Below are 57,671 nucleotides of genomic sequence, written 5' to 3' on the forward strand. Positions count from 1 at the left end.
CACGTGTGGAAAGCACAACCCGGGAGTGGAAACCCCGGGGCAAGCGGGGCAGGAGTATGATTGGAAAAACCGTCATACAATCCGAAGACGTGATGCGTACCGAACTAGAGTAGGGAAGTGTGTGAGCCATGCGTCAAGAAAAGCCGCTATTGTTTATATCATACCCGTACCGTAAACCGACACAGGTGGATGAGGAGAGAATCCTAAGGCCGACGGAAGAAGCATTGTTAAGGAACTCGGCAAAATGACCCCGTAACTTCGGGAGAAGGGGTGCCTCAGAAATGAGGCCGCAGAGAATTGGCCCAAGCAACTGTTTAGCAAAAACACAGGTCTATGCAAAACCGCAAGGTGAAGTATATGGGCTGACGCCTGCCCGGTGCTGGAAGGTTAAGGGGAGAGGTTAGCGCAAGCGAAGCTTTGAACTTAAGCCCCAGTAAACGGCGGCCGTAACTATAACGGTCCTAAGGTAGCGAAATTCCTTGTCGGGTAAGTTCCGACCCGCACGAAAGGCGTAATGATTTGGGCACTGTCTCAACAATGCATCCGGTGAAATTGAAATACCAGTGAAGATGCTGGTTACCTGCGCCAGGACGGAAAGACCCCATGGAGCTTTACTCCAGCTTGATACTGGGATTCGGTATTGCATGTACAGGATAGGTGGGAGGCAGAGAATTGGTGACGCCAGTTGCCAAGGAGCCGCTGTTGGGATACCACCCTTGCAGTATTGGGTTTCTAACTAGCCGCCGTAAACCGGCGGGAGGACAATGTCAGGCGGGGAGTTTGACTGGGGCGGTCGCCTCCGAAAGGGTATCGGAGGCGCTCAAAGGTTCCCTCAGAATGGTTGGAAACCATTCGAAGAGTGCAAAGGCAAAAGGGAGCTTGACTGCGACACCGACGGGTGGAGCAGGTACGAAAGTAGGACTTAGTGATCCGGTGGTAGAAAGTGGGATTGCCATCGCTCAACGGATAAAAGCTACCCTGGGGATAACAGGCTTATCACTCCCAAGAGTTCACATCGACGGAGTGGTTTGGCACCTCGATGTCGGCTCATCGCATCCTGGGGCTGTAGTAGGTCCCAAGGGTTGGGCTGTTCGCCCATTAAAGCGGTACGCGAGCTGGGTTCAGAACGTCGTGAGACAGTTCGGTCCCTATCCGGCGTGGGCGTAGGATATTTGAGAGGAGCTGACCTTAGTACGAGAGGACCGGGTTGGACTGACCACTGGTGTACCGGTTGTTTTGCCAAAAGCAGAGCCGGGTAGCCAAGTCGGGAAGGGATAAACGCTGAAGGCATCTAAGCGTGAAGCCCCCCTCAAGATGAGATATCCCCCGCAAAGCGGTAAGACCCCTTGAAGACGACGAGGTAGATAGGGCAGAGGTGGAAGTGCAGTAATGTATGGAGCTGACTGTTACTAATAGGTCGAAGGCTTAACCAAGAAGGTAAGGGTTAAAGAGAGTAAGAGATTACTGGAATACTAGAATACTGGTTAAGAGTAGGATAGGTAAATGGATGGTTGAATAGATCTGTGTGTGGTTTTGAAGGTATATGCATCATCTTTAGAGATGCTGTTTATTTGAAGAGTGACTAGCAATAGTCACTGTATTTTTATATAGGGGATTGGTCAAGTGGTATGACAGGAGTCTCCAAAACTCTTAGTGGGAGTTCGATTCTCTCATCCCCTGTTTGGTTAAGGGGCTGTCGTAAAATGTAAAATTTCATCAGGATATGGTTTAACATCTTGTATGAGAAATTCATTTTGCGGCAGCTCCTTTTTATTTTACTCCGAATTATTTTACTACGAAAATCCAGTAACAGCTTGCTTTATCAATACTATATTAAAATGAACTTGACAGCTAGCGGTTACTAGCTTATAATAAACCTACAATTAGCTAGTGATTACTAGCTGGCACATCGTCTGCTAAATAAGTGCCCCCAAGGCACTACTTTTTGTAAAGGAGGAACTATATGGAGGGATTTTGCTTAGAGTCATACCTAACAAAGGGAGTTGAGAATATTGTAAAGGGGATCGTGAAGACATCCCTAAAAACACCCAGAGCCGGCTTTTTTATGGTGAACTATGTAAAGGCCAGCAGGCGTGCAGCTCTTATCAGAGAGCAGATGGAGAAAAAGGGGGAACATATACCTCCATTTCTTATAGCAAGTATAACAGAAAAATGTAATCTTCGCTGTAAGGGATGCTATGCAAGGGCCAACCAAACCTGCAGTGACCATTGTAACAAGGAGGAGATGACAGGGAAACAGTGGGGTGACATCTTCCAGCAGGCTGAGAAACTGGGAATCATATTCATCCTGATTGCAGGAGGAGAACCCTTGACAAGAAGAGAAATTCTCGAAATAGCAGGACAGCATCCGGACATCTTGTTTCCTGTCTTTACAAATGGTACAATGGTAGACAAAGCATACGTAAGGCTGTTTTCAGAGTGTAGAAATCTAATACCAATCCTAAGCATGGAGGGTACGAGGGAACATACAGATACCAGGCGGGGGCCGGGAGTTTATGATGTTCTCCGGCACACTATGAAGGAATTAAAAGAAAAAGGAATTTTGTTTGGAATATCTGTGACTGTTACAAAAGAGAATGTGAAAGATGTATTGTCCGAAGCGTTTACAACCGAAATATATGACCAGGGAGGAAAAGCGGTGATTTATGTGGAGTATGTTCCAACGGACGGGGCCACGCAGGCACTGGCACCGGACGAGAAGGATAGGAAATATATAGAAGATCAGCTGAAGGAAAAGAGAGTGAGAGAGGACCAAATGCTGTTTATATCTTTCCCGGGAGATGAAAAATCATCTGGGGGATGCCTGGCTGCCGGAAGAGGTTTTTTTCACATCAACGCCAGGGGAGGAGCAGAACCCTGCCCCTTTTCTCCCTATTCAGATACCAGTCTTTTATACACCTCCCTGCGGGACGCACTTCACTCTCCGCTCTTTCTGCGTCTTTCGGCAGAGGGGATGTTAAATAGAGAGCACACCGGCGGCTGCGTTTTGTATGACCAGGAACAACAGGTAATAGAATGCCTGAAGGGGGGAAGATGATGACAACCAGGGAGCTAATTATTGAAAAAGCACTGGACCTATTTTCTGAAAAGGGATATCAGGGAACCAGTGTAAAAAATATAGCAGATGCAGTGGGAATCAAAGATAGTTCGCTCTACAAGCACTTTACAAGTAAGAAGGAAATATTTGATACCATTGTGGCTGAAATGTCGGAGCGCATGAAGTCTATGTCCGATGACTTGGGATTGCCGGATGATAGGGACATGGAAACAGCGGCTCAGAAATACGCCACATTGACGGAGCAGGGACTGGAGAAACTGAGTATTGAAATCTTTCTGTTTTATATGAGGGATGCGTTTGCATCCCGTTTCCGCCATATGCTCACCATAGAGCAATATCAGAACAGGGAAATCTATCAGGTTTACCGGGAGCTGTTCATGGAGGCTGCCATTCAATACCAGTCGCTGCTCTTTCAGGAAATGATTCGCCAGGGAGCATTTGAGGAGGCCAATCCCAAAATGATGGCTTTATACTTCTATGCGCCCATCTTTTTTCTGCTGAATAAGTATGACCAGGAGCCGGAAAAAGAGGAGGAAGCTTTGGAGGAGCTGAGAGAGCACGTCAGGGAGTTTGGAAGGATTTACGGAGTCAAAAGGAGTTAGTAAGCTCAGACACAGGGTGTTATCTTGGGAGGGAAAGGAACATATTATGGAGATTAAGGGATTTAGCCAACAGGGAAACTGGTATAAAGGTAATTTACACAGTCACACAGTAAATTCAGACGGAAAACTGACCCCTGCAAAGGCCGTGGCTCTGTACCGGGATCATGGGTATCATTTTCTGTGTTTTTCGGAGCATAATCTGTATACAGATTACAGAGAGGACTTTGACAGAGAGGATTTTCTGATTCTGCCCGGGCTGGAGGCGTCTGTAATACTGTTTGAGAAAGTAGGGTCTGCCCTTTGCAAAAAGGCTCACCATATTCACGGAATTTTGGGTACCAGTCAAATGCAGGCTGCGGCCTTGAAACCGCTGTTTCATCATATGGAGCGCCTGGAGCCAACGATCTGCTATGAAACCTGGGACGGCGCAGCACAGGCTCAAAAGATGGTGGATGAGCTTGCAGCGAGAGGATGCATTACAACATATAATCATCCGATCTGGTCCAGAGTGGAAAAAGAGGATTTTTGCAGCACAGAGGGGCTGTGGGCTTTGGAGATATTTAATTTTGGAACCGCCAATGAGAGTAACACAGGGTATGACACATCCTACTGGGACAGGATGCTGCAGGACGGCAAACACATATGTGCCTTTGCCTCTGATGATAATCACAACAGTGGAGTGCCCGATGATTCCTGCGGCGGTTATATTGTAGTGAAAAGCAGGGAACTGAGCCATGATAGTATTCTTCAAAATATGTTGTCTGGAAACTACTATTCCTCCAGCGGGCCGGAAATTTATGACTGGGGAATCCGAGACGGAAACGTATATGTAGAGTGCAGTCCAGTGTACCGGATTGATTTCATGGCCGGAAATTTTATTGAAGATGGCATTTCAAGAGTAGCGAAGACACCGGAGGATACACTGTGCAGCGGAGAATATTTGCTGAAGGGCCATGAGAGGTACGTAAGAGTACAGTGCACGGACCGATATGGGAAAACAGCATGGAGCAATCCTATTTATTTATAATGGGATTTGAGGGCCAAACATAGTTCGTTTAACGTGAGAAAAGTCTTGGCACAGTAAATGATATAGAAAGAGAGTTCAGGATGAAAAGCACAACAGAGAAGTCTAAAGAGATTCAGGCCGTTTTATTTGATGTGGATGACACCTTGTATGACCAGGCGCAGCCTTTTGCCAAAGCCTGTGAAGCACTGTTTGGAAGAGTCTATTCCTTTTCCATAGATGCACTCTTTGCATCCAGCCGGCGGCACAGTGATGAGGTGTTTGAATTGTCCAGAAGTGGGGCTATCTCTATGGAAGAGATGTATATCTATCGTATTCAGAGAGCATTTGCTGACTTTCAAATCCCCATTTCTGATGCACAGGCTCTGGAGTTTCAAAGACTCTATGCACAAAACCAAGACCACCTTCAGATGTCAGATAAAGTCAGGGAAATTTTGGGGATGTGCAGGGAAAGGGGAGTAGTGACAGGGGTTATCACAAACGGGCCTTCAAGCCATCAGTGGAAAAAGGTGGAGACCCTGGGACTGACGGCTTGGGTACCCACAGCTGCAGTCTTTGTGTCTGACGATGTGGGTGCGGCAAAGCCTGACAGGAAAATCTTTGACCACGCAGCAAAGGTACTAGGTCTGGAACCTCAGAGAATCTGCTTTGTGGGGGATTCTTTTGAGAACGATGTGCGGGGCGCTAAGATGGCGGGATGGCAGTCTGTCTGGTTGAACAGAAGAAAAAATTTGGTACTGAACGCAGATCTTAAGCCGGATTACTGTGCGGAGAGTGAGGAAGAACTGCTGGAGATTGTGGACATGCTAACCAGTCATACTGCATTTTCAGCATTTAATAGAATGGCAGAGGAGTAGAACTGTTTCTAACAGCTTATTGACAAGTATATGACTTGGATGTAGGGGAAGCAGCTAAAAAGGAAGAGCCAGGCACTGAGTGCCTGGCTCTTCCTTTTTAGCTGCCGGGTATGTAATACACTATAAATTTAGATTTAGGCGCAACATACTTACATGCATGAGAGCTTATAGACAGTTAAAAGGGGAATGTTCTGATGTGTAAGAATGAAAAAACTTCATAAAATTTTATAACTGTGTTATTATAAAGTAAAAAATGCCAAAAAAGAGCGTACATTGTTCAGCTTAAGGGAGATGATGTCTGATTGGTCTAAAGGACAGTGTAAAATTGATGTAAAAAATAAATATAAAATTTAATATAGATATTGACAAAAATATAAATAATAACTATAATGGTTACAAGGAGAGATGATATGAAAATAGGAATTAAAGAAATAAGTGAAAAATCTGGATTTTCCATTGCCACAGTTTCTAATGTTTTAAACGGGAAATCAGGAGTAAACGAGAAAACAGCAAAATTAATTATGAAAATAGCAAATGAGTCAGGATATATAGACTCTAAAAAAGTTAAAAAAGTAAGACTTATTTTATATAAAAAACATGGAAAAATTTTAGATGACACACCGTTTTTTTCTGTTTTATTTGATGGCCTTGAGAAGGGGTGCAAGGAGAACAACCTCAAGCTGGAGATCAGTACTCTGAATGAGACAAGTGCTGACTATGATATGATCTTGAATGAGATTAAGCGGGATACCAGTACTGGAAATATACTTCTGGCAACGGAAATGTTTGAGGAGGATATGGAAAAGTTCAGCGGGGTAACAGCCCCAATGGTAGTGATCGATAACTTTTTTGCGGAATTCCCATATCATTCCATCACCACAGAGAATGAAAAATCAGCTTACCGTGCAGTGAAATATCTGGCGGAAAAGGGCCATAAGAAAATCGGTTTTGTAAATAGCCTGGTTGCGATAGACAATTTTAAGATGAGAGAGAAAGGGTACCGCCAGGCACTGAAAGAGACTGGCCTAACCGAGGGATTCAACTACCGGATTGATGTTTCTCCAACTATGGAGGGAGCATATCAGGATATGAAAGCATATTTGAAGGAGAACCAGAATCTACCAACTGCATTTTTTGTGGTAAATGATATGATATCACTGGGGGTTATAAAAGCGTTGAAGGAGGCGGGAATGAAAATTCCGAGAGATATCTCCATGGTAGGCTTTGACGATCTTCCATACAGTGCAATCGCTTCACCGGGGCTGACTACAGTGAAAGTACATAAAGCGGAGATGGGGAAGATAGCAGTAAACATGCTGGTGAATAAGCTGGGGCCAGTGGATGTGGCTTTGAATATACAGATCAGTACATCCTTTGTTGAGAGGGAAAGTGCTGTGGAAATAGGAGAGCTGTAACAGCAATAGAGAGCCGTGCGGATAAAAAAAGTGTAAGAGAGGAGGGAAATGTGATCTAACGCATAACCAATATTGGACCAAAGTACTTGGGGGACGCCCGAAGTGTATTTTTTGTACCCATTTTTGGGGAAGGTATATGGGGAACTGAAGTAAATAGCAGATAAACAGAAAGGTATAAACTATGAAAAAGAGAATATTGAGTATTGTTATGGGGTTAACCATGTGTGTTGTTCTGTTCAGCGCTTGTTCGTCTAATCAAAACGGAAATACAGAAGCGGTGACGGAGAATAGTCAGACATCTGCAGCAGGGGATGTCACAGAAGAGGAGGAGAGTGCAGACGAGAGTAGAGATGCTGCAAAAGCCCCGTCTGGTGGCCAGATTATTGTGGAAGAGGGGCTGCCCACAGAAGTATCCGCCAAAGAGGGGCCGAATGGGGAAACACCTTCATCTCCCAGCGATTTGGTATTGACAGCAGAAGAGGTGGCGAAGCTGAAGGAGGGGAATTATACGGCGGCAATCTGCTGGCATCAGGGTGGAGATACCTATATAACAAAGCACACCCAGTTTATCACAGAAATGTTGGAGGAAGTCGGAATAAAAGTGGTGGCAGTGACAGACGCCGGACTCAGTACAGAGCAGCAGTTATCGGATATTGAGACTGTCATGGCAATGAAGCCGGATATCATTATAGGAGAGCCGGTGGACGCTGTGGGAACAAGAGAGGCCTGGCAGAAAGTGACGGATGCCGGAATAAAACTGGTGTTTATGGATGCCAGCGGTGAGGGGATGAAGGCCGGGGAAGACTATGTATCCTGCGTATCCTCCGATAACTACGGTAATGGAGTGATCACAGCTGAACTGCTCGCAGAGGCAATCGGAGGTGAAGGAGAAGTGGGCATGTGCTATCGAAATGTGAATCTGTATCCGGTGGAGCAGAGAAAAATAGGATTTATGGAAACCATGGAGAGCAAATATCCTGACATTGAAATTGTGGAGTCAACACCCTGTGAGACGGCCGCGGACTGTGAGGATGCAATGAACGCTATGCTGCTGAAGCATCCAAACCTGAAAGGGGCATTTGGTTGGTATGATGAGCCATGCATTGTTATCGCGGCATCTGCAAGGGCTAATGGGAAGAGCGGAACAGATTTTGCTGTTACAGGATGTGACCTAGGTGAGGATGTAGCCTTGTCCCTGGCACAGGATGATATGGTGAAGGGGATCGCCGCTCAGAGGATCAGAGCCCAGGCAAGGGCGCTGGGGATACTGGGATGTTATGGACTGTTAGAAAAACAGGCGCCTGAATTTGTGGCAACACCGGGGCTGGCCGTTACCCACGGAAATGTGGTTGAGGCATGGAGGCAGTGTTACGGCGAAGATCCAACGGAAATGATTATGAATGAGGCCCGAAAATAAACTAGAGGTGAAGAGTGTGAAGGCTAAAAAAGCAGTATTGGAAATGAAAAATATCTGCAAATCCTTTAATGGGAACCCTGTTCTGAAAAATGTGGATTATACGGTCTATGAGAGTGAAATTGTTGCGCTGATGGGCGGAAATGGGGCCGGCAAATCTACCCTTATGAAGATTTTAAATGGAGTGTACCAGGCGGATCAGGGGGAGATCCGTGTGGGGGGGGAAAACAGTCAGCACCCGGGGAATTCTGGATGCCAGGGCTCAGGGAATAGGTATGATTTTTCAGGAGTTCAGCTTGATATCAACACTAACTGTGGCGGAAAATATATTTCTCACCCATGAACCCAAAAAGAAAACAGGAATGATAGACAATGAAAAATGTGCAGCTCGGGCCAAAGAGATACTGGACCGGCTGGGCATAGATATTGATCCCAGAGAGAGGGTTGAGAACCTGAGTGTAGGCTACCGTCAAATAGTTGAAATTGCGAAAACTCTGTCATTTGACATCAAGATTCTCGTTATGGATGAACCTACCTCTGCCCTTACAGAAAGGGAGACGAAGATGCTGTTCGACATTGTGAGGAATCTGGTAAGGTCAGGGATATCGGTGGTATTTATCAGCCACCGCATGAAGGAGATTTATCAGTTGTGCGACCGGATCACTGTGCTCAGAGACGGCGTAATCGTGCTGGATGATGCCTGCTCAAATGTGCCCATTGACAACATTGTCCAGTATATTGTGGGGACAGACATGAATAAGAAGTTTGAATGGGTCCCGCGGAAATATTCTATGGATTGCACACCGGTTTTGGAAGTGAAACACTTAAGATATAAAGACAGGGTGAAAGATGTAAGCTTTAAACTTTACGAGTCCGAAATTTTAGGGATTGCCGGTCTGATGGGGAGCGGACGTTCTGAGACACTTCAGTCTATTTTCGGATTGCTGAAACCGGAAAACGGAGAAATCTATATTGAAGGGGAAAGATGTCAGATCAGTAAGCCTATGGATGCCATCAGAAGAAGGATCGCCCTTATTCCTGAATCCAGAAGAGTACAGGGGCTGGTGGTGGAACACAGTGTAAAAGAAAATATGATCGTCACAATCTTAGACAAGCTGCGAAAGGGGTTGTTCCTGAACGATAAGAAGGCGGATCAGATTGTGCGGGATCAGATTGAACTGCTCAATATTAAGACAGACGGAATGAACAAAAAAATTTGTTATCTCTCAGGAGGAAACCAGCAGAAGGTTGTTATCTCGAAATGGCTGGCCAATGAGTCAAAAATTCTGATGATGGATGAGCCTACGGTGGGAGTGGATATCGGTGCAAAGACAGAGATTATCCATGTGATCCGCCAGTTGGCGGACGCAGGCAATTCCATCTTGATTGTGTCCAGTGAGTTAAATGAATTGCTTGCAGTGGCTGATCGTATCCTTGTATTTAAGGACGGCCATGTCATTCATGAAATGAAGAGAGAAGAGATCGAGAATGAGGAGGTGCTACAGCATGCAATTCAAGGGTATCAGTAAAAAGAAGCTTAGCAGTTTTGTAAGGGAATATACGATTTATATTGCGCTGGTGTTGGTCTTAGCATTTTTTGCTGTCACGCTGCGGGGGAAAGGATTTTTCACCTTTTCCAACGCCCTGAATATCATCAGACAGACTTCTGCTATGGTGATTCTGGGGGTGGGCTTAACCTTTGTGATCAGTACCGGAGGGATGGATCTGAGTATGGGTTCCACGGTGGGGCTTTCCAGTCTGCTCATTGCCCTGGCTCTGCGCAGCGGGGTGAGCATGCCGATTGCATTTCTGATCGGAATCGCAACGGGAGCAGTTGTGGGAGCGGTAAATGGATTTTTGTACGCAAAGATCAGGATGCCCTCCTTTGTATCTACCATAGCAGTGTCGGGTATTATCTACGGGATCGCTCTTCTGCCCACGGAGTCAGCTCCGGTCCCCATTGCGGACAGTGCCTTTAATTTTATCTTTGGTTCAGGGGATCTGGGGCCTATTCCAATCCTGTTGCTATGGATGCTGGGGATTGTATGTATCGGCCATCTGATGCTGCGCCATATGAAATATGGCAAACAGGTTCTGGCAGTGGGGGGGAACGAGATTTCAGCAAAGTTCTCAGGTATAAACACTACAAAAATAAAGTTTTTGGTAATGCTGGTGAGTGGAATTATGTCCGGATTGGCCGGATGCCTGTATGCGGGAAGAATGCATACAGGGAGATGTACGTTTGGTGAAGGCGTGGAGACGTCTATTATTGCCGGAGTTGTTCTGGGGGGAACGATTATGAGCGGCGGCAAAGGGTCAATAATAGGCACTCTCGTGGGTTCGCTGTTAATCGGAATGATTTCAAACGGGCTGGTTATCATGGGGTTGAATGTGGCACAGCAGCAGATCGTGCAGGGGATCATTATCATTCTGGCAGTTGCGTTTGGCAATGAACAGACAAGAGAAGCTTAAATGAGAGAGAGGATAGAAGAAATGGACAATAAAGAGAAGGTATTGGGGTGGATTGATGAAAATCAGGAGCATATCGTGGATTTGCTGGTAAAGCTTATCCGGATTCCTTCTGTCAATCCCTATTTTGGGGAGAAAGACGAGGAAGCGCGTGAGGGGAGAGTCCAGACGGCTATAAAGGAGTATATGGAAGACCTGGGCGCAGAGGTAGATATGTGGGAGCCGGATGTGGAGGGGTTGTCAAAGTATGAAGGATACCCGGGTTACTCCAGGGACTTTGATCCAAAGGACAGGCCAAATGTTGTGGCAACCGTGAAAGGAACCGGAAACGGGAAGAGCATTGCGCTGATGGGCCACGTTGATACGGTGGCCAAGGGCACTCAATGGTCTGCAGATCCATTTGGGGGAGAAATAAGGGACGGAGCCATTTACGGACGGGGGGCCATTGATATGAAAGGCGGTGTGGCGGCCATGATGGCGGCGCTGGAATCCATCGTAAGATCAGGAGTGAAGCTCTGCGGGGATGCATCTGTTGTCACAGTGGCGGCTGAGGAAAACCCCGGAATCGGTACTCTGGCTTATGTGGACAAGGGATACCGGCCGGATGCCTGCATTATGACCGAGGCAACCGAACTGAAGATTTCTCCTCTGTGCAGGGGTGTGATCTGGGGGAAGCTGACAATAGAGGGGAGAAGCGGTCATATTGAGCTGCCCAAGATGGACTGGAGAAAAGGCGGGGCAGTGGATGCTATCAAAAAAGCCAGGATGTTTCTGGATCACTTTGACCGGTTAAACGAAGAATGGACAGTTACCAAAACCCATCCCCTTATGAAGGTACCCTGCCAGATTTATGTGGGGAAAGTAAATATGGGGGAGTTTATTTCCACCTATGCAAATAAAGCAGAGATCTATTTTGACGCCACCTATCTGCCCTTTGAGCGGGATGAACTGGGAGGCGGCAGACGGGTTATGGAGGAAATTGAAGAATTGATCCGCGGGGTATCCCAGACGGACAGTTGGTTAAGGGCACATCCACCGAAACTGGAGTGGCAGATTAATGCGGACTGCGGGGAGACCAGCGCGGACCATCCCCTTGTGAAGACCATGGAAAAAAGTCTCAAGGCATTAAACATTCCCGCAGTTCTTGAGGGGGCCTACTTCCATACGGATATGGGCTGGGTTGAAAAAGCAGGAATACCGATCGTTAATTTTGGACCGGGAGATCCCAGGGATGCCCATGGCAACGATGAAAAATGCCCTGTGGAGGATTTGATTCAGGCTGCAAAAACCATTGCCCTGACTATACTGGAATGGTGTGGAACAGTGGAATAGGAGGATAGCAGAATGAAGATCACGAAACCGGAACAGGTTACATATGAAAGGATCGACATGCCGGTTCCTGTCAGACTGGGCTGCATACCCGAGGTAGGGGAAAAGGTTTACCAGGAACGGTTAAACAGACTGCGCAGCAGGATGAGGGAAGAGCAACTGGATGCGGCAGTCATCTATGGTGACAGGGAACATTTTCAGAACTTTGAGTATTTTTACGGTTTTGAGCCTAGATTTGAAGAGGGGATAGCAGTGATATCCAGGGAGGGGGAGTGCTTTGCCATTCTGGGAAATGAATGTCTGCCCCTGACCAAGATCGCTAAAGTTGACGTCAGACCTGTGTTGTGTCAGCTTTTGTCCATGGCGAATCAGCCCATGGACCGGGAGACAGATTTAAAGAAGTGTTTTGAAGAGTGCAAGGTTACGCAGGGCAGCCGTGCAGGTGTTGTAGGATGGAAATTGTTTACAGAGGAACAGCGTGATTTATTTGATATTCCTTTTTATATTGTACAAGCCCTGAAGTCTGCTGTGGGACTGGATGGAGACGTGAGAAATATCAATGATATGCTCATCGAACCGGAAAAAGGAATGAGAAATCAAACGGAGATTGAGCAGGCTGCAAATTTCGAGTATTTTACCAGTGCAGTCTCAGCAGGGATGCTGGATGCAATGGAAAACCTGGAAGTTGGGAAGACAGAGCTGGAAATCGCAGCATATCTAAATCCGTGTGGTCTGCCGCTCAGCTGTCACACCAATGTGTCGGCCGGAGAAAGGACACTGACCGGACTGGTCAGTCCAACAGACCATAGGATGCATCTAGGAGATCCGGTTACGATCTGCTGGGGAATGCGGGGAGCTCTGTCCTGCAGGGCCGGTTATCTGGCTGAAGGAAAAGCGGATCTTCCAAAAGGTGCCCAAAATTACATGGAATCCTTGGTGAAATTCTATTTTGCCGCGGCTGTGAGCTGGTATGAGAATATTGGCCTGGGTGTGAAGGGGGGAGATCTGTACCGCATGATAGAGGAGATATTCCCAAAAGAAAAGTATGGGTGGGTATTAAATCCGGGCCATGGAATAGGCAGTGAGGAGTGGATGAATTCGCCGATCTTTAAAAACTCGGAATTTTGTATCCGCAGCGGACAGATGCTTCAGCTGGATATCATCCCGGAATCAAAGGGGGGATGCTATACCTGCAATATTGAAGATGGCATCCTGATTGCGGATGAGAGTCTGCGAAGAGAGATCGCAGATCAGTATCCCCAAATATGGGAGAGGATTCAGAGGAGAAAGTCCTACATGAGGGAAGTGCTGGGTATCTGCCTGAAAGAAGAGACCCTGCCCCTATATGAGACACAGGGTATTTTAAATCCATATCTATTGAATAAGGGATATGCTATGGTCAAAAACAATTGATCTGTGGCATGTCAAAAACGACCAGGTCATTTCAACTGACCTGGTCGTTTGGATGATTTTTGTTTAGGTGGGATTTAGGATTCGCCGTTTGCCACCACCGGAACCGGGCGTCTGGAGTCAAAGACCTGGGAGGCATCAAACATATTGTCCAAAACATTCGTCTCGCCGGTACTTGCCTTGTAGAGCATAAAGCCGTCAAGATTGATTCGGCCCTGGCGCACATAGTTCTCCCTTATTTGTACCCAGTAGGGTGTGGAGCCGTCCACATTGCAGAAGAAATTGTAGCCGGCACTTTTATAGAACTGGAATTTTTCATTGTCCGGGCTGTAATCCTGCCAGTCACCAATGTCGTTTCCGTGGGCAAAGATAATAATGTCAACAGGCCCCACGATATTTTGAACCGTATTTACCCATTTATCATTGTCTGTCTTAAGCTCATCCACCGTTTTGTTGGTGACACTTAAATGTCCCCAGGTGTGGCTGGCAAATTCCCAGCCACTTTCCTTGATGGCATCTGCGATCTTGGCTGCCTCAGCCACATCCTCCTCCCAGTTGAAGTCTGGATGTGCGGCCAGCCAGTCGCTCTGGTCCTGGGTGAGGTTTTCGCCCGTCTTGTAGGCAACGTCTGTGCGGTATCCAAAGACACCGTCATACCCAGTGAGGGCAATCATACCTCTGGCTCCCTTGTAAGCGCCGTCGGGGTGCTCCTCAAGGAAGGAATTTAGCCTGGGAACCACGTCAAAATCGCCTATCTGCTCTGTACCGTCAGAGGATGTATAACGGCATTTTACTTTTCCGTTCTCATCAAACACCAGCTTTTCCGGGTAACCCGCATCCTTATAGGAGTGGTAGTAACTCAGGTCATCCACTGAGAGCACCACCGCTTTTTTATCAGGCGGAAGTAAGAGATTTGTATTTTTTTCGAAGGTAACGCTTCCGTCTTCATTTTTGGTTTCCACCACCAGATCTCGTAGACGTACAAATACGTATCCGTTATCATACATTTGCTGGGTGATACTGTCAAATTCCTCCACAGTGGTCATCCATGCATTCATGCCGTCCACCTGACCCTGGCCCAACACGGAGACGTTAAAGGCTCTGTCCGTGTCATTGATCAGTGAGTGATAGAAAATATGGGGTACGGTGTCCACATCCACGGGAACGCAAGCCGCTTTTGCGGCTTCAAATTCAGAGACAGCCTGGGTGATTTCAGAATCCGACTCGTATCCGGACACTGACTTTAAAAGTGCAATGGCGCCGTCATAGTCATATCCTGCTGCCATTGCCTTGGCTTGATCCAGAACGCTCTTGGCCTCACCACCGGTCTGGACGGACTGTTGTGTCTCCTGGGAAGAGGTCTCGGAATCCGTATCTGTGACAGCGGGCGCCGTGTCCAAACCTTCGCTGTCTCCCTGGGAAAGCATGTTTTCCGATTCACCCGCAACCCCTGCCGATGCCTCTTTGCTGTCCTTTGGGTTTAGAATCTTTATTGCAAATACAATTCCAACAACCAGCAGTGCAGCCAGCAGAAGCAATAGGATGCTTTTTATAACCATAGCCCTGCGACGTTTTAAACGCCGCTCTCTTCTGCGCTTTGCGCCGTCGTCAATGTGTCCTCTATTTACTTTGTCATCTGAGTTCTGTGTACTCATGTGCAATCAACCTCCTTATGTACAACGTTATCGCTCCTATTCTCTCATTTTTTTGAATAAATGGCAAGTGGAACAGAGAGGATTTTCAATGTAGAAAATGGATTAGACGGGAGCAGGGATAGGAAGATCACGAAAGGAAGGGCTTCACAATGAGGAATATTTTTGGTATATTAGTATTAAATAGAACAAATGTACGAAAAATGAAAGGGTGTGAATAAAAGTGGAGCAGATGTCCTTATTTGATGACAGAAGGTGTAGCAGTCCCCTGGCCAGCCGGCTTCGGCCGGAGACCTTAGAGGAGTTTGTGGGGCAAAAACATTTACTGGGGCAGGGAAAAATACTGCGCCAGTTGATTGAACAGGATCAGGTTTCCTCCATGATTTTCTGGGGACCTCCCGGAGTGGGGAAAACCACCATCGCAAGAGTAATCGCGGGGAAGACAAAGGCAGATTTTATTGATTTCAGCGCTGTTACCAGCGGAATCAAAGAAATCAAGGAGGTTATGGTAAAAGCGGAGAGCAGCCGGAAAATGGGGGTGCGTACGGTTCTTTTTGTGGACGAGATCCATCGGTTTAATAAAGCCCAGCAGGATGCCTTCTTACCGTATGTTGAGAAGGGAAGTATTATTTTGATCGGTGCGACTACCGAGAACCCATCATTCGAAATTAATGCTGCTCTTCTCTCACGCTGCAAAGTATTTGTTTTAAAAGCCCTGGACCCTGATGATATAGTTGAACTGTTAAAAAACGCTCTTAAAAATCCCATGGGTTACGGAAACCAGAGGATTAATATAGAAGAACAGCATCTAAAAGCCATAGCCGTATTTGCCAATGGGGATGCAAGGACTGCACTGAACACACTTGAAATGGCAGTGCTAAATGGAGTAATGACCCCAGAGGCCATCAACGTCACAGACCAGGTACTTGAACAGTGCATCAGCAGAAAGTCTCTGATCTACGATAAGACTGGTGAAGAGCATTACAATATAATATCAGCGCTGCACAAATCCATGCGCAACAGTGATCCGGACGCTGCGGTATACTGGATGATGCGTATGCTGGAGGGAGGAGAAAATCCCCTGTACATTGCCAGGCGCTTGATCCGCTTTGCCAGTGAGGACATCGGTATGGCCGACAGCAATGCGCTGCAGGTAGCTGTGGCAGCATACCAGGCTTGCCATTTCAATGGGGTACCGGAGTGCGATGTAAATCTAACTCACGCAGTCATTTATCTGTCTATGGCGCCCAAGTCCAATTCCGCTTACAAAGCGTGCACTCTGGCCAAACAGGATATCCGGGAGCGGAGGGCGGAGCCGGTGCCGCTGCAGATCCGTAATGCTGTGACAGATCTTATGGCGGATTTGAATTATGGGAAAGGATACGAGTATGCCCATGACACGGAGGAGAAGCTTACGAAAATGCAATGCCTGCCGGATGGACTCAAAGGCCAGGAATACTATAGTCCTTCGGAACAGGGAAGTGAGGGAGAAATAAAACGGAAATTAAAAGCTATTAAGGAATGGAAAAGAGGACGGGAACGGTAGTCTCAGGTTTTATAAATTATCGAAAAATTATACCCTGAATCGGAGAAATTTACTCTGCAAAAAGGAGAAAATTAATGTTATGGTAAAGGTAGATGTTTAATAAACTAATAAACAAACATCAAGGAGGAAAGGGAAATGAGAGGAAAGAAGATTTATGCAGCTTTACTTGTTTTACTGATGTGCCTTACTACCATAATTCCTAAGGTTCCTGTAGCGGCGGCACCTACGGTGGGTACGGTGACAGCCACTGATCTCAGGACGGAGTATGTGGTAAACCCCATGGGCATAGACGTGGAAAAACCACGTTTTAGCTGGACACTTGCGTCGGATGAACGGGGTGTTGTGCAACAGAGCTATCGTATTTATGTGGCAACATCAGAGGAGGATTTGGAGGACGGTCCTTATGTATGGGAAAGTCCGGAAGAAAATTCCGACAGTACGTTGAATGTGTATTATGATGGTCCTGATCTGGAAGCTACCACCAGATACTATTGGAAAGTTCTTTCCAAAACAAACAAGGGTGATGCTGTCTGTGATACAGGGGCTTATTTTGAGACCGGTTTTATGGATTCCACGATGACACCCTGGGGCGATGCAAAATGGATTACGAAAAAGCCCTATGCGTGGGAAGATACTTACAACTATACAATTGAATATGATTTTAGAATCAAGAATAATGCCAGCGGGTTTATTTTTGGATCGAAAGACAATTGCTTTCTTATGTGGCAGTTTAACATCCAGGCAGGTAAAAATAATGTACCGGCTGACGGCACACCTACATACCGTCCGCACGCATGGACTCCGGGTGGAGCCGAGCTGACCCATATTGTCATGAAGGATGGTGTTATACCCAATACGCCTGAAGGAAAAGCGGCATGGTATACCTGCAAAATTGAAGTGGCCCGCGAAGGTGACCAATCCTATGCTACCACATCTTTAAAAGCGGCGGGAGATACTGCATTTACCCAAATAGAGGAAAGAAGGGCATTGCCTAACAATGGAACGGAAGGAAAACCTGTATGGCCCCTGGGCAGAATTGGTTTCCGAACCAATGGAACGGATGCCGAAGCCTCTGACTTCACCAATATTAAAATATGGGACAACAGCGACAGCGGCAAGCTTATGTATGAGGAAAATTTTGAGCAAACCTCATCTCTGTTCCCAAATGAAACGCTCCAAAATGATGGCCAGGAGAGCACACATCCGGATACATCAACCTATATTAATATGACAAGACGGGAGGAAGTTTATTCGGACAAGAAGGTAAAAGAATTGCAGCTCCCTGAGAATATAAATAATGATCCTCTTTTCCGTAAGGATTTCACTACGAAAAACAAGGAGATTAAGAGTGCCCGTTTATATGCAACGGCCAGAGGATACTATGAGTTTGCAATTAACGGTGAAAAGGTGGGAGACCAGTATCTGGCGCCCGGATGGACAGACTATTTCCACACCATTATGTACCAGACCTACGATGTCACAGATATGCTTAATGCCAATGGTGAGAATGCGATTGGTGCCATGACCGCCAAGGGTTGGTATTCTGGCCCTCATCAAATGGTAGGCGGAAACTATAATCTGTACGGTAATGTACAGTCTGTACTTGGCAAATTGGTAATTACATACGAGGACGGAAGTCAGGACGTTGTGGGTACTGGTGATGACTGGAATTTCACCTATGGGCCGATTACCTATGCTGACAACTATCGCGGCGAAGGGTATGATGCACGTTATGACCACGAGGGTTGGAACGACGTAGGTTATACCGAAGATCCTAACGATTGGTCTGCTGCTCTTGTTGTGGACCCCCCTTCAGCCACCACGATACCAGCGTCCGGCGGTAACCCGGCGGTTGACCTGCCGGCGGCGGAAATTGTTGGACAGGTAGAACCGCCTATACAGGAGGTGAGACGTTTTAAGGATGAAATTGTTAATGTTACTCCTGAAAAATATCCAGACCGTCTTACCTATAACATTACTCAAAATATCGCAGGCTTTATTTCAATAAAAGTGAAAGGTGAGGCCGGCGCAAAACTTACTATAAAACATGCTGAGATGTTGAATACGGATACCGCTTATTCTGAAGACGGCGTAACAGTCGGCGGCGGCGATGGACCTCCAGGAACTATTTTCCGGGCGGCTTTACGTGATGCATATGCTGGAGGGAATAAGGTTGCGGTAGACACATATATTCTGAAAGGCGATGAAAACGGAGAGGAGTGGACACCACGCTTTACTTTCCACGGATTCCAGTATTTCGAGATTACCGGTGATTTGGAAAATGTGGAGATTGAGGAACTGCAGGCGATTGCCATTTCCTCCAACAATGAAAAACTTAGTGAATTTGAGAGTTCTCACGCGAAAGTAAATAAACTTTTCTCGAATATTAACTGGGGTATGCTGGGTAATCAGGTTGGTGTACCTACCGACTGTCCGAACCGCGATGAGCGTCTGGGATACACAGGTGACACACAGATGTTCTCACGCACAGCTACCTACCTTCAAAATAACGATGCCTTCTATTCCAGGTGGCTGCGGGATTTGAGGAGCTACCAATCGACTCAGACTGGTGAGCGTACCGGTCTTGTGCCCATGGTAATCCCCACCAATCCGAAAGAAGACAATTTCTCCAATAACTGGGGTGCTGCCTGGGGAGATGCTGCCACTGTTGTGCCGTGGCATGTATACCAGCAGTATGGCGATACGCAGATTATAAAGGACAGCTACGATTCCATGAAGGCTTGGTGTGATTTCCTGTACAGCACGCCAAACACGGAAGACAACCTGCGCCGCCAGTCTTCCGGTGCTCACGGTTTATGGAATTTAGGTGACTGGGTAAACATGGACGGCAGTATGCCAGATGACTACAAGGTAATAACAAACAGCCTGTTTATGGCACACTCACACAATCTTTTTGCCAAGATGGCACGTGTGATCGGAGATCCGGAGGGTGTAGCAGACGCATATGAACAACGGGCGAAAGATATTACAGCAGCCGTGAAAGCCAGCTACTTTAATCTGCCGGGCTATGAGAACAAGTTAACTCATGCCGACGGAGATACAAGGCGTGAAAGACAGACGGCATATGCTATGATGCTTTATTACAATTTAGATGAAGAGAACAACGATCTTTATGCCAAGAGGCTGGCGGCCATCATTGATGATAATGGAGGAAGGCTGGGTACCGGTTTTGTGGGAGTTGCTTATCTTACCCCTGCGCTGTCAGCAAACGGGCAGTCTGACACTGCATTTACACTGTTAGAGCAGGAAGCATTCCCATCCTGGATTTACAGCATCAACCAGGGAGCAACCACTACCTGGGAGCGTTGGAACTCATTCACTACAGAGGGAGGATTTGATACCTCTGGCATGAACTCATTTAACCACTATACCTTTGGTTCCGTTGGTGAGTGGATGATGTCAGGTGTTTTGGGGATTGACCGGGATGAGAATGATGCCAGCAATGCAGGTTTCCATAAATTTGTGTTGAATCCTCAGTATGGCGGTACCATCAATTATGCTAAGGGAGAGTATCGTTCGGTTTCCGGTACCATTAAGAGTGACTGGACCTGGGAGGATGACGGTAAATTTGAATACAAGTTTACGGTTCCGGCTAACACCACCGCCACGGTTTATATTCCATCAATCGATAAAAATTCAGTGGTTAGTGAAGGAAACACTGCAAACGCAGAGGATGCAGAGGGTGTTACCTTTAAAGAATATGATGCAAAAAACAAAAGAGCTGTTTACGAAGTTGAATCAGGCTCCTACGAATTTACTTCCACTACGATTAAAACAACTAAAAAAGTGGAAGTGGCAGCAAACCCAGTTGAAAATCTCTATGGCAGCAAAATCACTGCTGAGATATCTGCTGAGGGCGTGAATGAAACAAAAACAGCGATTGCCAACAGAAGCGCCTCCGCTACTTTCAGCGTACCATATGGGGCAAAGGTTGTGTTTGAGGCGAAGCCTGTAAATACGGCAGAATTTGAGTTTACCGGGTGGACGGATGCTGACGGTAAAACGTTATCAGAAAATAGCCGCTTTGTGATCGATGAGATAAAAGATAATTACAGTGGCATAAGGGCTAACTTTAAACGCAGTGTCACGTACAAAAACCGCTTGTTTGGCTCCGACATTACCACTATGAATGAACATGCTAATTCTGGAGATTGGTCTCGCGCCAACCTGGTAAACGGTAATTTGATCGGCAAGTCAGGCGACAATGGGTGGTCAAGCAGTCCGGTTGACGAAAATCCGGTAGGTACCAGCAGACCGCAGATTACCTTTGATATGAAGCAGGCCAAATCAATTGACCGCATACACATGTATCCCAGAACCGATTCACTGACAGCATCAGGGAATTCGCCGTTTTTCCCGCGTAGATTTATAGTTGAGCTGGCCAATAACAGTGACTTTTCAGATGCTGTTGCAGCCGTGGACTATAGCAATGAAGATTACAAGATCTTAGGAGCCGGCGAGCCTGCTGTTTTCGAACTCGACCAGGTTTATAACTGCCGCTATATGCGTATCACCGGTATTAAGATGGGTGAAAAGCCTACAGATGACACCGTGTTCCGTATGCAGTTCAAACAGATAGGGGCCTATCTTAACGGTGCAGTTGCAGTTGATACGACGCAGGCCGATGCACTCATTCTGGAAGCGGATAAACTGGTGGAGAAGGACTATACAAAAGTTACTTGGGCCAGTTATGTAAAAGCCCGTGAGGATGTGCAGGATATCCTGGAGGAAATCGAAGCCAGCGGTGAGGAGGCAGGGCCCAGTCAGAAGCAGCTTGATGAGGCAGTGGCACTTTTGCAGGATGCCATGGATGCATTGAAGACTCCAACCCAGACAGCCAAGGCCGAAGCGCTGATTCTTGAGGCAGATAAACTGGCAGAGAAGGATTATACACCAGACAGCTGGGCAAGTTTTGCAAAAGCCCGTGAAGAAGTACAGGACATCTTAGCTGTAATCGCAGCCAGCGAGGATGAGATAGGTCCTGGCCAGAAGACGCTTGATGATGCAGTGGTACGCTTGCAGCAAGCCATAGACGCATTAAGGGCAGCAGAACCTACACCTCCAGTTAAGGTTCAGGTTTCCAGCATAGTTATAACACCGGCGGCTGTAAGGCTGGAAAGCGGTAAGAGCAAGAAATTGACGGCTGACATACTGCCGAAAGAGGCAACGAATAAAAATGTTGTTTGGACCAGCAGCAATCCACGGGTGGCTACCGTGTCCGCAGATGGTACTGTGAAAGCTCTGAAGGCAGGTACTGCTGATATTACAGCTACCGCGGCGGATGGCAGTGGTAAAAAGGCTAAGAGCCGTGTTACCGTATTTGCAAGTGTGACGAGCGTGAAACTGCCACAGTCAACGTTGAATCTAGTACGTAAAAAGAGCGCCACAGTGAAGGCAGTTGTCAAAACCACAGATGGCTCCAAGGCAAAAGTAACTTGGAAATCCAGTAAGCCAAAGGTAGCAGCTGTAAATAGTAAAGGTAAGATTACCGCCAAAGCAAAGGGTACAGCAATTATTACCGCCCAGGCGGAGAATGGCAAAAAAGCAAAACTGAGAGTTCGCGTAGTTACGAAAGCAGTGGCTGTAAAGTCAGTTAGCATTAAGAGCGCATCTAAGAAAATGAAGGTGGGCCAGGCAAGACAGCTGAAGGCAAAAGTGACGCCGTCCTCTGCTACTGGTGCTGTGGTAAGCTGGAAATCCAGTAAATCAAGCGTAGTAGCGGTAACTGCAGACGGGCGCATTACGGCGAAAAAAGCCGGTAAAGCAACCATTACTCTGAAAGCTGGCCGTAAATCAGCCAAGGTGGTAATTACCGTAAAGGGTACTTCAAAGAAGAAGTAAAAACAGGTTATAACTTGGTAACTTAAAAATGGATAGGGCTGTCGAAAAATGATAGCCATAATAGGGGACAGTTAAGCTCGTATGGGGTAAACTGTCCCCTTAAATCAAGGTCTTTGTGTAGCCGTCCGCTGTTTTTGAAAATGCTGGATTGACTTTTTGGACATGTTGTGATATAAATATTAAGGACTTATCTTTATAGGGGATTGGTCAAGTGGTATGACAGGAGTCTCCAAAACTCTTAGTGGGAGTTCGATTCTCTCATCCCCTGGTAATGAGTCAGAAAAGGCGGTTAACTTCGGTTAGCTGCCTTTTTGATCGTACGATTCCTTCAACATGAAATAAGGGGAATTTTGCGCCCCCAAATAAGGTGCGTAAAGAAAAAACAAACATAACCCGCAGATTGTCCTTTGCTAAAACACATGGAACTCTGCGGGTTATACTTATTTTGGTGTAGGAGCTTCCAAATCGGAATTATGAACTGCTCCCCGTCATTGTAATTGTTTTGTATATGAATTAGGTTAAGTTGTTTTTCTGATAAATGAGGTTTAATCCCTTTAGGAGAAGCGCATTGTCCAAGATGATCTTCTCCCGGCAGTGGGGGATGATGCTGCCCGCCAGTCCGCCGGTTGCGATCACCGTGGCCTTCTCACCCAGCTCGGCCTCAATGCGCTGGATCATTCCGTCCATACAGGCGGCGTTGCCGTAGATGATCCCGCTCTTCATGCACTCAATCGTGTTGGTGCCAATGACTTTTTTTGGGGCCTCCAGGCTGATCTTGGGAAGTTGGGCGGTACGGTTGGTCAGGGAGTCCGAGGAAACGCGGATTCCCGGCATGATCATTCCGCCGATGTAGTTGTGTTTTTTATCGACAACGGAGATCGTGGTGGCTGTGCCCAGGTCAAAGATGATCAGGGGCGGTGCGTACTCAGCTATGGCAGCCACTGCGTTGGCCACCAGGTCACTGCCCAGTTGTCCAGGGTTGTCCATTAGAATGTTCAGCCCGGTCTTTACACCGGGACCAATGATCATAACCCGCTTTCCGGTGATCTTTTCGGCTGCCTCCCGGACAATATTGGTGACAGGAGGCACCACGGAGGAGATAATCGAACCGTGCAAATCTTTCACATCCAGGTGGTAAAGCTCCAAAACATTTTTAAAGCTGATTGCATATTCCAGAACGGTCTCTGTGGTGTCCGTGGAGAGACGCTCCACAAACAGGATTTTTCCATTTTTGATACAGCCTATCACAATATTTGTATTTCCGATGTCAATAGCTAAAATCATAACATTCTCCTTCAGTGTACTGCGTATTTCGTTCTAAAGAGCACCCTGCAGATAAGGGCAACCAGAATACCGGCTACGATGGCTTCCGGCACTCCATTAATTCCTATAATGGTCAAAATAAAAGTATATACCGTTTCAGAGGCAACGTTGTTGGCGGAAGCGTAGGCATCCTTAAAGAATACAAAGATCAGGTTCATGACCAACAGGGTATTGGTCAGAGCGCCTGCCACACCTGCCGCTGCCAGACAGGCAGTGTCCGCTGTTTTATTCTTTTTAAACAAGCGGTGTAGTCCGTGGTATACATAGTAGGGAACTATCCCAACCAGGATTCTCGGTAAAAAACAGATCACAATACTGCCAATGCCGCCTTGTATTTCTCCCAGCTCATAGAATGGTGAGAATACAAAGGATGTTGCTGTGGGATTGATGGTATTGTTGATTAAGCTGGTGAGTCCGAATACAAAACCTAAAAAGGCTCCTTTTTTAGGCCCCAGCATCAGACAACCGATGATAACCGGTATGTGGATAATCGTGGCCCGGGTAAAGCCCAGGGGGATGTATCCCAGAAATGGTGTGAACGCCAGGATGATGATCAGTGCTGCGAAGAGTGCAACCTGTACCATGCCTAGCGTCTGCGGTACTGTGCCGCGCGCTGTCTTTGCGTTATTCATTTTTTTCCTCCTTGTTATTATTCTCTTTCGAGATACAATACAATTACCGGGACAGTATAGCATATCGATGTTCAAAAATCAAAGATTTTTAAAAGATCTATACAAATTTGGAATGGATATGCTATACTTGTAAATAGCTTAAAACAGAGGAGAATAGAGATGTTAAAAGGAAAAACGGTGATTTTAGGCGTGTCGGGCAGCATTGCGGCCTATAAGATTGCAAATCTGGCGAGTATGCTTGGAAAACTACACGCGGACGTACATGTGATCATGACGAAAAATGCCACGAATTTTATCCATCCGATTACCTTTGAGACACTTACAAACAACCGTTGTCTGGTGGATACCTTTGACCGGAATTTCGAATATAATGTGGAGCACGTGGCGCTGGCCAAACAGGCAGATGTGGTACTGGTAGCGCCTGCTACGGCCAATGTGATTGCAAAGCTGACCTATGGCTTAGCGGATGATATGCTCACCACCACGGTTCTGGCCTGCACTTGCAAAAAAATTGTGTCGCCGGCCATGAACACCCGCATGTTTCAGAACCCAATTGTACAGAATAACATTGAAAAGCTGCGCAGGAATGACTTTGAGGTGATCAGTCCGGAAACGGGAATATTGGCCTGCAAGGACGTGGGGGAGGGAAAGATGCCCTCAGAACAGGTGCTGCTGGACTATATTTTGAGAGAGATTGCCTGCAAGAAGGACATGATGGGGATGAAGGTGCTCGTGACGGCTGGTCCCACCATGGAGGCGGTGGACCCAGTCCGCTACATTACCAACCACTCTACCGGTAAGATGGGATATGCGGTGGCAAAGGTGTGCATGCTGAGAGGTGCACAGGTAACGCTGGTGACAGGGCAGACCACAGTGGAAAAGCCGCCGTTTGTAAATGTGATTGATGTGACAAGCGCTAAAGAAATGTTTGAGGCAGTGACGGACTGCTCTCTGGAACAGGACATAGTGGTAAAAGCCGCTGCCGTGGCCGATTACCGGCCTCAGAGGGTGAGTGCGGAAAAGGTGAAGAAAACCGGCAAGAGCATGGTGCTGGAGCTGGAAAAGACGGACGATATCCTGCAGTTTCTGGGGGAGCACAAGCGCTCCGGTCAGTTTCTGTGCGGTTTTTCCATGGAGACGGAAAATATGCTGGAGAATTCCAGAAAGAAACTCAAGAAAAAGAATCTGGATATGATTGTAGCCAACAATCTCAAGGAGGACGGAGCAGGCTTCGGAACAGACACCAATGTGGTGACCATGATCACTGAGGATCAGGAGGTGGCTTTGGATCTGATGTCCAAAGAGGAGACTGCGGGAAAGATTATGGATATGATCTTGTCACAGATGGGGAAGAGGTAAAGCAAACGCATCAAATAGCAGGAGAGGCATATGAAAGCGTACGAGACAGTTTGGGAGATATTTAACCAATGTGCAAATAACCAGATGAGGGATGTGTTTTTTGATGAGATAGAGACAGATGATATCGAAGAATTTCTTCAAAAGAAATTTCAGGGCAAAGAGGTTGCCATGGAAAAAACAGTATTTCCGGACGGCACCATTGTTTATGATATCACTGCGTCCGGAATGAAACAGAGATATTCATTTACGGAAATATAAAGAAAAGAGGGGTACGGAGGTATCCCTCTTTTGATGACGCGCTCTTCGTCCCAAATACGCCAGGTCGTATTTTATAGGGAGAAAGGAAGACTCAGATGAAGAAAACCGGAATAGTAATAGGTGCAGCAGCCGCCGGAACAGCGGCAGCAGCATCTGTGGAAATTTTTTTTAGAAATTTTATCTGCCGCAGGGAGCCGGAGCGGTGGGAGGAGAGGGAGAAGCGCAAGGGAACCCACTGGGTACAGACTGTACCTCTGATCAGGGAGAGCCAGAAGTGGCTGAAGGAACAGGAGACGGAACAGGTCTTTATGCACTCTTTTGACGGACTGACGCTTCAGGGAACCTTTTTACCAGCCAAAGGAGAATCAGACAGGGTCGTATTGGCTGTTCACGGATACATGGGAACAGGGGAGAATAATTACTGTGTGATGGCACGCTTCCTCCATGAAAACGGATATCATGTACTCATTGTGGACGACAGGGCTCACGGCAGGAGCGAAGGAGCTTACAATGGTTTCGGGTGCCTGGATAAGGAGGATTGCTACCGCTGGGTTCATTATCTGAATCGCAGGTTTGAGGGAAAATGCAGCATTTTTCTGCACGGCATTTCTATGGGAGCTGCTACGGTTCTGATGGCTGCGGGGCTGAACCTGCCGCCCGCTGTCAGAGGAATTGTGGGAGACTGTGGTTTTACCTCTCCCAGGGAAGAATTTCTCCATATGGTCCATTCCAGGAAGATTATTGGAGGACGGATTGTGCTTAAACTTGCGGAACCACTGTGCAGGCGCAGAGCCGGATACGGGTTCAGCGACTATTCAGCCAGCGAGGCTGTGACCAGGACAAAAATCCCGGTGTTTATCATTCACGGGGCAGAGGACCGCTATGTGCCCACGCGGATGGGACGGGAGATTTACCAGGCATGTGCTTCGAAAAAACGCCTTTGGATTGTGTCGGGGGCGGCACACGCGGAAAGTTACTATGTGGCGAAACAGGAATATGAAAAGAAGATGCTCCAGTTTTTTGAAGATTGTTTAAAGGATTGCGGACATGAAAAATAAGTATAAGAAATGGAGAGATTCCCTTTCCAGAATGCAGATCATAGCACTGGGATTTTTTCTGATTATTATGACTGGAACCCTGCTTCTCATGCTTCCGATTTCCAGCAGGGCAGGTACCTGGACCGGATTCTGGGATTCTCTTTTTACTGCTACCTCGGCAACCTGTGTGACCGGACTGGTGATGGTGGACACTTACGTACACTGGAACCTATTCGGACAGCTGGTGATTTTGACCATGATTCAGATCGGAGGACTGGGCTTTATGACAGTGGGAGTCCTATTCTCCCTGGTTATCCACAGAAAGATCGGCTTGCGTGAGAGGGGCGTGCTCTCCGAGAGTGTAAATGCCATTCAGATCGGAGGTATTGTCCATCTGGTGAAAAAGATTTTGATGGGAACTCTGATCATTGAGGGGACTGGGGCACTGCTTTTGTCCATTCGTTTCTGTGGGGAGTTGGGTTTTGCCAGAGGGATTTACTATGGAATCTTCCACTCGATCTCAGCCTTCTGCAATGCAGGCTTTGATCTGATGGGATATCAGGGGGAATTTTCATCCCTGGTAAACTACTCTGGGGATTGGCTTGTGAACCTGACGATTATGAGTCTGGTCATTATCGGAGGGATCGGTTTTTTGGTGTGGGACGACTTGACCCAGAAGAAGTTCCGGTTCCGAAAATACCGGGTGCACACAAAGATTGTTTTGATCACTACTTTTATACTGGTTTTTGGAGGAGCACTGCTGTTTTATCTTTTTGAGTCCGGTAATTTAGCCAGAGGCATGGGACCGGGGGAGACGTTCCTGACCTGCATGTTTGATTCAGTCACACCAAGGACAGCGGGCTTTAATACCACAGACATTGCCCAGCTCTCGGACAGCAGCAAGCTTCTGAGCATAATTTTGATGTTTATCGGGGGAAGTCCCGGGTCTACTGCAGGAGGGATCAAAACCACTACCTTTGTGGTATTTTTGCTCTATGTGCGGGCGAACATCAAAAGGACCAGAGGGGTCAACATATTTAGACGTAGGATTGACGAGGATGCCATCAAGAAGGCCAGCGCAGTGGCCTGTACGAACCTGGTCTTGGCTCTCAGTGCAGCACTTTTGATCTGTGGAGTCCAGGGAATGGATTTGAGGGATGTGCTGCTGGAGACCTTTTCTGCGATCAGTACAGTGGGCATGTCCACCGGAATTACGAGGGACTTTGTGACAGTGTCAAAGGCTGCTGTGATTGTCCTGATGTATTGCGGAAGGGTGGGAAGCCTGTCCATGGCGCTCTCCTTTACGGAAAAGAAGAAGATGTCACCAGTAGAGTTGCCTGAGGAAAAGATTTTAATCGGTTAGGGGGAAGAAAACTGCCTATGGAATTTAAGATAAAAAACAAGAGAACAATACTCTTGATCATTGCATTTGCTATTGTGTTTTACTGGGGGTTGAATCACCTTGTTCCTATATTAGAGCTAGCGGAAAGGATGGTGGGTGTTTTCTCACCGTTTATCCTGGGCGGGGCCATTGCCTTTGTCCTGAATGTGCCGCTAAAGCTGATTGAAAAAGTGCTGGGACCTCACATGAAAAATAAGAAGATGCTGCTGCGCATCATCAGTATTCTGCTCTCCTTCGCTCTGGCAGTGGGAATCGTTCTTTTTGTCATTGTTACCGTCATTCCGGAGCTGATCAATACCCTGGTGGCGTTGAATGCGGGAATTCCTAAGTTCCTGGATGATGTGAGCAAGTGGGTTACGGGTCTGACGGCCACCTATCCGGAGATCACAGACTACATTGCCTCCCTGGAGGTGAACTGGACGGATTTGACCCACAAGGCGCTGACGGTACTCCAGAGCAGTGTCACAAATGTTCTAAGCTCAACCTGGGGGGTGGCAACCTCGGTCATCGGAGGTATCACCACCACAGCGCTGGGACTGATTTTCTCTGTATATATTTTAGCCCAGAAGGAAAAGCTGGGTATGCAGGCGAAAAAGATTGTGTATGCATACCTGCCCACAAAATGGGTGAACCGGGTTTTAAAGGTATTTCATATCTCAAATAAGACGTTCTCAGGATTTATCTCCGGACAGTGTACAGAGGCGGTTGTATTCGGATGTTTCTGCTATCTGGGTATGGTTTTGTTCCGGTTTCCATATGCTCTGAGCATCTCTGTGCTCATAGGGTTTTTGACCCTCATTCCCATTGTGGGAGCATTTCTGGGAACTGCCCTTGGGGCTATTCTCATTATGGTGACCAGCCCTCTTCGGGCAGTCTGGTTTGTGGTCCTGATTATTGTTCTGCAGCAGATCGATGGAAACCTGATCTATCCCAGGATTGTTGGGAACTCGGTAGGCCTTCCGGGGATATGGGTCATGATGGCTGTCACAGTTGGCGGAAGCCTAATGGGGATTTTAGGGATGCTGGTTTTTGTGCCCCTTTCCTCGGTGCTCTACGCCCTGCTCCGGGAGAATGTAAATATCCGGTTGGGCAAAAAGGATATAAAGGAAGAGGCCTTGTAAAATGGCCTGAAATGATGTATATTGAATAACAGTGATTACTTGAAAATGCCGGAGAACCCGGCTGGATACAGGAGGCGATGCAACATGGCAGAAAGAGAATGCAGCAGTACAAGCTGTACAAAGGAGAGCTGCGAGGGATGTCCGTCAAAGCAGCCACAGAGTTTATTGGTGGAACCGGGCATCTATACGGAGGTAAAACATGTAATCGGAGTGGTGAGCGGCAAGGGCGGTGTTGGTAAATCCATGGTTACCGCATCATTGGCGAATATGATGGCTGAGAAGGGATACCGGGTGGGAATCCTGGACGCGGACATTACCGGTCCGTCCATACCCAAGATGTACGGAATCCACGGGCCTGCACAGGCGGATGACGAGGGTATTTACCCAATGCTTACGGAGAACGATATCAAGATCATGTCCGTCAATCTGCTGATGCCGGATGAGGAGACGCCGGTGATCTGGAGAGGACCTGTGATTTCCAATATGGTAAAACAGTTCTGGACGGATGTGATCTGGGGAGAACTGGACTATCTTTTTGTGGATATGCCCCCAGGAACAGGGGATGTGCCTTTGACCGTATTCCAGTCTCTTCCTGTGGAGGGAGTGGTGATTGTGTCTTCACCCCAGGATCTGGTGCGGATGATTGTGAAAAAGGCCTACAACATGGCGAAGACCATGAATATCAAGGTTCTCGGGATTGTGGAGAACTACAGCTACTTCAAGTGCCCGGACTGCCAGAAAGTATACCAGATATTTGGGGAAAGCCATATTGATGAGATTGCAAAGGAACTGGACGTTCCTGTATTAGGAAAAATGCCCATAGACCCTGAGTTTGCGAAATACGCGGATTTGGGTAATTTTGAATTGGCGAAAAATTCATATGTGGCGGAAGCGTTTTCCGTACTGCACGCTTAGAACAAAAAAGGAGTTGCCAGACGTGGCAGCTCTCTTTGCGTTATAAATGAAACTTTATGATTAAAAGAAGCTGCAAAGGAGGAAAGAGAAATGGAACAAAGAAATTGGAAACACAAGATCCTTTTGGGGATACAGCATGTGCTGGCTATGTTCGGGGCAACGGTACTGGTACCTGCACTGACGGGACTGAGCACCTCTATCACCCTGTTCTGCGCAGGGATGGGCACTCTGATTTTTCACCTGGTGACCAAGAAAAAGGTGCCTGTGTTTTTGGGCTCCAGCTTTGCGTTTATGGGTGGAATCATGGCTGTAATCGGCAATTCCCGGGTTGGGGATGCGGATTACCTAGACCGGCTGGCAGCACTGAAGGGCGCTCTGATTATTGCGGGACTTATCTATGTGGCCTTCTCCATCATTATCAAGGTGATTGGGTATGAGAAGGTAAATAAGCTGCTGCCACCCATTGTGACAGGCCCCATCATCATTGTTATCGGTCTTCGGTTGAGCGGATCTGCCATCAGCAATGCCTTTTTTGTGACAAATGAGGCGGGGGAATCCGTTTTCAGCCTGGAATCTCTGGTGATCACGCTCTGCGTAGTGTGTACAATCATTGTGATTTCCGTGTATGCCAAAGGAATTTTTAACCTGATGCCCATTCTTTTTGCAATTATCGTTGGGTATCTGATCAGTATTCCGCTGGGATTCTGTGATTTTACGCCAGTGAGTGAAGCACACTTTTTCTCCTTTATGGATCAGGACATCATGTCCCAGATTTTGTGTGCGCCAAAGTTTCAGGCGGATGCCATACTGGCAGTAGCGCCCATTGCACTGGTGACTTTGATTGAGCATGTGGGTGATATCACCACCAACAGCGCGGTGGTTGGCAAGAACTTTATGATAGACCCAGGTATTCACAGGACTATCTTGGGGGATGGTCTGGCGACAGCCTTGGCCGGCCTTTTGGGCGGTCCTGCAAATACCACTTATGGGGAAAATACAGGAGTTCTGGCAGTTACGAAGAATTATGACCCCTCCACGATCCGAATTGCAGCAGTGTTTGCCATTGTTCTGGGGATATTTGGAAAATTTGGGGCTTTGATTACCAGCATTCCCACGCCGGTTACCGGGGGAATCAGCATCATTCTCTACGGTATGATTTCCTCAGTGGGTGTGCGTATCCTGGTGAACAATCACATCAACTTTGGCAACAGCCGTAATTTGATGATTGCCTCTCTGATACTGGTACTGGGAATTGGCTGTGACAGCATACCCATCTTCGGTACTGTGACTCTCTCCGGTCTGGCTCTGGCTGCTCTGGTGGGGATGGTTGTGGCAGCCATTCTGCCGGAAGGCGAGGATAGTGTGCTTCGGTTTAAGGGGTTTGAAGAGGAGAAGTAAAAACCGATATTTAACCCCTAAATTTCAAGCCAAGGATGTCCCATAGAATTCATTGCTCTTAGCATCTGATATTCTATGAGAAATCCTTGGCTCCTTTTAATTTCCGGTAGAGCCAGCGAAGAGAGTTGCTGTTTTCTTCGGCGGCCTTCACCCGTTTTTCCAGTTCATTGATCTGTCGTTGCTGACAGCAGAGAGCCTCCGTCATCATAATCGTAAGATCCTCATGGAGGGTTTTCCGGTTCAGTTTCCAAGTGGAGAGATTTCCCAGGGGTTCCCGGAACAGCACTCCATCCGGCCGGTTTAAGTATTCCAGCGCCAGTTTCCGGTTCCCCTCCTGGTAACGGGCCATAAAATTTCGCTGTTCTTCCTCAGTGAAAAAGCTTTCCCTGTGATGGAGGGCTTTTTCAGTTCGGGCGGCGCTGGCAGCACGCAGCGGATAAGACAAAAAGTCACCAGTCTGCCGATATTCGGGCAGTTGGTTGATGATTCGTTTGAATTCGATATAGTTTCCGTGCAGTCCCAGATTGGAAGCAGGATCGGGAATGGCAAATCCCTCCTGGGGAAGTCCCGTCGCCTCCAAAAAATCAGAAAAAAGTGTATGTTCTTCTCCGCCAAACTGGCCCTCTTCGTAGACACGCAGCAAAAGATATTCCTTTCCAATCCAGGATGCAATTTGCTGGATCTGCTCATAGTAGGAGAAGGCAAAGATTTTGGGAGCCTGTCCATTTATGTAACTGGAAAAATCTTTTGTAAACATCCGTTTTGATTTTACAATGTGATTGTAGAGCGATTCAGCCAGCAGATCCTGCCTGCGCAGATAGACCACTACTTTTAAGGTGCTGTTCATATTCTGGACTTCCTGGATCAGCCGCTGCCAAAAATCGGGCTGCTTCAGCCAATGGTGCCAGATCAGTTCATCGGAGAGCAGGACGGTGTCGAATTGCCTGGCGGCGGCTTTCAACTGGAGAAATCCCTCCCGAAGCACCTGTTCCTCATCCAGTGTTTTTTCTTCGTCCGAAGGATAGACCAGAAAATGTCCGTTTCGGATTTTGTATTTTTCAGATAACCCAACTTGAATTTTGGGGTAAGTGCAGCCCAGCATTTCCAGGTAGTCCCGGTTTGCTGTCAAAAATTTCTGTATGGCAGTAGTACCTGTCTTCATGGTGCCGATATGCAGATAAATTGTACTCATATATAAATTGGAAAATAGTTTCCATGCTCCTTTCCCTAATACTGGAATTGTTTGGTGATCTTTCCTTTGTAACATTTATACTGTATTTCAAAAGTTTGATAGAAATATGTCAGGAATCCGCTGAAAGGATAAAAAGCGAATTTGAAAAAGCAAATTTCAGTGCAGAAGTAAATTCCACACCAGTTTAAAATTTGTTGAATTTCTAAGAGTTTTATAAGCTCAAAACGTTTCTGTTGTAATAGGAGCAACTTCTTAGAAAAGAGCTGAATTTTGCGAACAAATGTTTGATATTCTCTTGTTTTTTGGAAACAGGTGTGCTATACTAAAAAACAAACAAATGTTCGAATGCGAGGCGATACCATGAGAATTCAAGAAGAGATGAGTCTCAACGATAAACTGGAAATATTAGCGGATGCGGCAAAGTATGATGTAGCCTGCACATCCAGTGGGGTAAATCGAAAAGGGGATGGAAAAGGGATTGGCAATGCAGTGGCAAAGGGACTATGCCACAGCTTTGCTGCGGACGGTAGGTGCATCTCTCTGCTAAAGATCTTGTTCACCAATGAGTGTGTCTTTGACTGCAAATATTGTCTGAACCGTTCGTCCAATGATGTGCCCCGGGCTTCCTTCACGCCGGAGGAAGTGTGCCGGCTCACCATTGAGTTCTACAGACGCAATTATATAGAAGGTCTTTTTCTGAGCTCGGGTGTACTGAAGAGTCCCGGTTATACTATGGAACTGCTGTACCAGACCTTGTACAAGCTTCGAAATGAGTATGGGTTTCAGGGATATATTCATGTTAAGGCTATTCCGGGGGCTCCCCAGGAACTGATTGAGAGGACCGGAATGCTGGCTGACCGTATGAGTGTGAACTTGGAGCTTCCCACTGCGGAGAGTTTGCGCAAGCTGGCCCCCCACAAGAGCAGAAAGACAATCTTGGCCCCCATGCGTCAGATTCAGATGAGGATGGAAGAAAATCGGCATGAGCTGGCAGTTTACCGGCAGGCGCCCCGGTTTGTGCCGGCCGGACAGAGTACGCAGATGATCATCGGCGCCACACCGGAGAGTGACTTTGAGATCGTATCCGTGGCGGAATCCCTCTATCAGAAGTTTCAGCTCAAGCGGGTGTTCTATTCCGCTTTTGTGCAGGTGAATCAGGATTCCAGCCTGCCGACCCTTCCGGGGGGCCCACCGCTTCTGCGGGAGCACAGGCTTTACCAGGCAGACTGGCTGCTGCGCTTTTATGGATTTGAGGCGTCAGAGCTGCTCAGTGAAGAGCGGCCAAACTTCAACATGTTTCTGGACCCCAAGTGCAACTGGGCGCTTTCTCATCTGGAGTATTTTCCAGTGGAGATCAACCGTGCTCCTTACCAAACTCTGCTTAGGGTACCGGGTATCGGCACCAAGTCTGCTCAGAGGATTGTTCAGGCCAGGAAATTTGGAAATCTGGGTTTTGAAGATCTGAAAATGATTGGGGTAGTCTTAAAGCGGGCACTCTATTTTATTACCTGCAGCGGACGTATGATGTACCCAGTGAAAATTGAGGAGGACTATATTTTGAGAAATCTGCTGAGTGTAAAGGAACGCCTCCCATATGACTTAAATCACTATCAGCAGATCAATCTGTTTGACGACTGCGGGGTGGCCCGATGACAGTATTTATATGTGACAACAGCACAGATGGAATCTTCAGCGGTGTCTATGATGCGTGGGACAGCAGGGTGGGACATGACCAGGTAAGGCTGGAGGTGGGGGAGGGAATGAATTTTCAATTGTTTGCAGATTATCGTGAAATTCCTGTCGACAGCATAAAGGCGGAAAAGGTGGCAAGGACTGTGAGAACCCGCATGGGGGAGGAGGACTACTATCATATCTACCATGCAACCCTCTCAAAGGAGAAGGAAAAAGCGGACTGTATCTACCACACCATAGTAGAGGGGCTTAAAGGAGGAGGCAGCCGTAGTGTAATGCAGTATTTGCAAAATGATGCGATCCGGGGTGTTTTTGAGATGTCCAGAAATATCCAGAACGAGGCGCATCGATATCTGCAGTTTGTGCGCTTCAGAGAGTTGGAGAATGGAGTGCTTTTTTCGGAAATCAAACCGGAAAATCAGGTTTTGCCTCTGATCGGGGAACATTTTGCAGACCGCTTTCCAGGGGAACATTTCATGATTTATGATATCACCCACAGTGTGTTTTTGATTCATGAGGCCCACAGGCAGTGGGCGCTTGTGCGGGGAGAGCAGCCCAACCGGGAACTGACCCAGAGAGTTTCCGGGCAGGAGAAGGACTACCAGGAGCTTTGGAAAGGGTTCTGTCACACAATCGGCATCAAAGAAAGGCGCAATCTGAGGCTTCAGCAGCAGTTCCTACCCAAAAAATTCCGTAAATACATGACAGAAAATTTTGATTAATTTTTCAATATTGAGAGATGTTTATTCACCTGACAAAAACGGACAATGGCTGACACCATCTATTATGCATAAAAAGAGATAGAAAATTTTGAAAAGTATGAGCATAATTTCCAGAAGGTTGGAAATCCTACAAACATGGTAGAAATTTTATCGTTGACAAATAAAGGATGTGGTGGGATAATACGGAAAAAGAAAACGGAAACCGTTCTCAGCAACAACCATACCGGCGCTGGTGCCGGGAAATTTAAGAAAGGGTGAAAGCTATGTCAGAGAGGAAAATTAAGCTTACGGAACTGAACGAGGTGAAAGAATTCGTGCGTGCTGCTGAGCAGTGTGACTTTGACATTGACATTTTTTACAATAGAGTGGTTATCGACGCAAAGTCAATTTTAGGCATACTCAGCATGGACCTGACACGAGAGCTTACCGTTAAATATGGCGGTGAGAATATGCGCTTTGAGAATGTACTCAGCAAGTATGGCACTGCATAAATGTTCATTCACAAGTAGTGCGGGGGCACACAATCCATATGGTGATTGTGTGCCTTTTGTGTTATACTGGGAAAAAAGTGTGTGTTGGAAAAGAGAAGGAATCTATGGAAGAGATAAAGATATCTGTCCGAAACCTGGTAGAGTTTATTCTCCGCAGCGGCGACATTGACAATCGGCAGGGGGCCATGCCTGATCAGGAGGCAATGCAGTTGGGGAGCCGCCTGCACCGGAAAATTCAGGGACGTATGGGTTCGGATTATACGCCGGAGGTGATGCTGCGGCACAGGGTAGAATACGAAACGTATGCGATTGTCATCGAAGGGCGTGCGGATGGCATCCAGGTGAACAGCCAGGGAACATTGATTGACGAAATCAAGGGAGTGTATCGGGAGTTAAAGCTGATTCAGGAACCGGTGTACGTACATCTGGCTCAGGCCAAGTGTTACGCTTACATTTATGCGCTGCAGAGGGAGCTTTCCAGTATCCGGGTACAGATGACGTACTGTAATCTGGAGACAGAGGAGATCAAAAGGTTTGAACAGGAATACCAGTTCCGGGATCTCAGGGAGTGGTTTGAGAAGTTAATAGAGGAGTTTCGCAAATGGTGCGCCTTCCAGATCCGCTGGAGAGACATACGCCGGGAGTCCATCTGCTGTGTGGAGTTTCCATTTCCATACCGGGAGGGACAAAAGGAGCTGGCCTCCAGTGTATACCGCACCATATACCACAAAAAAAAGTTGTTTATCCAGGCACCCACAGGGGTGGGGAAAACAATTTCCACAGTCTTTCCGGCTGTCAAAGCTGTGGGGGAGGGATTGGGAGATAAGATTTTTTATCTGACAGCCAAGACCATCACCAGAACAGTGGCAGAGGAGGCATTTTCAGTCCTTAAAAAACAGGGCCTTCAGTATAAAGTGGTCACTCTGACAGCAAAGGAGAAGATTTGTCCCCTGGAGGAAACCAGCTGCAATCCAGATCAGTGCCCCTATGCAAAAGGGCATTTTGACAGGGTCAATGACGCGGTGTATGAGATGGTGACAGAGGGGGAGGATTTTTCCAGGGATGCCCTGCTGGCCCAGAGCGAAAAGTGGTGTGTGTGTCCTTTTGAACTCTCCCTGGACGTGTCTACCTGGGTGGACGCGGTGATCTGCGACTACAACTATGTATTTGATCCCAGAGCCCATCTGAAGCGGTTCTTCGGGGAGAATGTAAAAGGGAGCTATCTGTTTCTGATTGATGAAGCACACAACCTGGTGGAGCGCGGCCGGGAGATGTTCAGTGCAGCACTGGTTAAAGAAGACCTTCTGGATGCCAGAAAGGCAGTGAAGGCATACAGCCCCAAGTTAGCGCGCCTGCTGGATAAGTGCAACAAGAAGATGCTGGAGTGGAAAAGGGAGTGTCCTGAATATGAACTCCATGACAATATCGGAGATTTTGTCATCACCCTGATGAATCTGGCGTGCGAGACAGAAAACTTTCTGGAGGAGGCCCAGCAGGAGGAGGTGAGAGAAAAGGTGCTGGAGCTTTATTTTGAGCTGCGCGCTTTTTTGGACACCTACGACCGCCTGGATGAACATTATGTGATATATACGGAGCTGACGGAGAGTGGGCGTTTTATGGTCAAGCTGTTCTGTGTGGACCCTTCAGCCAATATTCAGACATGTCTGGACAAAGGGGTAAGCGCCGTACTCTTCTCAGCCACCCTTCTTCCCATCCGCTATTATATGAGTCTGCTCAGCACCAAAGGGGATGACTATGCAGTGTATGCAAAATCTCCCTTTGATCCAAAGCGCAAGCTGCTTTTAGTGGGAACGGATGTGAGCAGCCGGTATACCAGGCGGGGGGAGCAGGAGTACCTCAGGATCGCTGAGTATCTGGAAAAGACTGTGAAACAGAAGACAGGAAACTATCTGGTCTTTTTTCCGTCCTACCGGATGATGGAGGATGTGGCACAAGCTTTTGAGCGTATAGCCCCCCAGGGAGTGCGTCTGCTGCGCCAGAGCAGCGGCATGGGAGAGCAGGAGAGGGAGGCGTTTTTGGAGAGCTTTTCTTCGAAATCTCAGGAGAGCCTGCTGGGTTTTTGTGTAATGGGGGGAATCTTTGGAGAGGGAATTGACCTAAAGCATGACCGGCTCATTGGCGCTGTGATTGTGGGGACAGGCCTGCCTCAGATCTGTAATGAGAGGGAGATCCTGAGAAACTACTATGACCACAGAGGTGGAAATGGCTTTGCCTACGCTTACCTCTATCCCGGAATGAACAAGGTGCTCCAGTCAGCAGGCAGGGTGATCCGTACAGACCGGGATCGGGGTGTTATCCTGCTGCTGGATGACCGGTTTGCAGGCAGGCAGTATATAGAGCTTTTTCCCAGAGAATGGGCGGACTATCAGGTGTGTAACCGCCAAAATGTGGCTGACATGCTTGCTGAATTTTGGGAAAGGGAAGCGTGCAGCGAAAATGAGCGGTCCTTTTTCTTGCAAGAAACACCGCAGGGTGTTAAAATATGATGGAACAGCGACCGGGGATAAAACCGGAGAAATGAATACAGCACAGAGTATGGAGGAATCTATGAGAGGCGTAAGAAGAGTATATGTGGAGAAAAAGCCTGCATTTGCAGTGCAGGCAAAGGAGTTGGGACACGAGATTCGCAGTTATCTGGGAATCCGGTCTCTGACGGGAGTACGTGTTTTGATCAGGTATGATGTGGAAAATATTTCTGATGAGGTATTTCAGGATGCCTGTAAGACCGTATTTTCAGAACCGCCGGTAGACACATTATATGAGGAAACCTTTGAGACAGCCCCAAATGCCAGGGTGTTTTCTGTGGAATATCTGCCGGGGCAGTTTGACCAGAGGGCGGATTCCGCAGTACAGTGTGTGAAATTTTTAAATGAGGATGAGGAACCCATTATCCGCTCCGCCACCACTTATGTGATAGAGGGCGAGGTTTCCGACGAGGAGTTTGAGGCAATCAAAAATCACTGCATCAACCCTGTGGACTCCAGGGAGACAGACATGGTAAAGCCGGAGACTCTGGTGACACAGTTTGATGAGCCGGCAGATGTGATTACCATCGAAGGGTTTATCGGAATGCCCCAGGATCAGTTGAAGGAATTTTACGCCTCACTGAATCTGGCGATGACTTTCATGGATTTTCTGCATATTCAAAACTATTTCAGGGAGGAAGAGAAGCGTGATCCGTCTATGACGGAGATCCGTGTGCTGGATACCTACTGGTCTGACCACTGCCGCCACACTACTTTTTCCACAGAGCTCAAAGAAGTAGTATTCGGAGAGGGATATTACCGGGAACCGATTATGGGAACCTATGAAAAATATCTGGCTGACCGGGCGGAGATATTCAAAGGGCGTGACGATAAATTTGTATGCCTGATGGATCTGGCCCTGATGGCTATGAGAAAGCTGAAAAAAGAGGGAAAACTGGAAGATCAGGAGGAGTCTGATGAGATCAACGCCTGCAGTATTGTGGTGCCTGTAGAGATTGACGGGGAGACAGAGGAGTGGCTGATCAACTTTAAGAATGAGACCCACAACCATCCCACTGAGATAGAGCCTTTCGGAGGCGCTGCTACCTGTCTGGGAGGCGCTATCCGCGACCCCCTCTCCGGACGCACCTATGTATATCAGGCGATGCGTGTGACCGGGGCTGCAGATCCCACCGTATCTGTGAAGGAGACCTTAAAGGGAAAACTGCCCCAGAAAAAGCTTGTGCGCGGTGCGGCTCACGGATACAGCTCTTACGGCAACCAGATCGGCTTGGCCACAGGCCTTGTGAAGGAGATTTACCACCCTAACTATGTCGCAAAGAGGATGGAGATCGGTGCTGTCATGGGCGCTGCCCCCAGAAAGGACGTGAAGAGAGAGACCTCTGATCCCGGAGATATCATCATTTTACTGGGCGGAAGAACAGGACGTGACGGTATCGGGGGTGCAACAGGTTCTTCCAAGGTACATACAGAGGCATCCATAGAAGTCTGCGGTGCTGAGGTACAGAAGGGAAATGCGCCTACTGAGAGAAAGATTCAGCGCATGTTCCGCAGGCCAGAGGTGAGCAGACTGATCAAGAAGTGCAATGACTTTGGAGCAGGCGGTGTCTCCGTTGCCATTGGAGAACTAGCGGACGGACTCCACGTATATCTTGACAAGGTTCCGAAAAAGTACGCAGGTCTGGATGGTACGGAGATCGCGATTTCCGAGTCCCAGGAACGCATGGCTGTGGTTGTAGATCCCAAAGATGTGGATGAGTTTTTAAAGTACGCAGTTGAGGAAAATCTGGAAGCGGTTGAGGTGGCGGTTGTCACTGAGAAGCCGCGTCTGGTTTTGATCTGGAGAGACAAAGAGATTGTAAATATATCACGGGCCTTCCTGGATACCAATGGCGCTCACCAGGAGACAAATGTGGCAGTGGATATCCCTTCCGAGAAAGATAAGTTCTTTGTAAGAGAAGAAGTGGGGGACGTAAAGGCGAAGTGGATGGATACCCTCAAGGATTTAAATGTGTGTTCCCAGAAGGGGCTGGTGGAGATGTTCGACGGCTCTATTGGGGCAGGCTCGGTATTTATGCCCCACGGCGGAAAATACCAGCTCACAGAAACCCAGGCAATGGTTGCCAAACTGCCTGTTATGAAGGGCAAGACAGATACAGTCACCATGATGAGCTATGGCTTTGACCCCTATCTGTCCAGCTGGAGTCCATATCACGGGGCAGTCTACGCAGTGGTGGAATCTGTGGCTAAGATTGTGGCCAGTGGAGGTGATTATCGTAAAATTCGTTTTACTTTCCAGGAATATTTCCGTAGGATGACAGAAGATCCCCATAGATGGAGCCAGCCGTTTGCCGCTCTTTTGGGAGCATATGAGGCTCAGCTGGGATTTGGGCTTCCATCCATTGGAGGAAAGGACAGTATGTCCGGAACCTTCAATGAGATTGATGTTCCGCCCACACTGGTTTCTTTTGCAGTGGATGTGGCCAGTTCAAAGCATATCATTACACCTGAACTGAAGCAAGCGGGAAGCAAGCTGGTGCTTTTGGAGATTGAGAAGGATCCGTATGATCTTCCCAAATACGAACAGATCATGGATCAGTACGGAAAATTCTTTGAGGATGTGAAAGCCGGGAAGATCATCTCCGCCTATGCGGTAGACGCCAAGGGCATTGCGGCGGCAGTGAGCAAGATGGCATTTGGTAACCATATGGGTGTTAAGATTGAACACAATGTGGATGAGAGGGATTTGTTTACCCCTGGATTTGGAAATATTGTGGCTGAAGTGCCGGAAGGAAAGGTTGGGGAGCTCTCCATCTCGTATACGGTTATCGGCGAGGTGACAGATAAGGCAGCCTTTGAATACCGGGATGTGGTGATCACGATGGAGGAGGCTCTTGAGGGCTGGACAGGTACCCTGGAAAAGGTATTCAGTACAGTTTCCGGGGCGGAACCTCAGAAAGAGGAGGAGCACAGTCTCTACAAAGCTGACAGCATCTATGTGTGCAAGCACAAAACCGCAAGACCGAGGGTGTTTATTCCGGTATTCCCCGGGACTAACTGTGAGTACGACAGCGCCAGGGCATTTGAGCGGGCCGGGGCGGATGTGAACGTAAAGGTGTTTAAGAATGTTACGGCAGAGGATATCAGGGACTCTGTGGAGATCTTTGAGAAGGCCATCAATCAGGCTCAGATCATTATGTTCCCCGGAGGTTTTTCCGCGGGCGATGAGCCGGACGGTTCTGCTAAATTTTTTGCCACAGCATTCCAGAACGCAAAGATGAAAGAGGCTGTGATGAAGCTGCTCAATGAGAGGGACGGGCTGGCACTGGGGATCTGCAACGGTTTCCAGGCGCTTGTGAAACTGGGCTTGCTCCCATATGGAGAGATCACAGGTCAGAAGGAAGATTCTCCCACACTGACATTTAACACAATTGGACGTCATATTTCTAAGATGGTCTATACCAAGGTGGTGTCTGACAAGTCTCCGTGGCTGCAGCAGGCCAAGCTCGGGGCAACGTACTGTAACCCAGCATCCCACGGGGAAGGCAGGTTCGTGGCGAATGAGGAGTGGATTCAGAGACTGTTTGCAAACGGTCAGGTGGCCACCCAGTATGTGGATGCAAACGGCAAACTCTGTGTAAATGATGAGGAGTGGAATGTAAACGGCTCTTACTGCGCAATTGAGGGAATCACCAGCCCGGACGGACGTGTATTCGGTAAAATGGCACACTCTGAACGCCGGGGAGAATCCGTAGCGATCAATATTTACGGAGAGCAGGATATGAAGATATTTGAGTCCGGTGTTGAATATTTTATAAGATAGGTATATATACAGTGAGTGCGGGGACAGGTTCCGGTATGGGATCTGGCTCCGCATTTTTGCGTCTGTATATCAAAAGATGTGTTAAAACAATTGGTGTGACCGAAATGTGACAAAGCGTTACAAAAACAAAGAAAAAATCTTCAATTTAATAGGCCATACATAAACTTTGTATGACTGTTTCAATTTGTTTAATTTGTGTGTGAAATGTTGAATATTGCCTAATAATGTCTTATAATATAGATAAAACATAGCCGGATTTGATGTTAGGAAAAATCTGAATATGATTCGCGATAATACAAAGGAGAAAAAAATATGAAATGGACAGAGGATAACAAAGAGTTTTACTACCTGATCTTGTGGGAAGGTAGAGACACCAGCCTGCTTGCGGATGAGCGTGTGAAAAAAAGGTTTTTAAATACCCTCCTATTGATACAACAGGAACTACCATTTCAGATTTATTCTTTCTGCATGACTAATAACAGGGCATATTTTCTTATGCAAATCTCAAAGGGTTCCAAAGCAGGATTTGTTTTTAACTTAATGGCCCAGGCCCTGGAGCAGAGCTGCTGCAGCTTATACAGTGGATGGAGAGGTGAAATCCAGATATCCTCTCAGAGGATAGAACCTGAAAATGAGGCAATGCTTCTGGAACACTGCGTCATGGTACACCGGCATGCACTGGAGTGCGCAGCCAGGGTGGAGGATTACTGGTGGTGCAGCTACAATGATTACATAAATAAGTACCACACAGGTCTTGTCAGACCGGAAAAACTTCTGCAACAGTTGGATGAGAGTGCCCGCAAGTCTATACAAAAATTTATTTTGTGTCATAGAAAATTGTGCTATACTAAAGAAAACGTTTCAGGAGCAAAAATGTGACGTGAAAATGTTAAAAAACTGAAAAAGTTATTGAAAGGGGAAGTTTGCAGTGGAGCTAAGAGACAATGTTAAGGGAGTTCATCATCTCTGTATTCCTGTTATGGACATGAAGGAGGCACTAGGGTGGTACCAGGAGAAACTCGGGTTTCAGGAAATACAGCGGAAGTTGGTGCTGAACCCTTACAAAACAGAGGCTGCCTTTTTGAGATTGGGAGATCTCTGGCTGGAGCTTTTACAGCCGTCGGGAAGAGAGCTTGTAAAATTGCAGAACAGAGGTGACGGAATCCTGGACCACTTTGCCATCAATGCTCCGGATTTGGAGAAATGCGTTGCAGAGGCTTTGAAAAAAAACATGGCATTCCACAGTTCCACGCCGCAGGGAATTGTCCATTACCGTACCTTGGGAGCCTGCGGAGTGGAGGGAGTAAATTTTGTGGGGCCTAACGGAGAGGTGGTGGAGTTCTGCCGGGACAACAGTGCAGACAATGGGAAGTGTTCAGGGCTGCAGGGGTGGGCCCACCTGGCATTGAAGGTGCGTAGTCTCAGTGCTACGAAAGCATTCTATGGAGAGATGGGATTTGAGGAAAAGGGGAGTGGATATCTGGATACACCGGACGGCCGTCTGTACATTGCTTTTTTGGAGAAAAATGGATTTGTACTGGAAGTGATCCAGATGACCGGTGCAGGGGTAAAAGAGCTGGAGAGCAGGGGAGAGGGGCATCTTGATCATATTGCGCTTGAGGTGGAAGATATAGAGGAGGCTTACTACAAAGTCAGAAAATTGGGATTCCGGATGAAGGATTATGTGATCAGAGAGCTCCCTCTGCTGCAGCGTGGTATCAAATTTTTTACAGTTTTTGGCCCGGATGGAGAAAAAGTAGAATTTAGTAAAAAAAGTGCTTGACATATTTCGCAACTTAATAGTATAATAGCAGAGCAGTTCGGAACAAGAGCTGCTGACCAAGGGATCTTAGCTCAGCTGGGAGAGCATCTGCCTTACAAGCAGAGGGTCATAGGTTCGAGCCCTATAGGTCCCATTTATATGACAATTATGGCGGAATAGCTCAGCTGGCTAGAGCATACGGTTCATACCCGTAGTGTCGAGAGTTCAAGTCTCCCTTCCGCTACTGTCATATAAGATGGCTGCCGTTTCGTGGTAAAGTGATTTATCATGAAACGGCAGTTTTTTTGTTTCAGCATGAGGAAAGTAAAAATGCCATAACAAGCGGCAAATTTTAGTGGATTTATAAAAGCTGCTGAAGGTATTTACCGTAACAAGGGATGCCCAAACTTCCTAAAAATATGAGTATATACTGGATGGAAAGCTCAAAATATGATATTCTGATACAAGATAGGTGAAGACTGCTAAATGGTTCCGGAAAAGAGTTATCCGGCGGCTTTTAGTATTGAAAATCAGGAGAAGTAAAGAATAGATGAATGATATTTTAATGGCATTGAATGATTTAATGGTTATTGTGTTTGATCTGCTGATTTACACGAAAATGTTCGTTTTGAAAAAGAATACTATAAAAAACCGCTTTATTATGTATGGAGGCTGTGCGGTCATTGTCACTGCCTACTATTGTGCGGTCTATGTGTGGCGATTCCCAGCAGTTTTGTCTTCGGCGTTATGTATGGCAGTGCCGAGCTTTCTGCTGTTTTTTGCTCTGTCCAAGTATCAGGACAGCCGTTTTGTCCTTACATTTTGCTTTGTGGATACCACCTCACTGATCGTGGCTTTTATTGGGCGGGCTATTGGACTTTTCTTTGACAACGGAGAGCTTTGTGCAGTGGTTGTGATGGCTGCATTATTTCTCACGTTGACAATCGGTGGAAATAAGTATTTTAAATATTATCACAAACTCCTGGAGGAGACAAAGGCGGGATGGCGCGGGATGGCCTCAGCAACGGTTTTGATCTATTTTGCAATGGTTTTTTTTGCATCCTATCCTAAGCCAATGATAGAACGGTTGGAATATTATCCTGTATGGTTTGTGTTCGCATGTGTAGTGATCTCATGCTATGTGGTATTTATCCACTCAATCATTAAGACAAAACAGATTGTGGAACAGAACAAGAGACTGGAACGAGAGAGGGTAGTGTATCAAATGGCATTTACGGATGCGCTGACGGGTTTGTATAACAGGGCGTCTTATATGGAGAAAGTAAACCAACTGGAACGGCAGAGAGAAAATGGTGACAATGTCTGCTGCATTGTAGCTGATGTGAATCGATTTAAAGAGATCAATGACACAAATGGACATCACGTGGGGGATATTGTGCTTAAGAAAATTGCGGAAGCTTTGAACAAAGCGTTTCGGGAAGAGGAACAGTATATCTTCCGCATGGGAGGCGACGAATTTTTGATTTTGGCTGAAAATGTGACGACGGAGGAGATATGTGGAAAAATAAGTAATTTAAATGAACTGCTGGCGAGTCTGGGAAATGAGATGGGACTGGAGGTTTGTGTGGCAACAGGATATGAAATTCTGATGAAGGATGACGAAGGGACAATTGAAGATGCATATATTCGTGCGGACAGGAAAATGTATGGGGACAAAAATCGAATTGTGTCTAAAATATGTCCATACTCTTAATAAACATTAAGAAACTTCAGAAATCATTCACGTTTTATTAATAAAAATCAAAAGAAATAAAATTTTAAGGTATGGTAAGATACCTCTTGTAATAAAAACATAGGTACAAGCGTACCTGATGATTTATGAGGAGGACTAACTATGAAAAAAAGAGTACTGGGATTCGTTGCAGTTGCAGCATTAGCAGGAGCATTGGCAGTTGGATGCGGAAGCAAGGAGGCTGAAACAGAGGCAGCGACAACACAAACAACGGAGGCAGCAGCAACAGAAGCTACAGAGGCTCCGACAGAAGCTACAGAAGCACCGACAGAGGCTACAGAGGCACCGACAGAGGCTACAGAAGCTCCAGCAGCAGACACGGAAGCTCCGGCAGCGGACACAGAGGCTCCGGCAGACGCTGCTGAGTAATTTCATTATTGCAGTCAATACAAATTCCCCGGTATTTCCGGGGAATTTTTTTATATCATAGACTAACTATGTCAAGTGTTTTTTTGAAAGTTAGTTAAATATGTTTTTTTGAACCTTGATAATTGCATGACAAATAAAGCACCTATACAGCTGCTTTGAGAAGTATGTTATAAGAAAAAAATTACTTGCTGTATGCAGTATGATGTATTTCCATACTGTATAGAGTTCTGACCAGCTTCTTGGCTACATGAGATACTGCCACATTGTAGTGCTTTCCCTCAGAGAGTTTTTTCTGAAGAAACTCCTTGAACGTATTGTCCCATTTGCCAACATTTTTAGCGGCAGTAAAGAGTGCATACCGCAGGTATTTGGAACCTCGTTTCACCATTTTTGCATGAGTCGAAGTATATTGGCCTGATTGATAAATGGAGGGCTCCATTCCAGCAAAGGCAAGTATTTTTTCGGCCGATGAAAAATTAGAGAAATCACCAACTTCAGCATGGATCATAGCCGCAGTAATGTAGGAAATGCCAGGTATTGTAATGAATGGAGAATCACTTTCCTTGATGATATCCTTGATTCTTACTTCAACAATGCTGATTTGCTCTCGGAGGAGTCTGATACGGGCAATCGTCTGCTGCATTTCAAGCTTGAGTATTCCATCACTGGTTCCAATGGACTGCATTGCGGCATTGCGTATTTCAATAGCTTTCTCCCGGCCATAGTGTCCTTTGGAGTATTTCCGGAGAAGATTTGTAAGATGTGTCAGATTAGCATTTGAAACAGCAGCAGCATCAGGATATGCAGACATAAGCTGATACACAGAATTCACCTGTAATTGGTGAACAATCTTTTCTAACTCAGGAAAGATAATATTCATAAGTCTTGAAAAAGAGACTTTTAAGACAGAACAATCCTGCACCAGATTGAAACGGTATCTGGTTAGTGACTTGAGTTCTTTTCTATGGTATGATACAGGTACGTAGGGCGTAAGCTTCTGCGTCATAAGCATTGATACGATAGAGTGAACATCGGCCTTATCCGTCTTAGTCTTTCTAAAGCTTAGACTTTTTCTGTAAAGACTGGTATGTAACGGATTGATAATGAAAATAGGAAGATTTTTGTTAACGAGAAACTCTGTAATGTTGTTGCTATAATGACCGGTTGCTTCCAGCCCTATTTTCATTTGGGAGAAATTGTCAGAGCAGGATTGGATACGAGAAAAAAGTAATTCAAATCCCTCCAGAGAGTTAGAAAAGGTAAAGTTATCAAATAGAATATCACCATCAGAATTAGAGATAAGGCAGTCATGCTTATCTTTGGAAATATCGATACCAATGCAGATCATAGTAATGCTCCTTTGCAATGTATTGACACTGTATGGAGAACCCACAGAACTGCCTGCTATGTAGCCTCGTGCGAAATAAAACGTCATGCGTTATCTAACTGATTAACATTAAAGCAGACAACCGTGGTTAGAGCCTATGCTCAAACGTCAAAGCGTTAGGAAAGTTCAACTAATCCACAGTGTCTATAAACAGTATACTCATTCAAGAACAGAATGGGGAACTAATAATAATTTAACATACGAGGAAAGTCCTTCGGAATTCCCTATGATATAAAAAGCCCTCCGGGCGGGATCGCACTGCGGCGGAGTGGAAGATGGCTGCCGGGACAGCCCCGCCGCAGGCGGAGAATCCTGCGCGCAGGATTCTTTTTTATAGTAAGATAGGTGCCTTTTCAGAAAAAATAAAACGTGTTATAGTTAGTACATGGCAAACGTGATATCAAACAGAGAAGGAGATATGTATGCGTGTAGGAATGGGATATGATGTTCACAGGCTGACCGAGGGGCGAAAGCTAATTTTGGGAGGCGTTACAGTGCCCTTTGATAAAGGGCTTTTGGGGCACTCGGATGCAGATGTGTTGGTACATGCCATTATGGATGCCCTGTTAGGGGCCGCTGCCCTGGGGGATATTGGAAAGCATTTTCCAGACACGGACCCTGCATATGAGGGGATTTCCAGCATTGCGCTGCTGGAACATGTCCGGGAACTATTGGATGAGCAAAATTTTGTGATTGAGAATATAGATGCCACCGTGATTGCACAGAGACCTAAGCTGCTTCCTTATATGGAAAAGATGGCAGAGAATATAGCAGATGCGCTTAAAATTGCAAGGAATCAGGTCAATATAAAGGCGACAACGGAGGAGGGGCTGGGGTTTACCGGAAATGGTCAGGGGATCAGTGCGCAGGCAATCTGTGCGTTGTTCCCAATCCTGGACTTGGCGGCAGATGACCGGAGTGCGGGAGGATGCGGAGGCTGCTGTGGCTGTGGAAAATAATATATTGCAGGTAAAGAAACTCAAGGGCAGGACAAAGGAGAAATCACGGGAACTGTACCAAGAAATCTTTTCGGAGGACAGTGAGGCGTTTGTGGATTATTACTATAAGTATAAAGCTGCTGAAAATGAAATTTATGGCGTAGTGGATGAACGAGAAACCCTTTTATCCATGCTTCACCTAAATCCATGCCAGATCTGTCTGGGAGGAGTGGCGGTCAGCAGCCAGTATATTGTGGCAGTGGCAACCAGAGAAGACTACAGGCATCAGGGCTTAATGAGCCGTCTGATCCACTGTTCCCTGAGAGATATGTATGAAAAAAAAGAACCTTTTACATTTCTGATGCCTGCTGCTGAGGCAATTTACCGTCCCTTTGACTTTCGATTCATTTACCGGCAATGTCAGTATGAGTTAAAGACCAGTGAATATAAAAGCGGTACAGAACTGAGCTGCCGCCCGGCCACGGAGCAGGATTTAAAAGAGCTGTCAGTCTGGGCACAGAGAAGACTTCAGGAAGACTTCTGCACATATGTGATGCACACGGAGCCCTATTTTAGGCAAATGCTTGCTGAGCAGGCCAGCCAGCAAGGGCAGGTTATGCTGATTACAGAGGCGGACAGGATTTGCGGCTATTTTTTTACTGCCTGTGAGGGAGGCGCTGAGGTCAGGGAGCCTATTATCGAAAAGCGATATCTGAGTCGGCTTCCTGGTATTCTGACAGAGTATTTTGGCGGGGATGAACGTATTCGGGTATTTGGAGGAAGCATAGGAGTTGGAGAGGAAGACGTCAGACAGACTCCCATGATCATGGCAAGAGTGGTTCATTTGGCGGCGTTTGTCAAATGCCTAAGCGCCAAGAGGACAGTGAGCTTTGAGATCGAGATAGAGGATTCCCTTATAAAAGAAAACAGAGGGGTGTTTCGTCTGACCATCGACTGTAAGGGCGGATATCTTGAGCGTCTGACGGACAGAGAAGCGGCCTGGAAGATGACAGCCGGAGAGTTTACGAGCCTGGCTTTTGGAAGCGTGAGTGTGCAGGAGCTTCATGCCCCGGAGGCAGAGGCGCGGCAGTGGGGGCTGGTAAACGGCTTTTCGCCTGTGATGATAAATGAGGTGGTATAAGTTGTTGACAAAACCTGGTTTTTTGCATAGACTTAAAGCCATAGGAAAACAGAGAGGTAGAAAATGATGAGAGTATATAATACATTGACGAAACAGAAAGAGGAATTTGTCCCCCTGGTTCCGGGCAAGGTGAGTATGTACGTGTGCGGTCCCACAGTGTACAATCTGATCCATATTGGAAATGCCCGCCCCATGATTGTGTTTGATACAGTGAGACGTTATATGGAGCACAAGGGGTATGAGGTAAATTATGTTTCAAATTTTACAGATGTGGATGACAAAATCATAGCTAAGGCGATACAGGAGGGAATCCCTGCGGAGGAGGTATCAAAGCGGTACATTGAGGAGTGCAAAAAGGATATGGCTGACATGAATGTGAAGCCTGCCACCACTCACCCTCTGGCAACACAGGAAATCAACGGAATGTTGGATATGATTCATGCACTGATTGAGAAGGGCTTTGCCTATAATGTAAATGGCACTGTCTATTTCCGCACCAGGAAATTTGACGAATATGGCAAGCTGTCACATAAAAACTTAGATGATCTGCGCTCAGGAAACCGTTCCTTGCTGGTGTCCGGGGAGGATCAAAAAGAAGATCCGCTGGATTTTGTGCTGTGGAAACCTAAGAAGGAGGGAGAGCCTTTCTGGACTTCACCGTGGAGTGACGGGCGCCCGGGATGGCATATTGAGTGTTCTGTGATGTCCAAAAAATATCTGGGTGAGGAGATTGATATTCATGCCGGCGGAGAGGACCTGGTATTCCCACACCACGAAAATGAGATTGCCCAGAGCGAGTGCTGCAATGGAAAGCCTTTTGCGAAATATTGGCTGCACAATGCATTTTTAAACATAGACAACAAAAAGATGTCGAAGTCTCTGGGGAATTTTTTCACAGTTCGGGAGATTGGGGAAAAATATGATCTGCAGGTTCTGCGCTTCTTTATGCTCAGCGCTCACTACCGCAGTCCCTTAAACTTCAGCGCAGATTTGATGGAGTCCTCCAAGAACGGCCTGGAGAGAATTGTGAATGCGGTGAACCGTCTGAGAGATTTGGTGCTCTTGGCAAAGGATGATCAGATACGCCCGGAAGAAAAAGAGGCCATGGCACAGGTGAAAGGCTTTGAGGATAAATTTGACGCGGCCATGGATGACGATTTCAACACCGCGGATGCCATATCTGCTGTATTCGAGCTGGTTCGCTTCGCCAATGCGGGTATCACTGCCGATAACACAAAAGAGTATGTTCAGACTGTCTATGATGAGATTGTAAATCTCTGTGACGTACTGGGTCTGATTGTGGAGTCAAAGGAAGAGATCTTGGCTGAGGATATCGAAAAATTAATTGACGAACGGCAGGCTGCCAGAAAATCCAGGGATTTTGCCAGAGCGGATGCGATCCGCGATGAGCTTTTAGCAAAAGGGATTATTCTGGAGGATTCCCGGGAGGGGGTCAAATGGAAAAAAGCGTAGATGCCTTTCAGGAGTATCTAGACGAGACTTTTCAACTGGACAGTCCGGATCTGCGTACGTACTCTCCCCTGACCCTGGCTTACATCGGGGACGGCATTTATGATCTGCTGATCAGGACCCTGGTGGTGAAGCAGGGGAACTGTCCTCCCAACAAACTGCATAAAAAGACCAGCAAGCTGGTAAACGCAGGAGCACAGGCTGCCATGACAGAGCGGATACTGCCTCTGCTTACGAAGGAAGAGGAGTCGGTTTATAAAAGAGGACGAAATGCAAAGTCCTACACAATGGCAAAAAACGCATCTATGTTGGACTACCGGAAAGCCACAGGCTTTGAGGCACTGATGGGCTACCTGTACCTGAAACGGGAACTCAAACGCATGGTGGAGCTTGTGAAATATGGACTCTTGGAGGAAAAGAAACATGAGATATGAAGAATTGACAATAGAGGGCAGAAATGCAGTGCTGGAAGCTTTTCGCTCCGGAAAACCCATTGACAAGCTCTTTGTGCTGGATGGGTGTCAGGATGGGCCGGTGCGCTCCATTGTCCGGGAGGCCAGAAAACACGATACCATCATTACCTTTGTGCCCAAATCCCGGCTGGACCAGATGTCTGAGACGGGAAAGCACCAGGGAGTGATTGCATACGCAGCAGCCTACGAGTATGCACAGGTGGAGGATATCCTAAAGCTTGCCAGAGATAAGGGGGAGCCTCCGTTTATTATTATACTGGACAACATAGAGGATCCTCATAATCTGGGGGCAATTATTCGAACTGCCAATCTGGCCGGGGCTCATGGGGTGGTGATTCCCAAAAGGCGAGCGTCAGGGCTTACCGCCACGGTGGCGAAGGCCTCCGCGGGAGCAATCAACTACACACCGGTAGCCAAGGTGACCAATATCAGTGCGGTCATTGAAGAACTCAAGGAGAAGGGGCTCTGGTTTGTGTGTGCGGATATGGATGGAACGGTCATGTATGATATGGATCTGCGGGGACCCATTGGGCTGGTAATCGGCAATGAGGGTGAGGGAGTCAGCAGACTGGTGAAAGAAAAATGTGATTTTACCGCCTCTATTCCTATGAAAGGGGAGATAGACTCCCTGAATGCATCTGTGGCAGCAGGTGTGCTGGCATATGAGATTGTGCGTCAGAGGCTGAAGGGCTGACGGAGGTTGAATGGAAGACTACAGAGCGTACCCGGACGAGGAGTTGGTGGGCAGTGTATGCCAGGAAAATCCGGAGATTATGGACTATCTGATGGATAAGTATAAAGACCTGGTGAAAAGGAAAGCCAGGCCTCTGTATCTGATGGGCGGAGACCAGGATGACTTGATACAGGAGGGGATGATCGGCCTCTTTAAGGCAGTGAGGGACTATGATAAATCAAAGGGTATGTCCTTCAACAGCTTTGCCCAGTTGTGTATTACCAGGCAGATGTACACAGCTGTGGAGGCGTCCAACCGAAAGAAGCATACTCCGTTAAATTCATACATCTCCCTCTATTCCGGCACCCTGGAGCAGGATGATGGGAAAGTACCGCTGCAGGATGTTTTGCCGGCCTTAAACGGGGCAAATCCGGAAGAAATGGTCATCTGTCAGGAAAATACCCGCCAAATGGAAAAAGAGCTGAATAAACGCCTCAGCGCCTATGAGAGACAGATTCTGGAATACTACCTGTCGGGAAAAGACTACCAGGAGATTGCCGAGCTGCTCGGAAAAGCACCCAAATCTGTGGACAATGCCCTGCAGCGGATTCGAAAGAAGATGTCAAGGTTATAAAACCTGAACTTAAAAGTCAAAAAAGTTTAGAAAAAGATGAAAAAAGGCATTGACAACAGCAAGGTCATATGGTAAAATTTCTAATCGTAGCGGTTATTTATATCGCAGGCTGATGTGGCACAGGTGGTAGCGCACCTCATTGGTAGTGAGGAGGTCACGGGTCCGAGTCCCGTCATCAGCTTAACAAATCCCTAGCTTATGCTAGGGATTGTTTTTTGTATAAAATATTTATTCCCGCGAGCATTGAGCCAAGCAGCCGTGCTTGCAAGGCTGCTTGGCGATTGCCGCGGGGATATTTACTAAAGACTATTTGCCCTGTCCTGAACATTCTTTTTAAAATTAATCACCTGATGGTTATATTCCTCATTCATGAGAGAAGAGGTAATCAAAAAATCTGCGGTTGCCCGATTGTTTGCTATGGGAATATCGTATACCTGAGCGATCCGCAGCAGAGCTTTTACATCCGGATCATGGGGCTGCGCTTCCAAAGGATCGGAAAAGAAGATGATAAAATCAATCTTTCCCTCCACCACCTTGGCGCCTATCTGTTGGTCGCCTCCCAGAGGGCCGCTGTTGTAGCCGCGCACAGGAAGAGAAGTGCGGTCTGTAATCATACGGGCAGTAGTACCGGTTCCGCATAAAAAGTGATTTTTCAATATTTCCTTATGGTCATCGCACCATTGTATCATTTCCTGTTTTTTTCCATCGTGCGCGATCAATGCGATATTTTTCTGCTTTCCGATTGTGAAAGTAATATAGTCATTATTCATATCAAATCCTCCATTCCTTTTGTTACTTCCATCTTATGACAGGACGAAAATCCAAGCAAGTAAAATTTTTGTAAAGTGCCTTAAGCGGAAACCATTTGTAAGTAGTATTCTAAAAATTCTTTTTCAACAGCACAGAACGGCTTGGCTTCAAAGACAGGGTGGCTGGCCAGGAAAGGCGGCGAATCCTGCATCACCTCATCCATATAATACAGAAATTCATAGTAGAACAGAGAGGAATCCACTGATTTTACCTGCTCTGCCATCTGTTCCGTGAGTTCGCAGCTTAAAAATTTTTGTTAGATAATGTTTTGAAGGGTCTTTTCCGCATCTAAGTAGCTTGTCAGATACTGTTTACCAGGCTAGTAATATCGACCAGATATGCCTCACTGGCATCGTGCAGAAGGCAGGCAAGAGAGACAGATTTGGGATAATCCTGGGCAATTGCTTCCTGGCAACAGTGGATACTGTGCTGTGCAACGGAGTAAAATACCGGAAAATGGCCGCCAGCTCTGGTCATCAGGGATAGAGCATGTGCAATATCTTCTATACAGATTTTTTCGGGCTGGGGTTTTAAGGGGTTTATGTGTAATTTTGTATATGTGGTAATGGTATCACTCATAGCTGCCTTTCCTTTACAACAGTGTCCGCTCTGCGGACAGATCTGTTTGTTTAGAGATATCCTCAGTTGAAATGAAAAAGTTTAATGTAAATATTGTAGCACGTTTGTACAAACGCTGCAAACAGCTTTTTATACCTTGTATATTCTATGAGAGATTGGGGAAAATATCTTGGAGGTGATTAATATGTCTCATATTTCAGAGGAAGTACGGCCCAAATTCGAAACGTTGTCAATTGATCTTAAAAATTTGATACTTGAGAGAAACGTAAACATTAACACAATTTACGATTTGATACACGTTCTGGAAGAAATTGTGGCCGAAGATGAAGCACAGAAAGGAGTATAGCCATGAAAGATGATTATAGTGCATGCCATAGGGGAGGGAAATCCTCCTACGATGATGGGAACATTCCGGAGATTGATCTTCCTGGAGCCGCAGATGCCACCAGAGATATTCCCCAGGAATTCAACAGCAGCCGTCCTGAATTAAAAGAGGATGACCGCCCCCGCAAAGACGGTCCCGGCGGGGAATAAAATTATTTAAAATCTATTCATTATTTTTTCACAATGTTTCCACATTGCTTTCATAATTGTACCATATACTAATAATTGTAAAAGCCAATAAGACTTTTAAAACAAAATTTTTTCTTTTTCATAACTTTGCCAGTATCCGGCGGGATACTGGCTCTCCTTTTGTAATCGGGGCTTGACTAATTAAAAATTTTTGGTATAATAATCTCATGCAGATATAGTTCATCGGTAGAACGCTAGCTTCCCAAGCTGGAGAGACGGGTTCGATTCCCGCTATCTGCTTATAAAAGGCTGAGAACCATTTTGATGAGAGGTTCTCAGCTTTTTTGTTGCCGTTTTGATAAAAAATATTGTTGAAACATAAAGCCACCAGCTTTTCAGCAGACTCAATTTATTCTGAGGGAACAGGTGAGAATAAATAAAATATAAAGTGTGGTTGGTACGTTCTCATGACCTAGCCGTTTGGAGAACGGAAGGGGAGAAAATCCGGGATCTTTTAGCAGAGAGGCATGCGAGTGCCCATAAAGCATAATAAAGACGAATCGGAAAAGCCCCGTAAAATGATATGCTCCCCTTATAGTAGACAAATGAAACAATTAAAGTCTATTGTAAGGGGAACATTTTCATGTCTAGAAAAAAGTATGATGATTCATTCAAAAGGCAAGTGATCCAGGAGCATGAAGCAGGTAATATTTCCTGCTATGCCCTTGGGCAGAAATATGGCGTAGATGCTAAATGCGTGAGGAGTTGGTGCAGACTATATAAGCAGTATGGCGAGACTTTTCTGATCGAAAATCACGCCAATATCAACTATACAGCAGAATTTAAAAAGCAGGTAGTTAAGAGTTATCTCTGTGGTGGGAAAACTTATCAGTCAGTCGCATCAGACTTTAATATTTTGGCACCTACTACTGTCAGACAATGGGTAATGATGTATAATAACCATGAAGAGTTGAAAAATTCCAGACCGGAGGGATTAATTGATATGGTTAAAAATAATACCCGTAAAACTGATTTACAAGAACGTATTAACATTGTTGCGTACTGCATTGAGAACGACAACAATTATGCGCTGGCAGCAAAAGAATTCCATGTGTCTTATGGACAAGTTTATTCCTGGGTACAGAAATATCGAAAATCTGGCACAGACGGCCTTATTGACCGAAGAGGCAAAAGTAAACATGATGAAGCATTATCTGAGAATGAAAGAATTCAGATAGAAAACCGTATGTTAAAAGCCGAAAACAAGCGTCAGCAAATGGAGATTGATTTCTTAAAAAAACTCGAAGAAATAGAGAGGAGGCGATTCTAGAAAGGACAAAGCACCTTGCAGTATATCAGGCAATTAAGGAACTGTTGGAAGAAGAAAAGGGCTACTTTGTTGTCTCATTATGCAAACTTGGGGAAGTAAGCAGATCCGCTTATTATAAATGGTTAAACCGCAAAGACAGCCAAAACGATAAACTCAACAAGATAATTGCAGAAAAAGTGGAAGCCATACATGCAGAACACCCTGATATGGGGTATAGGAGGCTGCGCGATACCTTGGAACACGATGAAAGCATTACTGTTAATGATAAAAGAGTGCTCCGCATCTGCCGCAATAGGAATATACAGTCTATTATCAAAGGAAAACATAACTGCTGCACTAAACCAGCTTCTGACCCGGCATATGTGGCTGAAAATATATTAAATCGAGAATTTAAGGCAACGCGCCCAAACGAAAAGTGGGTCACAGATGTGTCCGTATTCAAATATGGTGTGGGGTTGGAAAATGCCGGAAAAATATATTTGAGTACAATCATAGACTTATGTGACAAACGCCCAGTTTCTTATGTAATAAGTGATCATAACGACACCCCTCTTGTATTTAATACTTTTGACGCTGCAATAGCGGCCAATCCCAATGCACATCCATTGTTTCACTCTGATCGGGGATATCAGGTGCGACAAGAAGTCGCTTAATATATTGCCGAAAGGCTGCCCTATCCATTCGGGGTAACTCTATCGTGACTAGCGTGGATGGTAACGTCTGGGTTAGAAAGCTCACGAGACAATGAGGGAGTTCTGGTAGCCTAAACTGGAACAACTGCTAGAGTAAGAATGCTATGGAGAACGTAAAGTGAATCACTGTAGGAATCGTTACGCTGGAGAAAGCGAAAAGGCTGAAACGCTTTGACCAAAAAGGTATGGAGTCGTGCAAAGGTCTACTGGCTAGCCAATGCGGATGGAACATGTGCTCCCGGTTTAAAGGTGGCTCCTAAGGCATTCACAATTATATATCAGGCGGAACTTGGTAAACCCTATATGTTCCCCCTATGGGGGTATCTAACCGCAAGGGGCGAAATGACATAGAGGGCAGAAGAAAGAGATAAAAAGCGAACGCTGATTTTGTAATGAAAACAGACAGAGGTTCAAACTTTGCCTTAACCTGAAAGGGTGCTGACTTATCTCACGGTAGTTTTTGGCAGGAAGGATTGTATATCTATGAATTCCAGTAATTCAACGACGGGCAAGACCGAGAAACTGAAAGACACAAAAGCACTCACATTACAATGGGACTCCATGGATTGGTGCAAAATTGAAAATGATGTTAATAGACTACAATCAAGAATTGCTA

The 57,671-nt window shown here is 46.6% G+C and carries 47 protein-coding genes, 6 tRNA genes and 1 rRNA gene (2 of these 54 cut by a window edge); 46 read left to right on the forward strand and 8 right to left on the reverse strand.

Features of this window, described 5'->3' with window-relative positions:
• From AC0THY_RS07415 to AC0THY_RS07475, 13 genes are all read left to right on the forward strand, one after another.
• Positions 1-1,433 (forward strand): 23S ribosomal RNA (locus tag AC0THY_RS07415) (it extends 1,456 nt beyond the left edge of the window).
• Positions 1,434-1,609: 176 nt separating this feature from the next.
• Positions 1,610-1,680, forward strand: a tRNA-Trp gene (locus AC0THY_RS07420).
• A 283-nt stretch (positions 1,681-1,963) separates the two neighbouring features.
• On the forward strand, positions 1,964-3,058 hold the full coding sequence (locus AC0THY_RS07425) for a radical SAM/SPASM domain-containing protein (RefSeq protein ID WP_489993797.1): 1,095 nt from the start codon (positions 1,964-1,966) through the stop codon (positions 3,056-3,058).
• Entirely contained in the window at positions 3,055-3,681 is a 627-nt protein-coding gene (locus AC0THY_RS07430; protein ID WP_489993798.1) for a TetR/AcrR family transcriptional regulator, read from the forward strand. The genes AC0THY_RS07425 and AC0THY_RS07430 overlap by 4 nt, the downstream gene beginning before the upstream one ends.
• A gap of 46 nt (positions 3,682-3,727) precedes the next feature.
• A complete protein-coding gene (locus AC0THY_RS07435; protein ID WP_489993799.1) occupies positions 3,728-4,708 on the forward strand; it encodes a CehA/McbA family metallohydrolase domain-containing protein in 981 nt (326 codons plus the stop codon).
• A gap of 80 nt (positions 4,709-4,788) precedes the next feature.
• On the forward strand, positions 4,789-5,562 hold the full coding sequence (locus AC0THY_RS07440) for an HAD family hydrolase (RefSeq protein WP_489993800.1): 774 nt from the start codon (positions 4,789-4,791) through the stop codon (positions 5,560-5,562).
• Positions 5,563-5,972: 410 nt separating this feature from the next.
• Complete coding sequence (locus tag AC0THY_RS07445) at positions 5,973-6,977, forward strand: LacI family DNA-binding transcriptional regulator (protein WP_489993801.1); 1,005 nt, start codon at positions 5,973-5,975, stop codon at positions 6,975-6,977.
• Positions 6,978-7,158: 181 nt separating this feature from the next.
• On the forward strand, positions 7,159-8,394 hold the full coding sequence (locus AC0THY_RS07450; protein WP_489993802.1) for a substrate-binding domain-containing protein: 1,236 nt from the start codon (positions 7,159-7,161) through the stop codon (positions 8,392-8,394).
• A 16-nt stretch (positions 8,395-8,410) separates the two neighbouring features.
• Positions 8,411-8,734, forward strand: coding sequence for an ATP-binding cassette domain-containing protein (locus AC0THY_RS07455; protein WP_489993803.1), 324 nt, complete (start codon positions 8,411-8,413; stop codon positions 8,732-8,734).
• On the forward strand, positions 8,640-9,920 hold the full coding sequence (locus AC0THY_RS07460; RefSeq protein ID WP_489994156.1) for a sugar ABC transporter ATP-binding protein: 1,281 nt from the start codon (positions 8,640-8,642) through the stop codon (positions 9,918-9,920). The genes AC0THY_RS07455 and AC0THY_RS07460 overlap by 95 nt, the downstream gene beginning before the upstream one ends.
• A complete protein-coding gene (locus tag AC0THY_RS07465; protein ID WP_489993804.1) occupies positions 9,898-10,863 on the forward strand; it encodes an ABC transporter permease in 966 nt (321 codons plus the stop codon). Before AC0THY_RS07460 ends, AC0THY_RS07465 begins: the two co-directional genes overlap by 23 nt.
• Positions 10,864-12,192 carry a M20 family metallopeptidase gene (locus tag AC0THY_RS07470; protein WP_489993805.1) on the forward strand — a complete coding sequence of 443 codons (1,329 nt, stop codon included), beginning with the start codon at positions 10,864-10,866 and terminating at the stop codon, positions 12,190-12,192.
• Between the two features lie 12 nt (positions 12,193-12,204).
• The gene (locus AC0THY_RS07475; RefSeq protein WP_489993806.1) at positions 12,205-13,602 is read left to right on the forward strand and encodes a M24 family metallopeptidase; all 1,398 of its coding nucleotides are present in this window, start codon (positions 12,205-12,207) and stop codon (positions 13,600-13,602) included.
• A 74-nt stretch (positions 13,603-13,676) separates the two neighbouring features.
• Here the strand turns inward: AC0THY_RS07475 and AC0THY_RS07480 are convergent, their stop codons facing one another.
• On the reverse strand, positions 13,677-15,254 hold the full coding sequence (locus AC0THY_RS07480) for a polysaccharide deacetylase (RefSeq protein ID WP_489993807.1): 1,578 nt from the start codon (positions 15,252-15,254) through the stop codon (positions 13,677-13,679).
• Between the two features lie 220 nt (positions 15,255-15,474).
• On the opposite strand from AC0THY_RS07480, the gene AC0THY_RS07485 reads away from it, so the two are divergent.
• The 3 genes from AC0THY_RS07485 to AC0THY_RS07495 all read left to right on the forward strand — a co-directional run bounded on the left by AC0THY_RS07485 (position 15,475) and on the right by AC0THY_RS07495 (position 22,927).
• Positions 15,475-16,797, forward strand: a complete 1,323-nt coding sequence (locus AC0THY_RS07485) for a replication-associated recombination protein A (protein WP_489993808.1) — start codon at positions 15,475-15,477, stop codon at positions 16,795-16,797.
• 135 nt (positions 16,798-16,932) lie between these two features.
• On the forward strand, positions 16,933-22,659 hold the full coding sequence (locus AC0THY_RS07490; RefSeq protein ID WP_489993809.1) for a family 78 glycoside hydrolase catalytic domain: 5,727 nt from the start codon (positions 16,933-16,935) through the stop codon (positions 22,657-22,659).
• A 197-nt stretch (positions 22,660-22,856) separates the two neighbouring features.
• Positions 22,857-22,927 (forward strand) — tRNA-Trp (locus tag AC0THY_RS07495).
• 245 nt (positions 22,928-23,172) lie between these two features.
• On the opposite strand, the gene AC0THY_RS07500 is transcribed toward AC0THY_RS07495, so the two are convergent.
• On the reverse strand, positions 23,173-23,943 hold the full coding sequence (locus tag AC0THY_RS07500) for a type III pantothenate kinase (protein WP_489993810.1): 771 nt from the start codon (positions 23,941-23,943) through the stop codon (positions 23,173-23,175).
• A gap of 11 nt (positions 23,944-23,954) precedes the next feature.
• Positions 23,955-24,614 (reverse strand): ECF transporter S component, encoded by a 660-nt coding sequence (locus AC0THY_RS07505; protein WP_489993811.1) that lies wholly within the window; start codon positions 24,612-24,614, stop codon positions 23,955-23,957.
• Between the two features lie 159 nt (positions 24,615-24,773).
• On the opposite strand from AC0THY_RS07505, the gene coaBC reads away from it, so the two are divergent.
• The 7 genes from coaBC to AC0THY_RS07540 all read left to right on the forward strand — a co-directional run bounded on the left by coaBC (position 24,774) and on the right by AC0THY_RS07540 (position 32,104).
• Positions 24,774-25,973, forward strand: coding sequence for a bifunctional phosphopantothenoylcysteine decarboxylase/phosphopantothenate--cysteine ligase CoaBC (coaBC, locus tag AC0THY_RS07510; protein WP_489993812.1), 1,200 nt, complete (start codon positions 24,774-24,776; stop codon positions 25,971-25,973).
• Positions 25,974-26,003: 30 nt separating this feature from the next.
• The gene (locus AC0THY_RS07515; protein ID WP_489993813.1) at positions 26,004-26,231 is read left to right on the forward strand and encodes a hypothetical protein; all 228 of its coding nucleotides are present in this window, start codon (positions 26,004-26,006) and stop codon (positions 26,229-26,231) included.
• Between the two features lie 95 nt (positions 26,232-26,326).
• Positions 26,327-27,289, forward strand: coding sequence for an alpha/beta hydrolase (locus tag AC0THY_RS07520; RefSeq protein ID WP_489993814.1), 963 nt, complete (start codon positions 26,327-26,329; stop codon positions 27,287-27,289).
• A complete protein-coding gene (locus tag AC0THY_RS07525) occupies positions 27,279-28,631 on the forward strand; it encodes a TrkH family potassium uptake protein (protein ID WP_489993815.1) in 1,353 nt (450 codons plus the stop codon). The genes AC0THY_RS07520 and AC0THY_RS07525 overlap by 11 nt, the downstream gene beginning before the upstream one ends.
• 17 nt (positions 28,632-28,648) lie before the next feature.
• Positions 28,649-29,791: an AI-2E family transporter gene (locus AC0THY_RS07530; protein ID WP_489993816.1), complete on the forward strand. Its 1,143-nt coding sequence runs from the start codon at positions 28,649-28,651 to the stop codon at positions 29,789-29,791.
• Positions 29,792-29,875: 84 nt separating this feature from the next.
• Positions 29,876-30,706, forward strand: a complete 831-nt coding sequence (locus tag AC0THY_RS07535) for a P-loop NTPase (protein WP_489993817.1) — start codon at positions 29,876-29,878, stop codon at positions 30,704-30,706.
• Positions 30,707-30,796: 90 nt separating this feature from the next.
• Positions 30,797-32,104, forward strand: a complete 1,308-nt coding sequence (locus AC0THY_RS07540) for a uracil-xanthine permease family protein (RefSeq protein ID WP_489993818.1) — start codon at positions 30,797-30,799, stop codon at positions 32,102-32,104.
• A 73-nt stretch (positions 32,105-32,177) separates the two neighbouring features.
• On the opposite strand, the gene AC0THY_RS07545 is transcribed toward AC0THY_RS07540, so the two are convergent.
• The gene (locus AC0THY_RS07545) at positions 32,178-33,296 is read right to left on the reverse strand and encodes a hypothetical protein (protein ID WP_489993819.1); all 1,119 of its coding nucleotides are present in this window, start codon (positions 33,294-33,296) and stop codon (positions 32,178-32,180) included.
• Positions 33,297-33,674: 378 nt separating this feature from the next.
• Between AC0THY_RS07545 and AC0THY_RS07550 the strand changes: the two genes are divergently transcribed.
• The 11 genes from AC0THY_RS07550 to AC0THY_RS07600 all read left to right on the forward strand — a co-directional run bounded on the left by AC0THY_RS07550 (position 33,675) and on the right by AC0THY_RS07600 (position 46,415).
• Complete coding sequence (locus AC0THY_RS07550; RefSeq protein WP_489994157.1) at positions 33,675-34,949, forward strand: putative DNA modification/repair radical SAM protein; 1,275 nt, start codon at positions 33,675-33,677, stop codon at positions 34,947-34,949.
• The gene (locus tag AC0THY_RS07555; protein WP_489993820.1) at positions 34,946-35,710 is read left to right on the forward strand and encodes a TIGR03915 family putative DNA repair protein; all 765 of its coding nucleotides are present in this window, start codon (positions 34,946-34,948) and stop codon (positions 35,708-35,710) included. Before AC0THY_RS07550 ends, AC0THY_RS07555 begins: the two co-directional genes overlap by 4 nt.
• 263 nt (positions 35,711-35,973) lie before the next feature.
• Positions 35,974-36,201, forward strand: a complete 228-nt coding sequence (locus tag AC0THY_RS07560) for an HPr family phosphocarrier protein (RefSeq protein WP_489993821.1) — start codon at positions 35,974-35,976, stop codon at positions 36,199-36,201.
• A gap of 104 nt (positions 36,202-36,305) precedes the next feature.
• Positions 36,306-38,708 (forward strand): ATP-dependent DNA helicase, encoded by a 2,403-nt coding sequence (locus tag AC0THY_RS07565; RefSeq protein WP_489993822.1) that lies wholly within the window; start codon positions 36,306-36,308, stop codon positions 38,706-38,708.
• Positions 38,709-38,769: 61 nt separating this feature from the next.
• Positions 38,770-42,531 carry a phosphoribosylformylglycinamidine synthase gene (locus AC0THY_RS07570; protein WP_489993823.1) on the forward strand — a complete coding sequence of 1,254 codons (3,762 nt, stop codon included), beginning with the start codon at positions 38,770-38,772 and terminating at the stop codon, positions 42,529-42,531.
• 312 nt (positions 42,532-42,843) lie between these two features.
• Positions 42,844-43,410 carry a hypothetical protein gene (locus AC0THY_RS07575; protein WP_489993824.1) on the forward strand — a complete coding sequence of 189 codons (567 nt, stop codon included), beginning with the start codon at positions 42,844-42,846 and terminating at the stop codon, positions 43,408-43,410.
• Positions 43,411-43,459: 49 nt separating this feature from the next.
• Positions 43,460-44,314, forward strand: coding sequence for a VOC family protein (locus tag AC0THY_RS07580; RefSeq protein WP_489993825.1), 855 nt, complete (start codon positions 43,460-43,462; stop codon positions 44,312-44,314).
• Between the two features lie 60 nt (positions 44,315-44,374).
• Positions 44,375-44,447 (forward strand) — tRNA-Val (locus AC0THY_RS07585).
• A 16-nt stretch (positions 44,448-44,463) separates the two neighbouring features.
• Positions 44,464-44,537 (forward strand) — tRNA-Met (locus tag AC0THY_RS07590).
• 306 nt (positions 44,538-44,843) lie between these two features.
• Entirely contained in the window at positions 44,844-46,007 is a 1,164-nt protein-coding gene (locus AC0THY_RS07595) for a GGDEF domain-containing protein (protein ID WP_489993826.1), read from the forward strand.
• Between the two features lie 141 nt (positions 46,008-46,148).
• The gene (locus tag AC0THY_RS07600; RefSeq protein ID WP_489993827.1) at positions 46,149-46,415 is read left to right on the forward strand and encodes a hypothetical protein; all 267 of its coding nucleotides are present in this window, start codon (positions 46,149-46,151) and stop codon (positions 46,413-46,415) included.
• Positions 46,416-46,596: 181 nt separating this feature from the next.
• On the opposite strand, the gene AC0THY_RS07605 is transcribed toward AC0THY_RS07600, so the two are convergent.
• Entirely contained in the window at positions 46,597-47,763 is a 1,167-nt protein-coding gene (locus AC0THY_RS07605) for an IS110 family RNA-guided transposase (protein ID WP_489992258.1), read from the reverse strand.
• A gap of 461 nt (positions 47,764-48,224) precedes the next feature.
• Here AC0THY_RS07605 and ispF point away from each other — a divergent pair, with 461 nt between their 5' ends.
• The 7 genes from ispF to AC0THY_RS07640 all read left to right on the forward strand — a co-directional run bounded on the left by ispF (position 48,225) and on the right by AC0THY_RS07640 (position 53,312).
• On the forward strand, positions 48,225-48,761 hold the full coding sequence (gene ispF, locus AC0THY_RS07610) for a 2-C-methyl-D-erythritol 2,4-cyclodiphosphate synthase (protein ID WP_489993828.1): 537 nt from the start codon (positions 48,225-48,227) through the stop codon (positions 48,759-48,761).
• Positions 48,712-49,881, forward strand: coding sequence for a GNAT family N-acetyltransferase (locus AC0THY_RS07615; RefSeq protein ID WP_489993829.1), 1,170 nt, complete (start codon positions 48,712-48,714; stop codon positions 49,879-49,881). Before ispF ends, AC0THY_RS07615 begins: the two co-directional genes overlap by 50 nt.
• A 66-nt stretch (positions 49,882-49,947) precedes the next feature.
• Entirely contained in the window at positions 49,948-51,354 is a 1,407-nt protein-coding gene (gene cysS / locus AC0THY_RS07620) for a cysteine--tRNA ligase (protein WP_489994158.1), read from the forward strand.
• Positions 51,339-51,785: a Mini-ribonuclease 3 gene (locus AC0THY_RS07625; RefSeq protein ID WP_489993830.1), complete on the forward strand. Its 447-nt coding sequence runs from the start codon at positions 51,339-51,341 to the stop codon at positions 51,783-51,785. The genes cysS and AC0THY_RS07625 overlap by 16 nt, the downstream gene beginning before the upstream one ends.
• Positions 51,775-52,518: a 23S rRNA (guanosine(2251)-2'-O)-methyltransferase RlmB gene (rlmB, locus tag AC0THY_RS07630; RefSeq protein ID WP_489993831.1), complete on the forward strand. Its 744-nt coding sequence runs from the start codon at positions 51,775-51,777 to the stop codon at positions 52,516-52,518. The genes AC0THY_RS07625 and rlmB overlap by 11 nt, the downstream gene beginning before the upstream one ends.
• A gap of 10 nt (positions 52,519-52,528) precedes the next feature.
• Positions 52,529-53,131 (forward strand): RNA polymerase sporulation sigma factor SigH, encoded by a 603-nt coding sequence (sigH, locus tag AC0THY_RS07635; RefSeq protein WP_489993832.1) that lies wholly within the window; start codon positions 52,529-52,531, stop codon positions 53,129-53,131.
• A 108-nt stretch (positions 53,132-53,239) separates the two neighbouring features.
• Positions 53,240-53,312 (forward strand) — tRNA-Thr (locus tag AC0THY_RS07640).
• Between the two features lie 118 nt (positions 53,313-53,430).
• Here the strand turns inward: AC0THY_RS07640 and AC0THY_RS07645 are convergent.
• From AC0THY_RS07645 to AC0THY_RS07655, 3 genes are all read right to left on the reverse strand, one after another.
• Positions 53,431-53,901, reverse strand: coding sequence for a methylglyoxal synthase (locus tag AC0THY_RS07645; protein ID WP_489993833.1), 471 nt, complete (start codon positions 53,899-53,901; stop codon positions 53,431-53,433).
• 80 nt (positions 53,902-53,981) lie between these two features.
• Positions 53,982-54,164, reverse strand: coding sequence for a hypothetical protein (locus tag AC0THY_RS07650; protein ID WP_489993834.1), 183 nt, complete (start codon positions 54,162-54,164; stop codon positions 53,982-53,984).
• A gap of 77 nt (positions 54,165-54,241) precedes the next feature.
• Positions 54,242-54,520 (reverse strand): hypothetical protein, encoded by a 279-nt coding sequence (locus AC0THY_RS07655; protein WP_489993835.1) that lies wholly within the window; start codon positions 54,518-54,520, stop codon positions 54,242-54,244.
• A 348-nt stretch (positions 54,521-54,868) separates the two neighbouring features.
• On the opposite strand from AC0THY_RS07655, the gene AC0THY_RS07660 reads away from it, so the two are divergent.
• The 5 genes from AC0THY_RS07660 to ltrA all read left to right on the forward strand — a co-directional run.
• Positions 54,869-55,054 (forward strand): hypothetical protein, encoded by a 186-nt coding sequence (locus AC0THY_RS07660; RefSeq protein ID WP_489993836.1) that lies wholly within the window; start codon positions 54,869-54,871, stop codon positions 55,052-55,054.
• A 208-nt stretch (positions 55,055-55,262) separates the two neighbouring features.
• Positions 55,263-55,333 (forward strand) — tRNA-Gly (locus AC0THY_RS07665).
• Positions 55,334-55,676: 343 nt separating this feature from the next.
• The gene (locus tag AC0THY_RS07670) at positions 55,677-56,363 is read left to right on the forward strand and encodes a transposase (protein ID WP_489993837.1); all 687 of its coding nucleotides are present in this window, start codon (positions 55,677-55,679) and stop codon (positions 56,361-56,363) included.
• Between the two features lie 32 nt (positions 56,364-56,395).
• Entirely contained in the window at positions 56,396-57,016 is a 621-nt protein-coding gene (locus tag AC0THY_RS07675; RefSeq protein WP_489994159.1) for an IS3 family transposase, read from the forward strand.
• 522 nt (positions 57,017-57,538) lie between these two features.
• A protein-coding gene (gene ltrA / locus AC0THY_RS07680; protein ID WP_489993838.1) for a group II intron reverse transcriptase/maturase crosses the window boundary here: on the forward strand, positions 57,539-57,671 show its beginning. 1,346 nt of this gene lie beyond the right edge of the window; the window shows 133 of its 1,479 coding nt (coding positions 1-133); the start codon lies at positions 57,539-57,541; the stop codon falls past the right edge of the window.

The organism is Ruminococcus sp. 8Y-12, from assembly GCF_058119865.1.

Bases quoted from the DNA above. Each gene is read 5' to 3' on its own strand.
- cysS (WP_489994158.1), top strand. From the start codon at position 49,948: ATGAGAGTATATAATACATTGACGAAACAGAAAGAGGAATTTGTCCCC.
- AC0THY_RS07555 (WP_489993820.1), top strand. From the start codon at position 34,946: ATGACAGTATTTATATGTGACAACAGCACAGATGGAATCTTCAGCGGT.
- AC0THY_RS07625 (WP_489993830.1), top strand. From the start codon at position 51,339: ATGGAAAAAAGCGTAGATGCCTTTCAGGAGTATCTAGACGAGACTTTT.
- AC0THY_RS07545 (WP_489993819.1), bottom strand. From the start codon at position 33,296: ATGAGTACAATTTATCTGCATATCGGCACCATGAAGACAGGTACTACT.
- rlmB (WP_489993831.1), top strand. From the start codon at position 51,775: ATGAGATATGAAGAATTGACAATAGAGGGCAGAAATGCAGTGCTGGAA.
- AC0THY_RS07615 (WP_489993829.1), top strand. From the start codon at position 48,712: ATGACCGGAGTGCGGGAGGATGCGGAGGCTGCTGTGGCTGTGGAAAAT.
- AC0THY_RS07570 (WP_489993823.1), top strand. From the start codon at position 38,770: ATGAGAGGCGTAAGAAGAGTATATGTGGAGAAAAAGCCTGCATTTGCA.
- AC0THY_RS07425 (WP_489993797.1), top strand. From the start codon at position 1,964: ATGGAGGGATTTTGCTTAGAGTCATACCTAACAAAGGGAGTTGAGAAT.
- AC0THY_RS07670 (WP_489993837.1), top strand. From the start codon at position 55,677: ATGTCTAGAAAAAAGTATGATGATTCATTCAAAAGGCAAGTGATCCAG.
- AC0THY_RS07465 (WP_489993804.1), top strand. From the start codon at position 9,898: ATGCAATTCAAGGGTATCAGTAAAAAGAAGCTTAGCAGTTTTGTAAGG.
- AC0THY_RS07475 (WP_489993806.1), top strand. From the start codon at position 12,205: ATGAAGATCACGAAACCGGAACAGGTTACATATGAAAGGATCGACATG.
- AC0THY_RS07515 (WP_489993813.1), top strand. From the start codon at position 26,004: ATGAAAGCGTACGAGACAGTTTGGGAGATATTTAACCAATGTGCAAAT.
- AC0THY_RS07470 (WP_489993805.1), top strand. From the start codon at position 10,864: ATGAGAGAGAGGATAGAAGAAATGGACAATAAAGAGAAGGTATTGGGG.
- AC0THY_RS07490 (WP_489993809.1), top strand. From the start codon at position 16,933: ATGAGAGGAAAGAAGATTTATGCAGCTTTACTTGTTTTACTGATGTGC.
- AC0THY_RS07535 (WP_489993817.1), top strand. From the start codon at position 29,876: ATGGCAGAAAGAGAATGCAGCAGTACAAGCTGTACAAAGGAGAGCTGC.
- AC0THY_RS07520 (WP_489993814.1), top strand. From the start codon at position 26,327: ATGAAGAAAACCGGAATAGTAATAGGTGCAGCAGCCGCCGGAACAGCG.
- AC0THY_RS07540 (WP_489993818.1), top strand. From the start codon at position 30,797: ATGGAACAAAGAAATTGGAAACACAAGATCCTTTTGGGGATACAGCAT.
- AC0THY_RS07645 (WP_489993833.1), bottom strand. From the start codon at position 53,901: ATGAATAATGACTATATTACTTTCACAATCGGAAAGCAGAAAAATATC.
- AC0THY_RS07565 (WP_489993822.1), top strand. From the start codon at position 36,306: ATGGAAGAGATAAAGATATCTGTCCGAAACCTGGTAGAGTTTATTCTC.
- AC0THY_RS07430 (WP_489993798.1), top strand. From the start codon at position 3,055: ATGATGACAACCAGGGAGCTAATTATTGAAAAAGCACTGGACCTATTT.
- AC0THY_RS07440 (WP_489993800.1), top strand. From the start codon at position 4,789: ATGAAAAGCACAACAGAGAAGTCTAAAGAGATTCAGGCCGTTTTATTT.
- AC0THY_RS07480 (WP_489993807.1), bottom strand. From the start codon at position 15,254: ATGAGTACACAGAACTCAGATGACAAAGTAAATAGAGGACACATTGAC.
- AC0THY_RS07650 (WP_489993834.1), bottom strand. From the start codon at position 54,164: ATGGCAGAGCAGGTAAAATCAGTGGATTCCTCTCTGTTCTACTATGAA.
- AC0THY_RS07435 (WP_489993799.1), top strand. From the start codon at position 3,728: ATGGAGATTAAGGGATTTAGCCAACAGGGAAACTGGTATAAAGGTAAT.
- AC0THY_RS07655 (WP_489993835.1), bottom strand. From the start codon at position 54,520: ATGAGTGATACCATTACCACATATACAAAATTACACATAAACCCCTTA.
- AC0THY_RS07560 (WP_489993821.1), top strand. From the start codon at position 35,974: ATGTCAGAGAGGAAAATTAAGCTTACGGAACTGAACGAGGTGAAAGAA.
- AC0THY_RS07500 (WP_489993810.1), bottom strand. From the start codon at position 23,943: ATGATTTTAGCTATTGACATCGGAAATACAAATATTGTGATAGGCTGT.
- AC0THY_RS07530 (WP_489993816.1), top strand. From the start codon at position 28,649: ATGGAATTTAAGATAAAAAACAAGAGAACAATACTCTTGATCATTGCA.
- AC0THY_RS07600 (WP_489993827.1), top strand. From the start codon at position 46,149: ATGAAAAAAAGAGTACTGGGATTCGTTGCAGTTGCAGCATTAGCAGGA.
- AC0THY_RS07660 (WP_489993836.1), top strand. From the start codon at position 54,869: ATGAAAGATGATTATAGTGCATGCCATAGGGGAGGGAAATCCTCCTAC.
- AC0THY_RS07550 (WP_489994157.1), top strand. From the start codon at position 33,675: ATGAGTCTCAACGATAAACTGGAAATATTAGCGGATGCGGCAAAGTAT.
- AC0THY_RS07445 (WP_489993801.1), top strand. From the start codon at position 5,973: ATGAAAATAGGAATTAAAGAAATAAGTGAAAAATCTGGATTTTCCATT.
- AC0THY_RS07605 (WP_489992258.1), bottom strand. From the start codon at position 47,763: ATGATCTGCATTGGTATCGATATTTCCAAAGATAAGCATGACTGCCTT.
- AC0THY_RS07450 (WP_489993802.1), top strand. From the start codon at position 7,159: ATGAAAAAGAGAATATTGAGTATTGTTATGGGGTTAACCATGTGTGTT.
- AC0THY_RS07525 (WP_489993815.1), top strand. From the start codon at position 27,279: ATGAAAAATAAGTATAAGAAATGGAGAGATTCCCTTTCCAGAATGCAG.
- AC0THY_RS07575 (WP_489993824.1), top strand. From the start codon at position 42,844: ATGAAATGGACAGAGGATAACAAAGAGTTTTACTACCTGATCTTGTGG.
- coaBC (WP_489993812.1), top strand. From the start codon at position 24,774: ATGTTAAAAGGAAAAACGGTGATTTTAGGCGTGTCGGGCAGCATTGCG.
- AC0THY_RS07595 (WP_489993826.1), top strand. From the start codon at position 44,844: ATGAATGATATTTTAATGGCATTGAATGATTTAATGGTTATTGTGTTT.
- ispF (WP_489993828.1), top strand. From the start codon at position 48,225: ATGCGTGTAGGAATGGGATATGATGTTCACAGGCTGACCGAGGGGCGA.
- AC0THY_RS07505 (WP_489993811.1), bottom strand. From the start codon at position 24,614: ATGAATAACGCAAAGACAGCGCGCGGCACAGTACCGCAGACGCTAGGC.
- sigH (WP_489993832.1), top strand. From the start codon at position 52,529: ATGGAAGACTACAGAGCGTACCCGGACGAGGAGTTGGTGGGCAGTGTA.